Origin of the sequence: Rhodoferax sp. (assembly GCF_023701345.1) — a bacterium.
Taxonomy (GTDB): Bacteria; Pseudomonadota; Gammaproteobacteria; order Burkholderiales; family Burkholderiaceae_C; genus Rhodoferax.
The window spans coordinates 1-43,332 of record NZ_JAMPXE010000011.1; the positions used below are offsets into that span (position 1 = coordinate 1).

The 43,332-nt window shown below is 61.5% G+C and carries 41 protein-coding genes; 17 read left to right on the top strand and 24 right to left on the bottom strand.

Going from position 1 to position 43,332, the window contains the following annotated elements; translation table 11 throughout:
- Positions 1–1,650 (top strand): hypothetical protein (locus tag NDI87_RS02775; RefSeq protein ID WP_296273280.1); only part of this gene is annotated, 1,650 nt, incomplete at its 5' end.
- Positions 1,651–1,676: 26 nt separating this feature from the next.
- On the opposite strand, the gene alr is transcribed toward NDI87_RS02775, so the two are convergent.
- Positions 1,677–2,771 (bottom strand): alanine racemase, encoded by a 1,095-nt coding sequence (alr, locus tag NDI87_RS02780; protein WP_296273281.1) that lies wholly within the window; start codon positions 2,769–2,771, stop codon positions 1,677–1,679.
- 124 nt (positions 2,772–2,895) lie between these two features.
- On the opposite strand from alr, the gene lplT reads away from it, so the two are divergent.
- Complete coding sequence (lplT, locus tag NDI87_RS02785) at positions 2,896–4,179, top strand: lysophospholipid transporter LplT (protein ID WP_296273282.1); 1,284 nt, start codon at positions 2,896–2,898, stop codon at positions 4,177–4,179.
- A 12-nt stretch (positions 4,180–4,191) separates the two neighbouring features.
- Positions 4,192–4,677 carry a glutathione peroxidase gene (locus NDI87_RS02790; protein WP_296273283.1) on the top strand — a complete coding sequence of 162 codons (486 nt, stop codon included), beginning with the start codon at positions 4,192–4,194 and terminating at the stop codon, positions 4,675–4,677.
- Between the two features lie 12 nt (positions 4,678–4,689).
- Here the strand turns inward: NDI87_RS02790 and NDI87_RS02795 are convergent, their stop codons facing one another.
- Together NDI87_RS02795 and NDI87_RS02800 are read right to left on the bottom strand one after the other, a co-directional pair.
- On the bottom strand, positions 4,690–5,748 hold the full coding sequence (locus NDI87_RS02795; RefSeq protein ID WP_296273284.1) for a 3-deoxy-7-phosphoheptulonate synthase: 1,059 nt from the start codon (positions 5,746–5,748) through the stop codon (positions 4,690–4,692).
- Between the two features lie 97 nt (positions 5,749–5,845).
- Positions 5,846–6,940 (bottom strand): saccharopine dehydrogenase C-terminal domain-containing protein, encoded by a 1,095-nt coding sequence (locus NDI87_RS02800; RefSeq protein ID WP_296273285.1) that lies wholly within the window; start codon positions 6,938–6,940, stop codon positions 5,846–5,848.
- A gap of 139 nt (positions 6,941–7,079) precedes the next feature.
- On the opposite strand from NDI87_RS02800, the gene NDI87_RS02805 reads away from it, so the two are divergent.
- Entirely contained in the window at positions 7,080–7,544 is a 465-nt protein-coding gene (locus NDI87_RS02805; protein WP_296273286.1) for an Lrp/AsnC family transcriptional regulator, read from the top strand.
- Between the two features lie 96 nt (positions 7,545–7,640).
- The gene (locus NDI87_RS02810; RefSeq protein WP_296273287.1) at positions 7,641–8,789 is read left to right on the top strand and encodes an FAD-binding oxidoreductase; all 1,149 of its coding nucleotides are present in this window, start codon (positions 7,641–7,643) and stop codon (positions 8,787–8,789) included.
- A gap of 107 nt (positions 8,790–8,896) precedes the next feature.
- Here NDI87_RS02810 and NDI87_RS02815 read toward each other — a convergent pair whose 3' ends face one another.
- The 5 genes from NDI87_RS02815 to NDI87_RS02835 are packed head-to-tail and all read right to left on the bottom strand — an operon-like array spanning position 8,897 to position 12,829.
- Positions 8,897–9,652, bottom strand: coding sequence for an amino acid ABC transporter ATP-binding protein (locus NDI87_RS02815; protein ID WP_296273288.1), 756 nt, complete (start codon positions 9,650–9,652; stop codon positions 8,897–8,899).
- A gap of 18 nt (positions 9,653–9,670) precedes the next feature.
- Positions 9,671–10,327 (bottom strand): amino acid ABC transporter permease, encoded by a 657-nt coding sequence (locus tag NDI87_RS02820; RefSeq protein ID WP_296273289.1) that lies wholly within the window; start codon positions 10,325–10,327, stop codon positions 9,671–9,673.
- Between the two features lie 26 nt (positions 10,328–10,353).
- On the bottom strand, positions 10,354–11,202 hold the full coding sequence (locus NDI87_RS02825) for a transporter substrate-binding domain-containing protein (protein WP_296273290.1): 849 nt from the start codon (positions 11,200–11,202) through the stop codon (positions 10,354–10,356).
- Between the two features lie 54 nt (positions 11,203–11,256).
- Positions 11,257–12,564: an FAD-dependent oxidoreductase gene (locus NDI87_RS02830; RefSeq protein ID WP_296273291.1), complete on the bottom strand. Its 1,308-nt coding sequence runs from the start codon at positions 12,562–12,564 to the stop codon at positions 11,257–11,259.
- Positions 12,551–12,829 carry a 2Fe-2S iron-sulfur cluster-binding protein gene (locus tag NDI87_RS02835; protein WP_296273292.1) on the bottom strand — a complete coding sequence of 93 codons (279 nt, stop codon included), beginning with the start codon at positions 12,827–12,829 and terminating at the stop codon, positions 12,551–12,553. The genes NDI87_RS02830 and NDI87_RS02835 overlap by 14 nt, the downstream gene beginning before the upstream one ends.
- Before the next feature lie 153 nt (positions 12,830–12,982).
- Between NDI87_RS02835 and rocF the strand changes: the two genes are divergently transcribed.
- Entirely contained in the window at positions 12,983–13,906 is a 924-nt protein-coding gene (gene rocF, locus NDI87_RS02840) for an arginase (protein ID WP_296273293.1), read from the top strand.
- On the opposite strand, the gene NDI87_RS02845 is transcribed toward rocF, so the two are convergent.
- Positions 13,900–14,961: an ornithine cyclodeaminase gene (locus tag NDI87_RS02845; protein WP_296273294.1), complete on the bottom strand. Its 1,062-nt coding sequence runs from the start codon at positions 14,959–14,961 to the stop codon at positions 13,900–13,902. The two genes, rocF and NDI87_RS02845, sit on opposite strands and share 7 nt — an antisense overlap.
- A gap of 135 nt (positions 14,962–15,096) precedes the next feature.
- On the opposite strand from NDI87_RS02845, the gene NDI87_RS02850 reads away from it, so the two are divergent.
- The gene (locus NDI87_RS02850) at positions 15,097–15,516 is read left to right on the top strand and encodes an Lrp/AsnC family transcriptional regulator (RefSeq protein ID WP_296273295.1); all 420 of its coding nucleotides are present in this window, start codon (positions 15,097–15,099) and stop codon (positions 15,514–15,516) included.
- A gap of 155 nt (positions 15,517–15,671) precedes the next feature.
- Positions 15,672–18,281, top strand: coding sequence for an EAL domain-containing protein (locus tag NDI87_RS02855; RefSeq protein ID WP_296273296.1), 2,610 nt, complete (start codon positions 15,672–15,674; stop codon positions 18,279–18,281).
- Here the strand turns inward: NDI87_RS02855 and NDI87_RS02860 are convergent.
- The gene (locus NDI87_RS02860; protein ID WP_296273297.1) at positions 18,269–18,961 is read right to left on the bottom strand and encodes a YggS family pyridoxal phosphate-dependent enzyme; all 693 of its coding nucleotides are present in this window, start codon (positions 18,959–18,961) and stop codon (positions 18,269–18,271) included. The two genes, NDI87_RS02855 and NDI87_RS02860, sit on opposite strands and share 13 nt — an antisense overlap.
- 33 nt (positions 18,962–18,994) lie before the next feature.
- On the opposite strand from NDI87_RS02860, the gene NDI87_RS02865 reads away from it, so the two are divergent.
- Genes NDI87_RS02865 through NDI87_RS02875 form a run of 3 tightly spaced genes read left to right on the top strand, consistent with a single transcriptional unit; the run spans position 18,995 to position 22,118 of the window.
- Positions 18,995–20,038, top strand: coding sequence for a type IV pilus twitching motility protein PilT (locus NDI87_RS02865; protein WP_296273298.1), 1,044 nt, complete (start codon positions 18,995–18,997; stop codon positions 20,036–20,038).
- 4 nt (positions 20,039–20,042) lie between these two features.
- Positions 20,043–21,179 (top strand): PilT/PilU family type 4a pilus ATPase, encoded by a 1,137-nt coding sequence (locus NDI87_RS02870; protein WP_296273299.1) that lies wholly within the window; start codon positions 20,043–20,045, stop codon positions 21,177–21,179.
- Between the two features lie 21 nt (positions 21,180–21,200).
- Positions 21,201–22,118 carry an NAD(P)-dependent oxidoreductase gene (locus NDI87_RS02875; protein WP_296273300.1) on the top strand — a complete coding sequence of 306 codons (918 nt, stop codon included), beginning with the start codon at positions 21,201–21,203 and terminating at the stop codon, positions 22,116–22,118.
- A gap of 7 nt (positions 22,119–22,125) precedes the next feature.
- Here NDI87_RS02875 and NDI87_RS02880 read toward each other — a convergent pair whose 3' ends face one another.
- The 3 genes from NDI87_RS02880 to NDI87_RS02890 all read right to left on the bottom strand — a co-directional run bounded on the left by NDI87_RS02880 (position 22,126) and on the right by NDI87_RS02890 (position 23,845).
- Complete coding sequence (locus tag NDI87_RS02880) at positions 22,126–22,764, bottom strand: BON domain-containing protein (RefSeq protein WP_296273301.1); 639 nt, start codon at positions 22,762–22,764, stop codon at positions 22,126–22,128.
- 9 nt (positions 22,765–22,773) lie between these two features.
- The gene (locus NDI87_RS02885) at positions 22,774–23,358 is read right to left on the bottom strand and encodes a phosphoheptose isomerase (RefSeq protein WP_296273302.1); all 585 of its coding nucleotides are present in this window, start codon (positions 23,356–23,358) and stop codon (positions 22,774–22,776) included.
- Between the two features lie 73 nt (positions 23,359–23,431).
- On the bottom strand, positions 23,432–23,845 hold the full coding sequence (locus NDI87_RS02890; RefSeq protein ID WP_296273303.1) for a YraN family protein: 414 nt from the start codon (positions 23,843–23,845) through the stop codon (positions 23,432–23,434).
- Positions 23,846–23,868: 23 nt separating this feature from the next.
- Here NDI87_RS02890 and rsmI point away from each other — a divergent pair, with 23 nt between their 5' ends.
- The 3 genes from rsmI to NDI87_RS02905 all read left to right on the top strand — a co-directional run bounded on the left by rsmI (position 23,869) and on the right by NDI87_RS02905 (position 27,280).
- Positions 23,869–24,786, top strand: a complete 918-nt coding sequence (gene rsmI, locus NDI87_RS02895; protein WP_296273318.1) for a 16S rRNA (cytidine(1402)-2'-O)-methyltransferase — start codon at positions 23,869–23,871, stop codon at positions 24,784–24,786.
- 78 nt (positions 24,787–24,864) lie between these two features.
- Positions 24,865–26,664, top strand: a complete 1,800-nt coding sequence (locus NDI87_RS02900; protein WP_296273304.1) for a sensor histidine kinase — start codon at positions 24,865–24,867, stop codon at positions 26,662–26,664.
- Positions 26,648–27,280 (top strand): response regulator, encoded by a 633-nt coding sequence (locus NDI87_RS02905; RefSeq protein WP_296273305.1) that lies wholly within the window; start codon positions 26,648–26,650, stop codon positions 27,278–27,280. Before NDI87_RS02900 ends, NDI87_RS02905 begins: the two co-directional genes overlap by 17 nt.
- A gap of 11 nt (positions 27,281–27,291) precedes the next feature.
- On the opposite strand, the gene NDI87_RS02910 is transcribed toward NDI87_RS02905, so the two are convergent.
- From NDI87_RS02910 to sucC, 9 genes are all read right to left on the bottom strand, one after another.
- Positions 27,292–30,378 (bottom strand): molybdopterin dinucleotide binding domain-containing protein, encoded by a 3,087-nt coding sequence (locus NDI87_RS02910; protein WP_296273306.1) that lies wholly within the window; start codon positions 30,376–30,378, stop codon positions 27,292–27,294.
- Positions 30,375–31,460, bottom strand: coding sequence for an NrfD/PsrC family molybdoenzyme membrane anchor subunit (nrfD, locus tag NDI87_RS02915; protein WP_296273307.1), 1,086 nt, complete (start codon positions 31,458–31,460; stop codon positions 30,375–30,377). The genes NDI87_RS02910 and nrfD overlap by 4 nt, the downstream gene beginning before the upstream one ends.
- A complete protein-coding gene (gene dsrO, locus NDI87_RS02920) occupies positions 31,457–32,188 on the bottom strand; it encodes a sulfate reduction electron transfer complex DsrMKJOP subunit DsrO (protein WP_296273308.1) in 732 nt (243 codons plus the stop codon). Before dsrO ends, nrfD begins: the two co-directional genes overlap by 4 nt.
- A gap of 126 nt (positions 32,189–32,314) precedes the next feature.
- Positions 32,315–33,106 carry a M48 family metallopeptidase gene (locus tag NDI87_RS02925; RefSeq protein WP_296273319.1) on the bottom strand — a complete coding sequence of 264 codons (792 nt, stop codon included), beginning with the start codon at positions 33,104–33,106 and terminating at the stop codon, positions 32,315–32,317.
- Between the two features lie 78 nt (positions 33,107–33,184).
- A complete protein-coding gene (locus NDI87_RS02930; protein ID WP_296273309.1) occupies positions 33,185–35,557 on the bottom strand; it encodes an ATPase, T2SS/T4P/T4SS family in 2,373 nt (790 codons plus the stop codon).
- Positions 35,558–35,676: 119 nt separating this feature from the next.
- Positions 35,677–36,321 carry an FHA domain-containing protein gene (locus NDI87_RS02935; RefSeq protein ID WP_296273310.1) on the bottom strand — a complete coding sequence of 215 codons (645 nt, stop codon included), beginning with the start codon at positions 36,319–36,321 and terminating at the stop codon, positions 35,677–35,679.
- A gap of 55 nt (positions 36,322–36,376) precedes the next feature.
- Positions 36,377–37,144: a Stp1/IreP family PP2C-type Ser/Thr phosphatase gene (locus NDI87_RS02940; protein ID WP_296273311.1), complete on the bottom strand. Its 768-nt coding sequence runs from the start codon at positions 37,142–37,144 to the stop codon at positions 36,377–36,379.
- 162 nt (positions 37,145–37,306) lie between these two features.
- Complete coding sequence (gene sucD, locus NDI87_RS02945; protein WP_296160033.1) at positions 37,307–38,200, bottom strand: succinate--CoA ligase subunit alpha; 894 nt, start codon at positions 38,198–38,200, stop codon at positions 37,307–37,309.
- A 5-nt stretch (positions 38,201–38,205) separates the two neighbouring features.
- Positions 38,206–39,369, bottom strand: a complete 1,164-nt coding sequence (gene sucC, locus NDI87_RS02950) for an ADP-forming succinate--CoA ligase subunit beta (protein ID WP_296273312.1) — start codon at positions 39,367–39,369, stop codon at positions 38,206–38,208.
- Positions 39,370–39,528: 159 nt separating this feature from the next.
- Here sucC and argC point away from each other — a divergent pair, with 159 nt between their 5' ends.
- Positions 39,529–40,464, top strand: coding sequence for an N-acetyl-gamma-glutamyl-phosphate reductase (gene argC, locus NDI87_RS02955; protein WP_296273313.1), 936 nt, complete (start codon positions 39,529–39,531; stop codon positions 40,462–40,464).
- A 3-nt stretch (positions 40,465–40,467) separates the two neighbouring features.
- On the opposite strand, the gene recX is transcribed toward argC, so the two are convergent.
- Both recX and recA read right to left on the bottom strand, forming a co-directional pair.
- Complete coding sequence (gene recX / locus NDI87_RS02960; RefSeq protein ID WP_296273314.1) at positions 40,468–40,917, bottom strand: recombination regulator RecX; 450 nt, start codon at positions 40,915–40,917, stop codon at positions 40,468–40,470.
- Between the two features lie 114 nt (positions 40,918–41,031).
- Positions 41,032–42,114: a recombinase RecA gene (gene recA / locus NDI87_RS02965; protein ID WP_296273315.1), complete on the bottom strand. Its 1,083-nt coding sequence runs from the start codon at positions 42,112–42,114 to the stop codon at positions 41,032–41,034.
- A 154-nt stretch (positions 42,115–42,268) separates the two neighbouring features.
- Here recA and NDI87_RS02970 point away from each other — a divergent pair, with 154 nt between their 5' ends.
- Positions 42,269–42,742, top strand: coding sequence for a helix-turn-helix domain-containing protein (locus tag NDI87_RS02970; protein WP_296273316.1), 474 nt, complete (start codon positions 42,269–42,271; stop codon positions 42,740–42,742).
- A gap of 67 nt (positions 42,743–42,809) precedes the next feature.
- On the top strand, positions 42,810–43,332 hold a 523-nt coding region (locus NDI87_RS02975; RefSeq protein WP_296273317.1), incomplete at its 3' end, for a response regulator transcription factor.

Below are 43,332 nucleotides of genomic sequence, written 5' to 3' on the forward strand. Positions count from 1 at the left end.
AAATTCATCGAAGGCTGGTCAAGCTTTCGGGTCAGCACGCTTGGGCTGTTGCAGATTGGCCGCAATGCGGGAACGCAGGTGATCCAGTTGTTTGGGCGCGGGGTGCGACTGGCCGGTGTGGGCGGGCAGCTCAAGCGCGCTGACCATATGCCACATCTGGGGCCACATCCAGCGGGCATTGCCCTGGCTGAAACGCTGTATGTGTTTGGCGTCAAGGCCGAATACATTCAGACCTGGCTCGACACCCTGAGCCGCGAGGGCATGCCGGCCCAAAGTGCCGTGTTGCCAGTCAGCCTGCGCGCTGACCTGGATGCCCTGGCGCTGCAGGTGCCCTTGCATGACGAGGCCCGGCTGGCGGAATTTGGCCAGCGCTGTGTTGCCTTTGTGGCGACGGAACATAGCGGTGTGCAGATCGATTTGTCCAGCCATTTGGTCATGCAGGACGGGGTGGGTGAAAAGCAGCCTTTGGACATGGCCGTGGCCGTGCAACAGCATGCGGCCAGCGACTTGTTGTGGCACTGTGTCAGCGCCGAGACGCTGTTTCAGCATGCCCAGCGCTGCAAGCGCCAGCAAGACATGCAACAGCTTTGGGTGACCCCCAGCAGCGGCTGGCATTGGCTGCAAGCCGTGCGGGTCAGTGTGCCCACGGTGTTGTTGCCGCTGACGACCGAGGTGCAACAGCGTTTGCGCCATGAGGTACTTGCCCAATGGGAGGCGGCGCTGGGCCGCTGCATGCGCCGCGCCCGACTGAAGTTCTTGACAGGGCAACCCAAGTCAGAGTTGATGTCCGGGGTTCATGCCAATTTTCCAATGCAAACGCTGCCCGATGGCACGACCCGAATGGGCTACCGCATTGAGGCCATGTTGGCCGAACCCATCATGAAGGCGGCATTGGATGCGCTGCAAAAAAGCCTGAAGAGTGCCAAACTCAAGCCCCATGGCTGGGAGCGCATCGTGGCTTTGTTGCGCGAAGAAGTGGGCGAAATCGACCTGCACGACACCCTCGATCATGTGCTCAGGGCGCTGGCCGAAGGCACCGACGTTGACGAGCTGTCATTGCCGCTGCCGCGGCTGCACATTCCCCAGCATTTATACACCCCGCTACTACTTGCCGCACCGGCTGCCGTGGTGGAAGCGGGGGCGCAATTGAGCTTGCTGGATGATCAACCGATCACCTTGCGCATATCGCCACCGCCGCTTGAAAACAGTGAGGCCCGTCTGGTATGGGATGTACGCCGTATCTGGGAACGTCTGCACACGCAAGCGCAGTGGACGGGCGTGGAGGTGGTGTTGCTGCGCAACCTGGCCGGCGTCGGGGTCGGCTTGTTTGCTGCCGAGGGTTTTTACCCGGACTTTTTGCTGTGGCTCAAACGCGGCAACAAACAGGCGCTGGCTTTTGTGGAGCCCAAGGGTTTGCGCCACCAATGGCCTACCGACAAATTTGATTTGCTGGAAAAAGTGGTGCCCGCCTGGAAATTTTCGGTGCCAGTCTGTGGCTTTGTGCTGAGCAGCAACAGCGAGCAAGAGCTGCAAACGCACCAGGTGGGGTTCACCTGGGCGACTGCGCCGTCGGTGTTGTTGCACCAGGATAGCGACGGGCTGTACGTTGAACGGTTGCTGGCCAGGCTGCTGGCCAGGTTGCCCGCCTGACCCCGCTCAATCCGGATGAGTAGGTCTCAATCCATCACCTGCACCGGCACCCGCTGCGCCAGCGCGCACATCAACTCGTAGCCCAGCGTGCCGGCCGCCTGCGCAACTTCGTCAATACCCAGCGCCACACCGTTGGCAGCGCGCCCCCACAGCGTTACCTCGCTGCCCATGCCGGCCTCGGGCACTGGCGTCAGATCCACCGCGATCATGTCCATGCTGACGCGCCCGATCAGCCGGCTGCGCACCCCCGCCACCAGCACCGGCGTGCCGGTCGGACACACACGCGGGTAACCGTCGGCATAACCACAGGCCACCACGCCAAGGCGCATCGGTGCTTCTGCCACAAACCTTGAGCCGTACCCGACGCTGGCGCCCTGGGGGATGTCCTGCACCGCGATGATTTTTGCCGCCAGGGTCATGGCCGGTTGCAGGCCCCATTCGGCGGCCAGGTGCTCGGGGTGATCAGGCGAGCTGCCATACAGGCTGATGCCGGGACGAATCCAGTCCGAAGCCGTCACAGCCTCGGTATGACGCAGGCTGGCGGCGCTGTTGCTCAACGAGCGCTCGCCAGGCAGGTCGCGCGTGACCTCATTGAAGCAGGCCATTTGCGCGGCAATGCCCTGGCCGCCATCGGCATCGCTGAAGTGCGTCATGAGCGATATCTCGTCGACCTGCGGCAAGGCGTTCAGCCGCGCCCAGGCACTGCGGTAACACGCCGGGGTAAAACCCAGCCGGTTCATGCCCGAGTTCATTTTCAAGAACACCCGATGCCCGACATGGGTCTTGCAGGCCGCCAGCATGTCAATTTGTTCGTCGCAATGCACCGTGTGCCATAAATCAAGGCGCGAGCACAGCTCGAGGTCGCGCGCCTCGAACACGCCTTCCAGCAACAAAATGGGGCCGCGCCAGCCCAGGTCGCGCACCCGTTGGGCTTCCGCCAGGTCGAGCAAGGCAAAGCCATCGGCGCTGCGCAGACCCTCAAACACGCGCTCAATGCCGTGGCCATAGGCATTGGCCTTGACCACCGCCCAGACTTTGGCGTCAGGGGCGGCCCGGCGGTTGCGGGCCAGGTTGTGCTGCAGCGCAGCGGTGTGGATGGTGGCGAGGATCGGGCGGGGCATAAAAGCTCTGGGGAAATTGCGTTAGGGTGATTTTGACATTGCGCCGGCGTGCTATAACCCGGTACCGTTTGGAGACACGTCACCCCTTAAAGCGCCGTCCCTGGGCGCTTACAAAAAATCATCGATGAAACGCGGCTTTTTTACCATCATGTCAGCGCAGTTTTTCAGCTCGCTGGCCGACAACGCCTTGTTTGTAGCCGCCGTGCAATTGCTGCGCACCAGCCACGCCCCGCAGTGGCAACAGGCCGCGCTGGTACCGATGTTTGCGCTGTTTTACGTGGTGTTGGCGCCTTTTGTGGGGGCGTTTGCCGACTCCATGCCCAAGGGCCGGGTCATGCTGATCAGCAACTTCATCAAGGTCGGGGGTTGTCTTTTCATGTTGTTTGGCACCCATCCGTTGCTGGCCTATGCCATCGTCGGCCTCGGGGCTGCGGCTTATTCACCGGCCAAGTACGGCATCCTGACCGAACTCCTGCCGGCCTCGCAACTGGTCAAGGCCAACGGCTGGATCGAGGGTCTGACGATTGGCTCGATCATTTTGGGCGTGCTGCTGGGCGGCCAGCTGGTGGGGCGCCATGTGTCGCGCCACTTGTTGGCCATTGACATCCCCGGCATTGACACCGGCATCAACAACCCGGCCGAGGCCGCCATTGCGGTGCTGATTTTTGTCTACCTGCTGGCCGCCTGGTTCAACACCCACATTCCACTCACCGGCGTGTTGATGCGCCCCATGCCCAAGCGGCTGCTGACCCTGCTGCCCGATTTCTGGACCTGCAACGCCCGTTTGTGGCGCGACAAGCTGGGGCAAATCTCGCTGGCGGCCACCACCCTGATCTGGGGCGTGGCGGGCAATCTGCGCTTTATTGTGCTGGCCTGGGCCGCCGCCGCTCTGGATTACTCGGTGACGCAGGCGTCGGCCTTGCAGGGGGTGGTGGCGATTGGCATGGCGGTCGGTGCGGTCGTGGCTTCCATGCGCATGCGCCTCGAAGACGGCCCGCGCGTGATCACCCTGGGCATTGTCATGGGCCTGCTGATCATCGGACTGATCTTCATCACCAATGTCTGGGTGGCGGCACCGTTTTTGATCCTGCTCGGTGCTTTGGGTGGCTTTTTGGTGGTGCCCATGAATGCCCTGCTGCAGCACCGCGGCCACAACCTGATGGGCGCCGGGCGCTCCATCGCCGTGCAAAACTTCAATGAACAAGCCTGCATCCTGGTGTTGGGCGCGCTCTACAGCCTGTCCACCGGGCTCGGTTTGCCGACCTTTGCGGCAATCACCGGCTTTGGCCTGGTGATTGCCGGCTTCATGTGGCTGATCCGGCGCTGGCATGCGCGCAACCTGGCGCACCACCATGAGGAAGTTGACCGCTTGCTGGCCATTGCCCGCGATGACAAGGCTCACGGCTGATTGAGGGAAATCATGACAACTGTTTATGACTTTGAAGCGCTGTCGATCGACGGCAAGCCGGTGGCATTGAAAAAGTTCAAAGGCAAGGCGCTGTTGATCGTCAACACCGCCAGTGCCTGCGGCTTTACGCCCCAGTTTGCCGGCCTGGAAAAGTTGCATGAGACTTATGGCCCGCACGGTCTGGTGGTGCTGGGTTTCCCATGCAACCAGTTTGGTGCGCAGGACGCTGGCAGCAATGGCGAAATTGCCGAATTTTGCCAGCTCAACTATGGTGTCACCTTCCCGATGATGGCCAAGATCGAGGTCAATGGTGCGCAGGTCCACCCGCTTTACCAATGGCTGGCGGCTGAGGCGCCCGGCCTGCTGGGCAGCAAATCGATCAAGTGGAACTTCACCAAGTTTCTGGTCGGCAAGGACGGTCGGGTGCGCAAGCGCTACGCGCCCACGGACACGCCAGAGAGTCTGACCAAAGACATTGAAGCTGCATTGGCAGCCTGAATAAATGAGGTCTTAGCGCACCACCGTGCGCAACCGCTGCGCCGCTTCGCGCAGCCCGGCGGCGGTCGCATCCCAGCCCAGGCAGGCATCGGTGATCGAGACGCCGTAGCGCAGGTCCTTGGGGTCGGCCAGCTTCTGGTTGCCCTCGAACAGATTCGATTCCAGCATCACGCCTTTGATGGACCGGCAGCCGTCCACGACCTGCCCCACCACATCTTTCAGCACCAAGCTTTGCAGCGCGTGGTTTTTGCGCGAATTGCCATGGCTGCAATCGACCACAATATTCACCGGCAATTTGGCGCGTGCCAGCTCGGCCTCGGCTTGCGCGATGGCCACCGAGTCGTAGTTGGGGACGCTGCCGCCGCGCAGGATCAGATGGCCATGGGCATTGCCGCGGGTCTGCGTCAGGGCCACCTGGCCTTCGCCATTGATCCCCAAGAAGGTGTGTGGCTGGGCGCTTGACAGCATGGCGTTGAGCGCCACGTCGAGGTTACCGTCGGTGCCGTTCTTGAAGCCCACCGGACTCGACAGGCCGCTGGCCATTTCGCGGTGGGTCTGACTCTCAGTGGTACGGGCACCAATCGCGCTCCAGGCAATCAGGTCGCCCAGGTACTGCGGCGTGATCGGGTCCAGCGCCTCGGTGCCACAGGGCAAGCCCATGTCGTTGAGGTCCACCAGCAACTGGCGCGCCAGATGCAAGCCCTCTTCGATGTGGAACGAGTCGTCCATGCGCGGGTCATTGATCAGCCCCTTCCAGCCGACCGTGGTGCGCGGTTTCTCAAAATAGACCCGCATCACGATCAGCAGTTGATCCTTCAGTTCATCGGCCAGCGCCTTGAGCCGTTGCGCGTAGTCCCGGGCCGCCACCAGGTCGTGAATCGAGCACGGCCCCACCACCACCAGCAAGCGCGGGTCACGCCCCTGCAAGATGTTGGCCACGGCGGTGCGGGCCGCGCTGACGGTCTGGGTGGCGAGGTCGCCAGCGGGCACGGCGTCGTGTAATGCGCTGGGCGGCAGCAAGGTTTGCTGCGACAGCACGTTCAGATTTTCAAAGGCGTTTGGAAAGGTCATGGTTTTATCAATCAAGGCAGGCTATCCGGCCCATTTTATGGGCGTGACTCGCTCCTCTTTTCAGAAATCAAAGCGCGCGCCTTGCGCCAGCAAACATCTAGCCAATCGACTCGACCTGGCGCGACTGCTCGTAGGCGCTGCCAAAGCGGTTGGCCAGCAGATCCGGCAACACCACCTGCTCCTGGCGGATGAAGCCCGACATCGGCAACCTGCCTTCGCGGAACAGATCCACCGCCGCGCAGATACCGGCGGCGGTGGTGATCTGGATCGCGCTCATGGGGTGTTCTTCGGAGCGGTCGGCAAAAATCTTGCGCGCAAACACTTCCTGCACAAACTGGCCGTCGCGCTCGCCACTGACTGTCACAAACACCAGCACCACGTCCTGCATGGTGAGCGGGATCGAGCGCCTGAAGATGGCCTTGAGCGTGGCCTGATCGTGCTGCATCCCCAATTCCTGCAGCAGCATTTTCATCAGATCGCGGTGACCGGGGTAACGCACGGTTTTGTAATCCAGCGTTTGCACCCGGCCCCTGAGGGTGTCGCACAGCGTGCCCAGGCCGCCCGAGGTATTGAAGGCCTCGTACTCGGTGCCGTCCAGCGAGAAATGCTCCATGCCCTCGAGCGGCAGCGCCTCGATCAGCTCGCCGTTGTGGATGGCTTCGCAGGGATGGCAGTACTCGTTGATGAGGCCGTCGACACTCCAGGTCAGGTTGTATTTGAGCGCGTTGGTCGGGAACGCGGGCAGCGCGCCGACACGCATCTTGACCTCGCGCAGGCTGCTGAATTTTTGGCTCAGGTGGTGCGCCACGATGCCGATAAAACCCGGCGCCAGACCGCACTGCGGCATGAAAGCCGTTTTGGCCCCGGACGCCAGTTGCATGATGCCGCGCGTCGCGGCCACGTCCTCGGTCAGGTCAAAGTAGTGACAGCCCGCCGCCTTGGCCTGGGTGGCCACGGTGAGCGCCAGGTGGTAAGGCAAGGCGTTGATGACCGCATCGAAACCTTGCAAACACTGCAACAACTCAGCCGCATTGGCGGTGTCCACCAGTTCGGTCTCCAGCTTGAGGTGGCTCAGGCTTTTCAGCGCCACCACGCTGCAGTCCACCACCTTGAGTTGGTAGTCGCCACTGCCTGAGAGCAGCCTGGCAATCACCTGGCCAATGTGGCCGGCACCCATTAAAACAACACGCATCCTGTGCTCCTTGAAGCCATTGTGAATGCGTTCAGTTTAAAGACAAGTATTGTCAGATGGATGGGTAAATTCGACGACAAATGGTCAGAAAATGTCAATCTGACGTTTAAATACTCATATTGACCAAATTAAACCCGCCATGCCCGCTCCGCTTACCCCGACTCCACCCGCCCTGCGCGATGCGCTGGACCGCGAACTGATCGCCCTGCTGCAAGCCAACGCGCGCGAATCCGCCGCCAATCTGGCGCGCAAACTCGGCACCGCGCGCACCACCGTGCTGGCCCGCTTGAACCGGCTGGAACGTGAGGGCGTCATTGCCGGCTACACCGTGCGGCTGGCGCAGGACGTGCTGAACCAGGGGCTGCAGGCGTTTGTCGGCCTGACGGTGCAAGCCAAAGCCGGGCGCGAGGTCGAGACCCGTCTGGCGCGCATGCCCGAGGTGCGCCAGTTGTGCGCGGTCAGTGGCGAGTTTGATTACGTGTTGTTGCTGCGCGCCGAATCTGCCGTGCGGCTCAACACCTTGCTCGACGACATGCGCAACCTGGATGGCGTGGTGAAAACCACCACCTCGGTGGCATTGGCCTGGAAGATTGAGCGCACCTGAGCCATAAGGCGCCAACCCGGCCCATGATTTGTTGCCCGCACCGCCAAAAAGGGGAAAACCAGCCGCCATAATGAGACAAGTTCTCATAGCCAAAACATGCCTGTCAGTCGACCTTTTCCCCATGTTGTTGTGATCGGCGCCGGTATTGTGGGCGCGGCCACCGCCTTTTATCTCAGCCGCGCCGGTGCCCAGGTGACCGTGCTGGACGCGCAAACGCCGTCAGCGGGCGCCACCGGTGCTTCGGACGGCGCGGTGTCGGTGGCCAGCAAACGCCCCGGCGTGATGATGCAACTGGCGCGCCAGGCGCGCGACCTCTATGCCCAGCTGGTGCGCGAAGAAGTTTTGACCGACTTGTTCCATACCCGCCCCACTTACCTGTTTGCCCGCTCCGAGCTGGAAGTGGCGGTGATTGCCGCCCAGCAGCGCGACCTCGACAACCAGGGCGAGGCCACACTGTGGCTCGACCGCGCCATGCTGATGCGGCGCGTGCCGGGTTTGGGCACCAGCGTATTGGCCGGGCTCAAGGTGCCCAAAGACGGCCATGCCATTGGCTACCAAGTGACGCACCGCTTGTTGTCCTGCGCCAACGTGGTGCCCATGCGCCACACCCCGGTGCTTGATCTGGTGCTGTCCAACGACCGCGTGATCGGCGTCGAGACCCCGACCGGGCAGATTCTGGCTGACGTGGTGGTGCTGGCAGCCGGCATCGATTCAATGGCTTTCCTGGGCCTGGACAAGGTGATGATCCCGCGCAAGGGGCAGTTGATCGTGACCGACCGCGCCGCGTTTGGCTATGCGGTGCTGCCCGGCCCGCTGATGTCGGCGAGTTACCTGGCGTCCAAACACACGCCTACCGTCCAGCAAAGTTCGGTGAGCCTGGTGATTGACCCGCTGCGCACCGGCCAGTTCTTGCTGGGCAGCAGCCGCGAGACCGGCATACTGGATCGACAGACCGACATCCGCACGGTGGCCACCATTTTGCGTGAGGCCATTGACGTCTATCCGCCGCTGGCGCGCCAACGCGTGATCCGCACCTTTGCCGGCATTCGCGCCACCACCGAAGACGGCCTGCCCATTGTCGGCCGGCATCCGGAACTCGACGGCCTGATCGTCGCTACCGCCATGCAGGGCGACGGCATTTGCCTGGGGCCCCTGGTGGGTGCCGCCGTGGCGCGCTGGGCGCTGGGACAGGACAGCGCGCAAGACTTTGCCGCCTTGTCACCCGCGCGTTTTCTGAAAGTCTGAAACCTTGCGGGTCAGACCACTCACGCAGCGACGTGCTCTGACCCCAACCAACTTGAAACCTTGCGGGTCAGACCACTCGCGCAGCGATGTGCTCTGACCCCAACTATTTAAGGTTTGTCGTGAAAGCGCGCCAAAAAGGCCTGGGTGGCAGCCTGCTGCGGGTGGTCGATCACGGCTTTGGCCGGTCCGCTTTCCACCACCACGCCGTCGCGCATAAACACCAGCACGTCGGCCACCTCGCGGGCAAAGGCAATCTCGTGGGTGACGATCACCATGGTCATGCCGTCTTTGGCCAGCGCCTGGATCACCGCCAGCACCTCACCCACCAGTTCGGGGTCGAGCGCCGAGGTGGCCTCGTCAAACAGCATCACCTGCGGCTGCATGGCCAGCGCGCGGGCAATCGCCACGCGCTGTTTCTGGCCGCCCGAGAGCTGCTGCGGATGCGCCTCGGCCTTGTCCGCCAGACCCACCTTGTCAAGCAGTTGCAACGCTTGTTCCCGCGCTTTTGCCTTGGGCGTGCGCAGCACGGTGACCATGCCCTCCATCACGTTTTGCAGCGCGGTCATGTGCGGGAACAGGTTGAAATGCTGGAACACCATGCCGGTGTTGGCGCGAAAGCGCGACAGCACGCGGTCGCCGGGCAGCTTGGTACTGGCGCCCTGGTAGCTGAATTCATGCTCACCCACCCGGATGCTGCCGGCGTCGGGCATGGTGAGCAGGTTGATGCAGCGCAACAGGGTGGATTTGCCAGAGCCAGACGGCCCCACCAGGGCCACCACCTGGCCCTTGTCCACGCGCATCGACACATCTCTTAATACAAGGTTGTCGCCAAACTGCTTGCGCAGGCCACGGATTTCAATCATGGATTTTCCCAGCAGAATTTAAGTATCGGCGCGCCGCTCCAGCCGCTTGATCAGGCTGGTGGCGGGCACCAGAACGGCCAGGTACATCAACGCAATCAGCGTGTAGGTTTCCAGCGGGCGGTAGGTTTCATGCACCACGGCCTGCGCCTGGTAGACCAGATCCGGCAGCGCCACGATGGAGACCAGCGAGGTGTTCTTGAGCTGCATGATCGACTGGTTCAGCAGCGGCGGCGTCATGCGCCGCAGCGCCTGCGGCAACACCACGCGGCGCATGATCTGAAACCGCGTCATGCCCAGGGCGCGCGCGGCCTCGGTCTGGCCGACCTCGATCGAAATGATGCCGCCGCGGATGATCTCGGAGTAAAACGCGCCGCCGTAGAGCGACAGCGCCAGCACCGCCGCCATGGCCGGCGACATCTCGATGCCCAGCAGCACCGGCAGCGCGTAGTAAAACCAGATGATCTGTACCAGCACCGGGGTGGATCGAAACAGCTCCACATAACCCTTCATGGGCCAGCGCACCACGCCCCAGCGCGACAACTGCCCCATGCCGGCGATCAGGCCAAACAGCAGTCCCAGGGCGATGCACATCACGGTGTAGCCCAGGGTGTAGAGCAAGCCGGTGGCAAACAGGCTGCGGTATTCCCACAAAAATTCAAAATTCCACTGGTACACAGGGTCTCCCGTCAATCAATCGCACTTCAAAACTTGACGATCACCGGGATATCTTCCGGCTTGATGCCCATCAGCTTGTCCAGATTCGACAGCACGATCGGATTCACCTTGTCGGCAGCGCGCAGCTCGGTGATCCACTTGTCCACGTAGATTTGCCAGGTTTTGTCCTGTTCTTTGCGCAGACCGGCATTGGTGGTGGTGCCCTTGATGGGCTCGGGCACGATCAAATGGCCCACATTGGGGTTTTTCTTGAGGATGCCGGCCGACACCGTGACCACCAGCGGCTGCACGTCGGCACGGCCGGTTTGCACCGCCATGGTGGCATCGTTGGATTTTTCAAAGCGCAGGATCTTGGCCTTGTCGTACATGGCCGTCACCAGGTTGTCGTAGGACGAGCCGACGTCCACGGCAATCGTCACCTCGGGCTTGTTCAGGTCATCCCAGGTCTTGGCCTGAAAGCCTTTTTTGGCAATCAGCGTGAACGCGTTCTGGTACAGCGGCACGGTGAAATCGATCACCTCGCGGCGTTGCGGCGTCGGATTGAGGCCAAAAAAGATGTCGAGCTTGTTGGTCTGCAAATCCAGCACTGAATTGCCCCAGGTGGTCTCGGTCACCACCAGCTTGACGTTGAGCCTGGCTGCCAGGTCTTTGGCCAGGTCGACCATGATGCCGCTCCACTCGCCGGTGGCCAGGTTTTTCTGGTAATTTGGCGGCGCACCGGCGACCGCGCCGACGCGCAGGGTTTTGCTGCTGTTGATGCGATCCCAGGTGGTTTGATCCGCGCTGGGTGCCTGGGCCAGCGCAGTGCCGGTTAAGCAGCTGGCCGCCAGAGCGGCCACACCCATTGTGAAATGGCGTCGTTGGTTCAGTGTCATCGTCTTCTCCTGGTGAGGGCAAATACATTGCCGGTTGCAAAAATAATCGACCGCTCATGCATCGGTGTAGGCCGCCAGCGCCGCCACGGACACCGGCCGCAACGGCCAGCGTGGCGTGCTGCCGTGCAGCGCACCGAGTTCAAACGGCACCCCTGTCTCGGCCGCAAATTCCTGGACCGTGCGGGCACAAAAGCGGCCCTGGCAAGTTCCCATGGCAAAACGTCCCACCACGCGCATTTCATGCGGCGAAGCCGCGCCCTGGAGTGCGGCCAAGCTGGCGGCGCGCAAGCCTTCACAACGGCAAACCACCGTTTCGGGCGTCATGCTTGGTGCGGGTGTGTGGTAGAGCGTGCGCAACGCCGCCTGCGTGCGCCGGGCGGCCTGCAACTGGCTGTCAAAATTCGCCATGCCATTGAGATGTCCCAAGGCCAGCGCAACCTGCTGGGCGGCGCGGCGGCCATCGCTGATGGCTGCATCGGCGCCCAACACTTCACGACAATCCCCAGCCCACAGCACCGGCAAGCCCGGCGCATCCTGGCGCGGCAAGCCGGTCTGGTTGGCATCCAGGCCATCGTGCAAAGCCAGATGCGCCACCTCATGCACCCGGGTTCGGCCATGGTGATCGACCACGGCCACGCGCAGACCGTGGGGCAGCGCTTCTATGGCGCTGACCCTGCAACCGGTGCGATAAGGCACGCCGGACTGCAACAGCTGCCAGGCATAACCCAGGGCTTCCGCCAGCTGCGGCCAACTGCGCATGCCGTTGAATGCCGCGCCAGGCTGCGCCAGCACGGCACGAAAAGGCTGGCCCCGCTCCAGCACAGCCAGCGGCGGATTGCCCGCAGCGGCCAATTGCGCCGCCAGGGCCAGCGGCAGGGGCCCGCTGCCCGCCACCAGGATCGGACCCCGGGGGACCTCACCGGTTTCCTTGAGCTGCACCTGCATGCCACCTGCCGTGGTCACACCCGGCAACTCCCAGCCGGGCACCGGCAACACCCGCTCAATGCCACCGACCGCCATCACCACCGCCTTGGGGCGCACGCTGCGCACGCGCCCCGCAACACGGTCATCAAGCAGATAGCGGCCATCCCTCTCCACGCCCAGAAAGACAGACTGGAATTGCAGGCTAAGCCGGTCGCCCACCTGTTGTACCTGGTCCAGCAAGCCCTGCCAGCGGCGTTGGTGGTGCGGGTTGCGCCTGATCTGGCTGGTACCCGCGCCCGCGTAGGCGCGATGGATGGCGCCGCCGAGCCGGTCACGCTGCTCGGCCAGCAGCACCGACAAGCCCATGCCGGCCAGCTCCACCGCAGCGGCGACCCCCGCCGGGCCGCCACCGACCACGAGCACGTCAGGCTGCCACACGATGCACCTCACGGGCCGGCAGCGCAGCCAGGGTGAGCTGTGCCCCGGCGCGGGCCGGCGTCAGACAGGCTTCTACCGGCGCCGCGCCATTGACCGACACCAGACAGGCCTGGCAGGCGCCAATGCCGCAAAAATAGCGGCCGCGCAATTGCCCCATGGCCGGCCCCAGATCAGCCACACCGGCACGCTGCAACGCGGCAGCAAAGCTCTCCCCCGGTCGGAACAGCACCGGGTAACCCAGCCAGAAAAAGGTCTCGTCCATCATGATGGTGGTCATTACATTTGAGCAAATCGAGTGACGTATTAAACCCGAAATCAATCCGGTCCAGAGCGGTAAAAGCCGGCGAACTGACTAAACTGCGCAAAGCATTTCCAGATCGCACAATAACGCGCTTCACATGCAGGAACCCAACACACCATGAACAGCAACATTTCCCTGATCGGCGCCCCCACCGACATTGGCGCCGGCAGCCGCGGCGCCAGCATGGGGCCGGAAGCCCTGCGTGTGGCCCACATTGCCACGGTGCTGGAAGGCCACGGCCTGCAGGTGCTTGACCGGGGCAATCTGAGCGGCCCGAGCAACCCGTGGTTGCCACCGGTGGACGGTTACCGCCACCTGGCCGAGGTTGCCGCCTGGAACCAGACCGTGCATGATGCGGTGTACGCCGAGCTCCAGCAAGGTCGGCTGCCCATTTTGCTGGGTGGCGACCATTGCCTGGGCCTGGGTTCGATCAGCGCGGTGGCGCGCCACTGCCGCGACAGCGGCAAAAAACTGCGCGTGTTGTGGCTTGACGCCCATGCCGACTTCAACACCGCCACGCTCACCCCGAGCGGCAATATCCACGGCATGCCGGTTGCCTGTTTGTGCGGTCACGGGCCGGAGGTGCTGACCCGGATCGGCGGTCAGGTGCCCGCCATCAATCCCAAGTGGGTGCGCCAGATCGGCATTCGCAGCGTCGATGAAGGCGAAAAGCGCCTGGTGCACGAAGCCGGGCTGGAAGTGTTTGACATGCGCTTCATCGACGAGATGGGCATGCGCGCCGCCATGGAGCTGGCGCTCGCGCTGGTCGACGCCAATACCCACTTGCATGTGAGCTTTGACGTCGACTTTCTCGACCCCGACATTGCGCCCGGCGTGGCCACCACGGTGCGCGGCGGCCCGACTTACCGCGAGGCGCAACTGTGCATGGAAATGATTGCCGACACCGGTCGGCTAGCGTCCCTGGACGTGATGGAACTCAACCCGGCGTTTGACGTGCGCAACCGCACCGCCGAAGTGGCGGTGGACCTGATCGAGTCGCTGTTCGGCAAGAGCACGCTGATGCGCAAGACGACTCATTGAGCAAGCAAGGCGCCGAACAGGTTTTTCGGGTCGGCCATTTCAGGAATCAGGGCGATGGGCTCACCCAGCCCCAAGGCGCTCGCCGTCGCCAGCATGTAACGCAGCGCCGAGTAGTCTTCCAGCGCAAACCCGACCGAATCGAACACCGTGACTTCCCCGGCATGTTGGCGCCCCGGGCGCTGACCGGCCAGCACCTGCCACAACTCGGTCACGGCAAAGTCGCGCGGCATTTGCTGAATGTCGCCCTCAGTGCGGGTTTGCGGCGTGAATTCCACAAACACGCTGCCCCGCTGCAGGATGTCGGCGTGCAGCTCGGTCTTGCCCGGGCAGTCGCCGCCGACGCCGTTGATGTGCACGCCCGGCTCGACCATGTCAGGCGTCAGGATAGTGGCGTTGGTCTTGTCGGCGGTCAGGGTGGAGACGATGTCCGCGCCCTTGACGGCCTCGGCGGTGCTGGCACACACGGTGATGTTCAAACCCGAGTCCTTCAGGTTGGCCACCAGCTTGGCGGTGGCCGCCGGGTCGACGTCAAACAGGCGCAGCGACTCAATGCCCAACAAGTGCTGGAAGGCCAGCGCCTGGAATTCGCTTTGGGCACCGTTGCCGATCAAGGCCAGCACGCGGCTGTCCGGGCGCGCCAGGGCCTGTGCCGCCAGCGCCGAAGTGGCGGCGGTGCGCAAGGCCGTGGTCAGCGTCAGCTCGCTGAGCAGCAGCGGGATGCCGGTGGCCACGTCGGCCAGCACGCCAAACGCCATCACGGTAGACAGGCCAATGCGGGTGTTTTTGGGGTGGCCATTGACGTACTTGAAACTGTAGAGCCGGTCGTCGGCAATCGGCATCAGCTCGATCACACCGTCTTCTGAATGGTTGGCGACGCGGGCCGATTTGTCAAAATCGGGCCAGCGCAAAAAATCGGCACGGATGTTCTCGGCAATGCCGGCGATACAGGCGCTCACGCCCTGTATGCGGATCAGCCGGACCATCTCGGGCGCACTCAAGTAAAGGGTGGCAACGCTCGGCCTGGTGGCGCTGGTAAAAGTGGTGTTTGCAGTCATGATCATTGGCTCAGTCAGAGGGTTTTTTCGGTCAAGACAAGTGTGATGCAAGCTGGCGATAAATCAAATCGGCAAAAGTGTGCTGTTTTGCGCCAAAATTGGCGTTTTGATAATTTCAATTAGCTTTTTGACACCATGGATGAACTTGACCAAAACCTGATCGGCCTGCTGCGGCAGAACGCCCGCATGAACGTGGCCGACCTGGCCTACAAGCTCAAGGTGTCGCGCGGCACCGTGACCAACCGCATCCGCAAGCTCGAAGACAGTCAGGTCATTCTGGGCTTCACCGTGAAATTGCGGCCCGAATCGGAGCCTGACCGGATCCGGGCCTGGATGGAGGTGCTGGTCGAAGGCAACCAGACCCGGCTGGTGATTGCCAGCTTGCTGGGCGAGCCCGGCGTGGCAGCCCTGCACGACACCAATGGCCGCTGGGACCTGCTGGCCGAACTTGAGGCGACCTCGATGGCCGAGCTGTCGCAGATTCTGGAGCGCATCCGCCTGATCAAGGGCATCCGCAGCACCGAGACCAACATCCACCTGGCGACCTACCGCTAGCATCCATCGACACGTCAATCCATGCGGCACGGGTCCACGCTGTCAACTAGCCAGGGAACGGTTTGGAGCCTGCAACCCGCATAATTCACGATTGATTTACATTTGCTTACACAGCAGACCGTGGATACCTATTGAACATTCACTTTCATAAAACCATGTTGCCGCCCTGGATGGCCCGGCGCCAACGCTGGCGCCTGATCGCTCAATGGGGGTTGCTGTTGGCCGTGCTTTTGCCTGATTCCTGGGCTCAGGCTGCCAACCCGCCAGCGCGCACGGTGCGGGTCGGCGTCTATGAAAACGCCCCCAAATTGCTGCTGGGCGAAGCGGGGCAGCCCAGCGGCATTCTGGGCGACGTGTTGATGGCCATGGCCGCACAGGAGCACTGGAACGTGGTGGCGGTGCCCTGTGAATGGCAGGCCTGTCTGGAAGCGCTGGCCAGAGCAGAGATCGACCTGATGCCCGATGTCGCCTACACCGACCAGCGGGCACAGCTTTTTGATTTTCATCAAGTGCCGGCTCTGTTGAGCTGGTCGCAACTTTACAAACTCAAGGGCACCCCCATCCAGGCCATCACAGATTTGCACGGCAAGCGCATCGCGGTCGTGGCCGGCTCGATCCAGGCATCGTCATTGAAAAACATGCTCGACAGTTTTGCGGTGACTGCCACGCTGGTTCAAGTGGTTTCTTTCGAAGAGGGATTTGAACAGGTGCAGCAGCGCAACGTTGATGCCGTCGCGGCCAACCGTTTTTTTGGTGATATGCAGGCGCCCCGCTTTAACGTCGAATCGACCGCCGTGGTGTTTCAACCGGCACAACTGTATTACGCCACCGCCAAGGATAAAAATGGGGCGCTGCTGGCCGCCATTGACCGCCATTTAAAGGCTTGGCAAGCGCAGTCCGACTCACCCTATGCGGCCGCTTTGCAGCGCTGGATGCAAAGCGCCCCCGCTTTTGAGATACCGGCTTACCTGTGGTGGGTGCTGTCAGGTTTATTCTCCGCCCTGTTGCTGGCACTCGCCCTGAATGCCTGGCTGCGCCAGCAGGTGGTGCAAAAAACAGCCCGTATCCGTGCCGATGAAGAACGGCTCAACACCATTCTCAACAGCGTGGATGCCTTCATCTACATCAAGGATCTGGAACTGCGTTACCAGTATGCCAACAGCCGGGTCGCGCAGCTGTTTGGCCGCAGCGCCGAACAGGTGATCGGGCAAACGGACAGTGCATTTTTCGATGCGGCCACGGTGGCCAAGTTGCGCGCCCATGATTTACGCGTGATTGAACACGGTGAGCGCGTCGAAGAGGAAGAAATCAACCGCAGCATTGATGGCCAGGTGACGCAGAGCTTTTTGTCAGTCAAGCTGCCCCTGCGCGACAGTGAGGGCCACATTTATGCCTTATGCGGCATCTCGACCGACATGACCCGGCGCGTGCAGGCCGAAGAAGCCATCCATCAACTGGCGTTTTACGACTCCCTGACTGGTCTGCCCAACCGGCGCCTGTTGCAGGACCGGGTACAACAGCTGCTGAGCTCGCTGTCACGCATGCCCCAAAGCGCCGCTCTGATGTTTCTCGACGTGGACAATTTCAAGGACATCAACGACACCCTGGGCCATGATGTCGGTGACGAGTTGCTGCACCAGATTGCCGAACGCATGCGCGAATGCGTCAGGGCCCAGGACACCCTGGCGCGCCAGGGTGGCGATGAGTTCGTGGTGATGCTGGTCAACCTCAGCACCCAGCCGGGGGAAGCGGCACGGCAGGCACAACAGGTGGCGCAAAAACTTCTGCACCGACTCAGCCAAACGTACCAGTTGGGCACGCACAGCTGCCAAACCAGCGTCAGCATCGGGGTCACCCTGATTGAGGGACCGAACGAAACGCGTGAAGAGCTTTTAAAACAGGCCGACATGGCCATGTACCAAGCCAAGGCCGCCGGACGCAATACCCTGCGCTTTTTCAACCCCGAAATGCAGGCCCTGGTGGTGGCCCGCACCACGCTCGAGGCCGACCTGCGCTGGGCCCTGGCGCATGATGAATTTGTCCTGTATTACCAGCCACAGGTGAATGACCAGGGGCAAACACTTGGCTTTGAGGCGCTGCTGCGCTGGCAGCACCCGATGCGCGGCTTGATCCTGCCCGCTGAATTCATCGCAGTAGCGGAATCTTCCGGCCTGATCGTGGCGTTGGGGGACTGGGTGCTGCGCAACGCCTGTCTTCAGTTGCAGGCATTTTCACAGCAGGCGTCGCAGCGCCATTGGACCGTTGCAGTCAATGTCGGCGCGGCGCAATTCCGGCAGACCGATTTTGTCACCCGGGTACAAACGACACTGCAGCAAACCGGCGCTAATCCGGCACGGCTGGAACTGGAACTGACAGAGAGCCAACTGGTCGACGATATGCCCGACGTGATGGCCAAGATGGATGCGCTGCGAGATGTTGGCGTGCGCTTGTCGCTGGACGACTTTGGCACCGGCTACTCGTCACTGGCCATTCTCAAGAGGCTACCACTTGACCAGCTCAAAATTGACCAGGGGTTCGTCCACAACATGCTCGACGACCCACAAAACGCCAGCATCATCCGCGCCATCGTCACGCTCGGCGACAGCCTGGGGCTGGCGGTGATTGCCGAGGGCGTGGAGCGCGCGGTGCAACGCGATGCCTTGCTGGCGCTGGGCTGCCGCCATTTCCAGGGCTATCTGTTTGGCCAGCCGACACCGGGTCCCGCGGCCGCCGCATACGCCATGGACAGCGCTCAGGCCGGGTAGTGCCGCGCGCCAAAGATGGCCGAGCCGACCCGAACCAGGGTACTGCCAGAGGCGATGGCGGCCTCCAGATCAGCACTCATCCCCATCGACAGGGTATCCAGCTTGAGTCCTTGCACATTCAATTCGTGCAACAAAACACTGGCTCTTTTGAATACCTGACACGCCGCCGCAAAATCTGGCGCAGGTTCCGGAATACACATCAAACCGCGCAGACGCAAGCGCGGCAGGCCGGCCACGGCCTGGGCCAGCGCCAGGGCGTCTTCAGGCGCCACACCCGACTTGGTGGGACCGCCATCGACATTGACCTGGATGCACACTTGCAAAGGCGGCAAGCCAGCGGGGCGTTGTTCGCTCAGGCGCTGGGCAATTTTGAGACGGTCCACCGTGTGCACCCAGTCAAAGTGCTCGGCCACCAGCCGGGTCTTGTTGCTCTGGACCGGGCCAATGCAGTGCCACACCAGCGGCAGCTGCCGCAAGACGATGATTTTTTCCACCGCTTCCTGGATGTAGTTTTCGCCAAACGCGGTCTGACCGGCCTCGAAGGCGGCTTGCACCGAATCAGCGCCAAAAGTTTTGGAAACTGCCAGCAGCGTCACGGCTTCGGGAAACCGGCCAGCCGCCTGGCAGGCGGCGTGGATACGCGCACGCACAGCGCTGAGTTGTGTTGAAATCTTGGTCATAATTGTCAAGCGTAACAAACAAAAGGGACCCCTGTGGACATTACCCAATTGCTGGCCTTCAGCGTCAAGAACAAAGCGTCAGATTTGCATTTGTCCGCCGGGCTACCGCCCATGATCCGGGTCCACGGCGATGTGCGGCGCATCAACGTCGAACCGCTGGAGCACAAGCAGGTGCACGCCATGGTGTATGACATCATGAACGATGCACAACGCAAACGGTATGAAGAGTTTCTGGAAATTGACTTTTCGTTTGAAATCGAAGGCCTGGCGCGTTTTCGGGTCAACGCCTTCAACCAGAACCGGGGTGCCGGCGCGGTGTTCCGGACCATTCCCAGCAAAATCCTGACGCTCGAGCAACTCAACTGCCCGAAAATTTTTGCCGAGCTGGCGCTCAAGCCGCGCGGCATGGTGCTGGTGACCGGCCCCACCGGCTCTGGCAAGTCCACCACCCTGGCGGCCATGGTGAACTACCTCAATGAAACCGAGTTTGGCCACATCCTGACGGTGGAAGACCCGATTGAATTCGTCCACGACTCCAAGAAATGCCTGATCAACCAGCGTGAGGTCGGGCCGCACACGCAAAGCTTTGCCGCCGCCCTCAAGTCGGCGCTGCGCGAAGACCCGGACGCCATTCTGGTGGGCGAAATGCGCGACCTGGAAACCATCCGCCTGGCCATGACCGCAGCCGAAACCGGCCACCTGGTTTTTGGCACCCTGCACACTTCCAGCGCCGCCAAAACCATTGACCGGATCATTGACGTGTTCCCCGCTGCAGAAAAGGAAATGATCCGCGCCATGCTCAGCGAATCGCTGCAAGCGGTGATCTCGCAAACCCTGTGCAAGACCAAGGACGGCCAGGGCCGGGTGGCGGCGCACGAGATCATGCTGGGCACCAGCGCCATCCGCAACCTGATCCGCGAGGCCAAGGTGGCGCAGATGTATTCCAGCATCCAGACCGGCAACAACGTGGGCATGCAAACCCTCGACCAGAACCTGACCGACCTGGTGCGGCGCAACATCATCAGCCCGGCCGAGGCCCGCACCAAGGCCAAAATTCCCGAAAACTTCCCAGGGTGACCTCATGGAACGCGATCAAGCCACTTCTTTCATTACCGACCTGCTCAAGCTGATGACCAGCCGCGGCGGCAGCGACCTGTTCATCACCGCCGAGTTCCCGCCCGCCATCAAGGTCGACGGCAAGGTCACCAAGGTCTCGCCACAACCCCTCAACGAGGGCCACACGCTGGCGCTGGCGCGCTCCATCATGAACGACAAACAGGTGGCCGAATTCGAGCGCACCAAGGAATGCAACTTTGCCATTGCGCCGCCGGGTCTGGGCCGTTTCCGGGTCAATGCCTTCATGCAGCAGAGCAAGGTGGGCCTGGTGCTGCGCACCATTCCCATGACCCTGCCCAGCATTGACAGCCTTAACCTGCCACCCATCCTGAAAGATGTGGTCAATACCAAGCGCGGGCTGTGCATCCTGGTCGGCGCCACCGGCTCGGGCAAATCGACCACGCTGGCGGCCATGGTGGACTGGCGCAACCAATCCACCTTTGGCCACATCATCACCATCGAGGACCCCATCGAGTTTGTCCACCCGCACAAAAACTGCGTGGTGACGCAGCGCGAGGTCGGCATTGACACCGACAGCTGGGAGGCGGCGCTGAAAAACACCTTGCGCCAGGCCCCCGATGTGATCCTGATGGGTGAAATCCGCGACCGCGAGACCATGGAGCATGCCGTGGCCTTTGCCGAAACCGGCCACCTGTGCCTGGCCACGCTGCACGCCAACAGCGCCAACCAGGCGCTCGACCGGATCATCAACTTTTTCCCCGAAGAGCGGCGCACCCAACTGCTGATGGACTTGTCGCTCAACCTCAAGGCACTGGTATCGCAGCGCCTGTTGCCCAAGCAGGACAGCAAGGGACGTCTGGCCGTGGTCGAGATCCTGCTCAATTCCCCGCTGATATCCGACCTGATCTTCAAGGGCGAAGTCGCCGAAATCAAGGAAATCATGAAGAAAAGCCGCAACATCGGCATGCAAACCTTTGACCAGGCACTGTTCGATGCCTACGAGGCTAACCAGATCACTTATGAAGACGCGCTGCGCAACGCCGACTCGATGAACGATTTGCGACTGCAAATCAAACTCAACAGCCAGCGAGGCAAGACGCAGGACCTGAGCGCCGGCACCGAAAATTTCAGCATTGTCTAAGAAACCACCATCGGAACCCTCATGACCACCAGAAACTACGACCCCACCCCCGCCCGTCACGTTGCCTTTCTGGGCCTGGGCGTCATGGGCTACCCCATGGCTGGCCACCTGGCGCGTGCCGGCCACCAGGTCACCGTTTTCAACCGCACCGCGGCCAGGGCAGTCGATTGGTGCGCCGAGTATGCCGCTGCCAGCGCCCAGGCGGGAGATTTGAAGCATGCGCCCGCACCGCGCCAGGCGGTGCAGGATGCCGACCTGGTGTTCTGCTGTGTCGGCAATGATGACGATTTGCGCAGCGTGGTGCTCGGTCCCGATGGTGCCTTTGCCGGCATGAAAGCGGGTGCCGTGCTGGTGGACCACACCACCGCGTCAGCCAATGTCGCGCGCGAACTCCATGCCGTGGCCAAAACCAGGGGACTGCATTTTGTCGATGCGCCAGTCTCGGGCGGTCAGGCCGGCGCCCAGAACGGCGCCCTCACGGTCATGTGCGGTGGTGACCAGGCCGCTTTCGAGGCCGCGCAACCGGTGGCCATGGCGTTTTCCAGGGCCGTCACTTACCTGGGGGCCAGCGGTGCCGGGCAACTGGCCAAGATGGTCAACCAGATTTGCATTGCCGGCCTGGTCCAGGGTCTGGCCGAGGCCATTGCTTTTGGCGAAAAGGCCGGGCTCGACATGAGCCAGGTGCTCGACGTGATTGGCAAGGGCGCGGCGCAAAGCTGGCAACTCGACAACCGGGGCAAAACCATGGTGGCCGACAAATTCGACTTTGGTTTTGCCGTGGACTGGATGCGCAAAGACCTCGGGCTGGTGCTCGACGAGGCCAAACACAACGGGGCACGCCTGCCGGTCACCGCCCTGGTGGATCAGTTTTATGGTGATGTGCAGCAGATGGGCGGACGGCGCTGGGACACCTCCAGCCTGATCAAGCGCTTGCGCTGAAACCGCCTTATTTCTTGGCCTCGTTGGCTGCCGGCTTGGGCAACAGGTTGCGCAGTTCGTCTTCGCTGATGATCTCAAAGACACGCACCACCTTTTGCACGCCGGGCGTGCTGCGGGCAATTTCGGTGGCGCGATCAGCCTCGCGTTGCGTGACGCGGCCCATCAGGTAGGTGGTGCCACGCTCGGTGACCACCTTGTAAGCATTGGTAAAAATGTCTCTGGCATCCACCATGGCGGCTTTGACACGCCCTGTGACCAGGGTGTCTGCAGACCGCTGCACCAGGGTCGTATTGCCCAGCACAGCCAGTTCATTGACCACCGCTTGCACGTTGTCCACGCGCGTCACGATCTGCTCCACCAATTGTTTGTCTTGCAGGCTCGGGACTTCGCCGGTCAGCAGGACACGGCGGTTATAGCTGTTGATGTTGACATGCGTGCGACTGCCCAGGTTGTCACGAATGCGGCTGGCAGCACGCAATTCAATGGTCTCGTCTTCAAGTTGGGCACCCGAGGTACGCCGATCCGTGGCGACCAGCGAGCCCATGACCGCACCGCCGATGACGATAGGAGCGCAAGCACTCAAAGTGGCACCGAGACTGGCACCGACGAGGCACATGGAGAGAAGTTTCTGACTGACAAATTTCATGGGAGTTTCCTAATCGCCAAGTAGCAAGGTATCGACCGCATCGCACAGGCAATGCAGGGTCAGCAGGTGAACTTCCTGGATGCGCGCGGTGCGCTCGTGGGGCACACAGATGTGCACGTCGGTATCGCGCAGCGCCTGCACCATCTTGCCGCCGCCGCGACCGCTCAAACCAATCACCACCATGTCACGCTGGTGCGCCGCTTCGATGGCTGCCAGCACGTTGGCCGAGTTGCCACTGGTGGTGATGGCCAGCAGCACATCGCCCGGTTGACCCAGGGCCCGCACCTGGCGCGAAAACACATGGGTGAAGTCATAGTCGTTGGCAATCGCCGTCAGAATCGAACTGTCGGTGGTCAGCGCGATGGCCGCCAGCTCCGGGCGCTCGCGCTCGAAGCGGCCGACAAATTCGGCTGAAAAATGCTGGGCGTCGGCGGCCGAGCCGCCATTGCCACAACTCAGCACCTTGCCGCCGCTGGTGACACAGGCCATGAGCGCCTGCACGGCATCGGCAATGGGTTGACTGAGCAGCGGCGCGGCCTGGTATTTCAGGTCAGCACTGTCTATGAAATGTTGTTGGATACGTTGTTGCAGCATGGTCGCAATGATACCCGCGCAGGCCCGATACGCGTCTTCTCATGGTCCGTACCCTGCCCGACTTTGCAAAGTCTTACATTGCGTCTGCATCGAAGGCCCCGGGCAACCACTCGATCCCGTCCGCCTGCACCGCCACCACATCGAAGCGGCAAGGCGGCAGGGTACGCAGGCGCATCAGGTAGTGGCGTGCGGCAAACACAATGCGCTTTTGCTTGACCCAACTGACGCTGGCGGCAGCGCCGCCATGGCTGTTTGATGCGCGACGGCGCACCTCGACAAAGACACAGGTGCCATCGGGCGCACGCATGATCAGGTCAATTTCACCACCGCCCCGCCCCGGAGTTCGATAATTGCGCTCCAGCAGGCGCAAACCGGCGTGCTGCAAATGTGCCAGCGCCAGGTTTTCGGCCTGATCGCCCAGCTGCTTGGTTGTGGACGGCTGCAACGGCGCGGGTGCCGACCCCGATTTGACAAGAGGAATACCCATTGACTTCAAGCTCCTTGACTCCTGTGAGCGCCAGCTACGCCCAGGCCCTGCTGGCAGCGCAGCAGGCGTGTGGCCAGCAAAATTACCCGCGCGGCGCCTTGTACGTGGTGGCCACGCCGATCGGCAACCTGGCCGATATTAGCCTGCGCGCCTTGCATGTGCTGCAACTGGCCGATCTGATCGCCTGCGAGGACACGCGCCATACCCAGACCTTGTTGCGCGCCTACGGCATCGACAAGACGCCGGCGCAGTTGCTGGCGCTGCACCAGCACAACGAGGCGCAGGCGGCACAGGTGGTGCTGGAGCGGCTGCGCCAGGGCCTGCGCGTGGCCTATGTGAGCGATGCCGGCACGCCCGCCATCAGCGACCCCGGGGCCCGGCTGGTGGCGGACGCGCGCCAGGCCGGTTTGCCGGTGCTGCCGCTGCCCGGCGCCAGCAGCATCACCACGGTGCTGAGCGTGGCCGGCCTGACCCTGGACGCCCGGCACCCGGACGGCTTTGTCTTTGCCGGTTTTTTGCCCAGCAAGAGCGGCGAACGCAACACCGCGGTGCAGATCCTGGCCAAGGAGGCGCGGGCGGTGGTGCTGCTGGAAGCCCCGCACCGGATTGAGGCGCTGGCCACGGCGCTGGCCCTGTTGGGCACGCGGGCCGTCACGGTGGGGCGCGAACTGACCAAGCAGTTCGAGGAAATCGCCACACTGGCGGCGCAGGATTTTCCGGCCTGGCTGGCGCAGGACAGCAACCGCCTGCGCGGTGAATTCGCCCTGGTGCTGCACCCGGCCCCGGCCAGCGTGGCCAGTGGTCCCGACAGCCGTGTGCTGCAATTGCTGCTGGCCGAGCTGCCCCTCAAGACCGCCGTCAAGCTGGCTGCCGACATCACCGGCGAGCCGCGCAATGCGCTCTACGAGCTGGCCTTGGGCCTGAAGGGCAAAGCCGCCTGACTTTGCCATAACCGGTGGCTTCGGCCAGACCAGATCGGTTTGAAAAAATCGGCACAGGACTGTGTCTATACTGGTCGCATGGACAACGTCGGCTACCAAAAGACCTTGCGACCAAGCTGGTTTGTCGGCTTGATCATCCTCTTTTGTTTCAATCCATTCCAGGCCCTGGCAAAGGATGTGGCGATCGGTGTCTTTGCCTACCAGGGTGAGCAGGCAGCAACGTCCGATTGGAATCCGCTCATCAGTTACCTGAACCAAACGCTGCCAGATCACCGTTTCCGCCTGGAAAACCATGACGCCGAAAGCTTGCGCCAGGCCATCGCCGGGGAGCGCATCGATCTGGTGATCACCAACCCGGGGTACTACATCGCCATGGAGGCCGCATTCGGCCTCAGCCGCATCGCCACGCTGGAGTCTTCGGGCCTGTCGGCCGCCAAGGCGCTGGGCTCGGTGGTCCTGGTCCGGAGCGACCGAACGGATTTGCAGGAACTCTCCGACCTGGCGGGGAAACGTATGGCTGCCGTTGCACCGGACGCCTTTGGCGGCTACCTGCTGGCAGCCCAGGAAATGCTGCACAACGGGGTCGATCCGGAATCGGATCTCAAGGAAATTCGGTTCATTGGCTTGCCGATGGACCAGATCGTCGAGGCTGTGCAACAGGGCCAAGTGGATGCCGGCATCGTGCGCGCCTGTGTACCAGAGCAAATGGTGCGCGAAAAACGGCTCGCCCCAGCGGACTTCCGGGTGTTGTCGCAGCGCCAGGAAAACCAGTTTCCGTGCGCGCTGTCGACCCCCCTTTATCCGAACTGGCCGCTGGCCGTGACCCGGCAGACCGACCCGGTGCTGGCCAAACAGGTCGCCCGCGCCCTGTTGTCCATGCCACAAACAGCAGACGGCATGGGCTGGACTGTCCCGGCGGACTACCAGCCGGTACACGACTTGTACCGGGAACTGCGCGTCGGCCCGTACGCCTACCTGCGGGAAATCACGCCTGAAGGGCTGGCGCGGCGTTTCTGGCCCTGGCTGCTGGGTGCCTTGATGGCGTTGCTGGCCTGGATCATCCACACCGTCCGGGCCGAGCATCTGGTCCTGCGTCGGACCGCGCAATTGCGTGATTCGCTCCATGCCAGGGAGCAGGCAGAGACCCGCATGCGCGAAAGCCAGGAGCAGATGGAACACCTCTCAAGGCTGTCTGTGCTGGGCGAACTGTCGGGCAACCTGGCGCATGAACTGAACCAGCCCTTGACCACCATCGGCACCTATGCCCGCACCGTGCTGCGCCGCCAGGACAGCGGCCGCCTGACGCCGGAAGCCATCAGCGAAGCCTGCAGCCAGATCGTCAGCGAAGCCGAGCGGGCCGGCGGCATCGTGCAGCGCATCCGCCATTTCGCCAAAAAACGCAGCGCCGTGCGCGAGCCGGTTGACCTGGTGCTCATTGCCAAAGAAGCGCGCCACCTGATCATCGGCATGCTGGCCCATCCGCCCACCATCCACTTCGACAATCGGCTACCCGACCACTGCCGGGTGTTGGCGGACGGCCCGCAAATCCAGCAGGTCCTGCTGAACCTGATCAAAAATGCCCTTGATGCCGGGCGCAACCTGCCACCCGAGCGGCACCGTGTCCAGGTGATTGTTGAAGCCGTTGACCACTGGGTTCACCTCCACGTCATTGACCAGGGGTGCGGTCTCGAACCGCCGCAATTGGCGCACCTGTTCGAACCATTTTTTACCACCAAACCGGATGGTCTGGGCCTTGGCCTGCCGATCTGCAAAACCATCATCGAAGCCCATGGCGGCCGGCTCTGGGCCGAACCCAATGCCGCTGGCCCGGGCATGTGCTTTTCCTTCTCACTCCCCTGCCATGACCTACCCACCTGAAGATTGCCTCGTCCACGTCGTTGACGATGATGCTGGCCTGCGCCGCTCCCTGCGTTTTCTGCTCGATTCAGTGGGCTGGAGCGTCAGGCTCTACGCCTCGGCGGAAGAATTCCTCGACCTTGCCGCGCCGCCCACCCAGCCGTCCTGCCTGCTGCTTGACATCCGCATGCCGGCCATGAGCGGCCTGGAACTGCAACAGGTGCTGCGCGAGCGCGGTGTGCTTCTGCCGATCCTGTTCATGACCGGCCACGCCGATGTGTCGATGGCGGTGCAGGCCATGAAATCCGGCGCCAGCGACTTCATCGAGAAACCGTTCAAGGACCAGGTGCTGCTCGATACCGTGGCCGCGGCCATCCGGCGCAGTGCCGAGGCGCTGGAGGAAACGCAGCGGCGCGATGCCGCCTTGAGTGTGCTGGCCGCGCTCTCGCCCCGTGAAAAAGAAGCCGCCCGCCTGATCGCGCGCGGCCAACCGAACAAGCTGATTGCGGCCAGCCTGGGCATCAGCGAAAAGACGGTGCACATCCACCGTCAGCACATCATGGAAAAAGCCGCCATTTCATCTGCCGCCGAACTGGCCCGCCTGATGCTGCGGGCCGATCCGGCGGCGCTGGATTAGCGCTGCGTCGCTCAGGCCCGGCGCAGGGTCGCCGGCAAGCCGTTGCGCACCGCGGCGCCGGAGACCGCATCGACCCAGGGCGATTTGTCAGGGCGGGTCGGGTCGATCAGGCCAATGTCGTTCAGGTTGACCCCGGCCGCCAGACGCCGGTCCTGCGGCTGGCGGGCCTCTCCAAGGCGATGCGCCCGAGCCCCCAGTTCACGATGGCCGAAGCCATGCTCGAATGCCGCCACCCCAGGCGTGATGCCGGCATGCACCATGACCCGGGCCTTGAGGCTGCCCGCCGGCGTCGTGATCACCGTCAGATCGCCCATTTTCAAATGCAGGCGCTGGGCATCGTCCGGATGGATCAGCACCGGGTTTTCCGGATGCAGGCCGAGCAGACGGGTGGCCCCGATCGAGTACGGGTTTTGCAGCGCCGACTTGTAGCTGACCAGTTGCATGGGCCACTTGTCAACCGGATAGAGCTTGCGCACTGGCGTGCCATCGGCAAACGAGGGCTCGACCCAGCTCGCGCAACCGCTGTAGCGTTTGCCCGTCAGGCTGTTCTTCGAGGCGCCGACATTCTCGTTCCACAAATGGGACATGGCCTTCATCGGGTTACGCATCCACTCCGGATTTTCCTCGTCGTAGGCGTCCTTGCCCGGCTGATAGCGACCGCCCCGGCTGAACAGGAAAGCGACCTTGGCCACCTCTTCAGGCTTCAGCGTCTTTTCCAGCAACGGGCGAATGCGCTCGACACCGCTGAGGCGAATGTCGTCCTCGGTCGCATCGGCCACCGGCTCCTTGCCCAGCCAGGCAATGTTGGCGCCACCGCGCAAGTACCAGTCCTCGGGCCCGTTCAGGTCATAGGTGTTGCCGTCCGGATCACTGAGCGCCGCCGCGCCAAAGCCGGGCAGCTGCATGGCCTTGGCCAGCGCGATGAAGAAGGTTTCCATGCCGATGGCACGGCCCTCGGGCGTCTTCGCCGCTTTGGGCTCGATGACCGGCCAGCGCGCGCCCATCGCCTTGGTGGGGACGCCGTTCCAGGCCGCCACCCAGCCCCAGCTCTCGTACATCAGCGAATCCGGAATGATGTAGTCGGCGTAGGCGTTGCTCTCGTTGATGAAGGGGTCGACCGAGATGATCAGTGGCAGCTTTTTCGGATCGGCCAGGTCCTTGGCAATCTTGTTGCGCAGACCAGTGACGCCGTACAGCGGATTGGACGACCAGAGCACCAGCGCCTTCAGCGCATAAGGGTAGCCACTGATGCCGCCGGGCAGCAGTTCGGTGGTGAGGCCGGGCGCATTGGGAAACCATGGCGCGGTTGCCGGATAGGGCTTGTTGTCCGCTTTCCTGGCGGCAAATTCGGCGGTTTTCTCATAAGGCACATTGCGCCCCAGCGGGGTGCCGGAAGGCTTGACCATGCCGGGAAAAGTAGCCAGGTTGTAGCGCGGCCCCTCGCCGCTGTCCTTGAAGCCGCCGCCGTTGGCAACGAAACCGCCCTTCCAGTTGATATTGCCCAGCAGCGCATTGATGCTCATCAGCGCATAGGCGTTGTAGAAACCGCTGCCACTCATCATGCCGCCGTGGGCGATGACCGAGGCGTGTTTGCCGTGCGAGGCCAGCTCCTTGGCCAGCGCCGCCAGGGTCTCGGCCGGGATGCCACAGGCCTGGGCATAGGCGCCCAGCTCCATGCGCATGGCTTCTTCACGCAGCAGTTGCAGCGAGGACTTAACCCGGATCTCCTGGCCGCCGACCGCCAGCATGGTGTCAACAAACAGAGGGGCCGGACCCTTGGCCTGGTCGCTGAACACCGGCTTGCCCGCATCATCCAGACAAACGAAGGCATCGCCCTCTTTGTAGCGTTCTTCTTCAGGCATTTCGACGCCCAGGTCGGAGGCGCGCAGGAAGCGCCGCTCGCGCGGATGTTTCGGCTCAACCACGACCAGATGGGTCGCGTTGGAGAACGAGGGTTCGCCATTTTCCTTGGCCAGTTCAGCGTTCGGAAAACTCAGGAACCGGCTGTCAATGCGTTCGTTCTCGAACAGCCAGCGGATGATGGACATTGCCATCGCACCGTCGGTTCCCGGGCGGATGGGCAACCAGCGACCCCGATCACCACTGGCGCGGTTGTCGGCGTGGGTCAGCACCGGGTCGACCACCACATAGGACAGCTTGCCCTCGGTGCGCGCCTTGGCGACCAAGGTGCCCTGGCGCTTGAACGGGTTGCCGGCCTGCCCGGGTGCCGTGCCGACAAAGAGCACAAACTCCGCATTGGCAAAATCCGGCTTGCAATGCGGCATGGCCTTCATGTCGCCGAACAGTGCGCCCGAACCCGAACGGTAGGAGCCGCCGCAATAAGAGCCATGGCCGACGAAGTTGAGGGTGCCGTAGGACTGCTGGAAGAATCGGCGCGCGAAGCTGTCACGACCATCGTTGACGCTGGACAGCACCGCCACCTGGTTGACGCGGGGCCCGAGCGCCGGCTGGGTGCTGTCAATGGGCGTTTTCAGATCGCGCAGGGCAGCCAGTCCATCGACGTGCCCTTCGCCAAACAAGTCGCCGCCTTCGACCAGCTCCTTGACCAGTTGATCAAAGGCAATCGGCTCCCATTGACCGCTGTTGCGCGAACCGACGCGCTTGAGCGGCGTCAGGACGCGATACGGCGAGTCAATTTGCTGCGCCACCGCGTTGCCGCGTCCGCAAGCCGTGGAGCGCCCCGCCAAGCCCTTGCCCTTGTGGGCGGAAATGGCAATGAAACTCTCACGCACGCTGGCCTTCATCGGCAGGTGCGGATCGGTGGAAAGGGGACTGTAGGGGTTGCCCGCGACCCGCAGCACTTTGCCTGAAGCACGGTCGATGCGCACGCGCACGCCGCACATCGTGGTGCAACCCAGGCAAGTCGTGTAGCTGATCTGCTGGGCTGGATTGATGTCGAGATTGCCCTGGCGATCCACGCGGAACTCGGGTGCCGGGGCGTCCCCCGCTGTTTTGTGCTTGGGGGCATCCTTGCCAAGCAGCTTGCCAACCACACGGCCCGCGGTTTCGGAGTAGCCGACGGCAAAGGCGGCCAGACCACCAAGTGCGAGAACTTGACGACGTTTGCTGATTTTCATGATTGAACTCCGTGGTCTTGCGCCAGATCGTCCCAAGGGATAAGGCTGGTCAGAACAATGTAAAGGGTGAGACACAGACCGACCATGCCGACGATGCCCAGCAGGCCATCGGGCGTCAGGGTCAGGGCATAGTGAGGGGTGGTGGCGCCCATCTTGGGCAGGCTCTGGCTGACCATCAGGACGACCCAGCGCACCAGCCAGGCCCCCTGCAGGGCGAAGAGCGCCGGCAGGACCAGCGTATGACGCCGGGAGCTAGCGAGCCACAGCGTGAGCAGGGTGCTGCCCATCAGCCAGGCGCCGGTAACCCACCAGCTGAACGCGCCCTGCATCGCCGCCAGCGCCTCGGCCGCTGCACGCGATAAGCCGGATACACCCGTCAGCCACCAGACCAGCAATAGCAACAGGGTTGCCCATTGGCTGCGCACCAGCCAGCGATTGAGCAAAGGCGCAGCCGTCTTGTGGCCACCCAAGGCTTCAAACAGGCCGGTCATGCCCAGGCCGCCGCTCAGCGCAGTGACCAAAAAGAGCAGTGGCAGCACCGGGCTGTGCCACAGTGGTCGCGCCTGCACCACCATCACTTCCATGCCGGTGTAGAGCAGGATCAGCGCAGCGCCTATGCCGCCAAGAAGCGCCGCCGCCTTGATGGCGCCCGGGTTGTCATGGCCACCCAAGGCCAGCAGGCGGTAGACCCCGGCGAACTTGGCGCCGGATCCGCCCAATGCGGCCAGTTGCGGGCGCAAACAGAGCCAGGCGTAGAGGAACAGTCCGGACAGGTACAGCGGAATAAAGAAGGACCCCCAGGCCATCCATGACCCTAAATTCGGGTGCAGGTAAAAATTGAGGAATCGTCCTGGCTGGTGCAGGTCGGCCAGCAAGGCGACCGGACCGGCCAAGCCGCAGACCAGTGCCACCAGCAGCGCCCGCCGGGAGACATTGCGCCAGTCGGGATGGCGCCAGGCAAGCCCGGGCAAGGACAACAAGAAGGCACTGGTGGAAATGCCGATCAGAAAGAAATAGGTCACGGCCCAGGGCAACCAGGCCGGCTCCCGTGCAAAACCCAGAATTTCAACCGTCGTGTTCATGTTGATGCTCCTTGTTGGCTCGGACGCCACATCATGTCGGCGGCAGAAGCGCCATCCACTCGGCCATTCAGGTGTGCGTCAAGGCCGATATAGAAGACCCTGGGCGACGTTTTGGCTTCCGGTTTCAGCACCTGAATGTGCCCCTCAGCCGCCTTCAGCCGCTGGCTGATCTCGCTGTGCGGGTCATTGGTATCGCCAAATATGCGTGCGCCGCCAACACAGGTTTCGACACAAGCGGGCAGCAGTCCGGCTTCGAGCCGATGGCTGCAAAAGGTGCACTTGTCGGCCTTGCCGGTGTCGTGATTGATGAAGCGCGCGTCGTACGGGCAGGCCTGGACGCAGTAGGCGCAGCCAACGCAACGGTCGCCGTCCACCAGCACAATGCCGTCCTCACGTTTAAAGGTAGCGCCCACCGGACACACGGGAATGCAGGGCGGCTGGTCACAGTGGTTGCACAAACGCGGCAGCACGGAGAGGCCGGTTTTGCCGTCCTGGCCAGTGACCGCGTAGGTCGCCACCACCGTGCGGAATTGGCCCTCGGGGGAGGCGTTTTCCATGGCACAGGCCATGGTGCAGGCCTGACAGGCAATGCAACGCCGGGTATCGACCAGCATCGACCAATGCGGGCCGGATGTTTCTGCGGCCATGGCTGGGACCGCCAGACCCGCGGTGACTGCCGGCAAGGCCGCGAAGAAGGCGCGCCGGGAAAGATCAGGATGAGCACTCATGCAAAGCTCCGTTTTTTGATGACGGAGCAAGATTAAGTCTTGCGCTCAAAATTGAAAATTAGAAGAAATATACATGGCAATAGGTAAAAGTTCCTATCGCCTTGTTGCTGCGCCAAGTCTTCGCAACTATTTGACCTGGCCCCGCACGTACAGTGGCATCACCTTGGGCAAATTGGCCTGGATGTCGGCAATGCGGGTGTTGCCGGAGGGATGGGTTGACAACCATTGCGGTGGCGCCCCCCGGCTGGCTGCCGCCATTTTTTGCCACAGCGTGACACCGGCACGCGGATCAAAGCCGGCGCGCGCGGCGAGCTCCATGCCGACCAGGTCGGCATCGGATTCGTCGCTGCGGCTGAACTGCAGCGTGAGCAACTGCGCGCCGTAGCTGGTCACGGTCTGGCCCAACTGCCCCAGACCCAGCACATTGCTGAGCACATTGGCGCCGATACTGGTGGCCGCATTTTTCGCCATGCGGGCGCGAGCGTGCTCGCGCAGCGCGTGGGCAATCTCGTGGCCCATGACGGTGGCGATCTCGTCATCGGTCAATTGCAGCTGGTCCAGAATGCCGCTGTAAAACGCAATCTTGCCGCCCGGCATGCAAAACGCATTGATCTGCTTACTGCCGATCAGGTTGACCTCCCAGCGCCAGTTTCTGGCGCGCGGGTTCCAGCCCAGCGCATGGGGAATGATGCGTTGCGCAATGGCGCGCAAACGCCTGACTTGGGGATGGTTTTTGCCACCCAGCGCATTTTGGGCGGCGGCCTGTTGCAGCATCTCGGCATATTGCTGGGATGCCGATTGCTCCACGGTGTCGGCCGGCACCAGCCTGCTGAACAGCGAGTTGCCGCCCACTTCCACCCCTTCGCGGGCACCGCCCTGCGCCAGTGCCAGGCCAGGCGACAACAGCAGCAAGGCCATGCCCTGAAGCAGCGGCCGGCGCTGGCAGCACAGGCAAATGGTGTGGTTTGTCATGGTCTCTGGTTTACGGTTTTGGGACTATTTGATGCAAACCGAACGCACCATCTTCAGGTCGGTCAACCCCATCAGGACTTTCTCCATGCCGTCCATCTTCAGGGTACGCATGCCGCCTTCAACGGCTGCAGAGAAGATTTCAGCGACCCTGGCACGTTCCTGGATCAGCTTCTTGATGCCGTCGTCGGCAATCAGCAATTCATGCAGACCGACCCGGCCCTTGTAACCGGTTTGATGGCATTTGTCGCAGCCCACATGACGGTAAAGCTTGAGTTCGCCGCCGTCGCTGAATTCAGTTTTCCAGCGTTCGATGAGCTGTGCCAACTGCGCATCGTAATTGTCTTTCCATGAAGCAGAACGCCTCAATTCTTCGGCGTATTCCATGGCAAACAGGTGCAACTCCTCAGCATCCGGCACGTAGGATTCTTTGCAGACACACAACTTCTTGGCCAGGCGTTGCGCCAGGATGCCCAGCAGGGCATCGGCAAAATTGAACGGGTCCATGCCCATGTCGAGCAAGCGGGTGATGGACTCGGGGGCCGAGTTGGTGTGCAGCGTGGAAAACACCAGGTGGCCCGTGAGCGAGGCCTCCACCCCCATGGCCACGGTTTCATGGTCGCGCGACTCACCGACCATGATGATGTCGGGATCGGCCCGCAAAAAGGCGCGCATCACCAGCGCAAAGTCAATGCCGGCTTTTCTGTTGATCTGGACCTGGCGCAGGCCTTTCTGGGTAATTTCGACCGGATCTTCGGCGGTCCATATCTTGGTATCCGGCTTGTTGAGATGCTTCAGGATCGAGTGCAGCGTGGTGGTCTTGCCCGAACCGGTGGGGCCGCACACATAAAACAAACCATAGGGTTTTTCAACGGTTCTGATCACCCGCGCCATGTTGTGCCCGGTCAAACCCAATTTTTCCAACGGAATCGGTTCACCTGCGGCCAGAATCCGCATCACCACGTCTTCCACCCCACCAGCCGAGGGGATGGTGGCCACACGCAACTCAATGTCGACCGGACCGTACTTCTTGAATTTGATCTTGCCGTCCTGGGGTTTGCGGCGCTCCGAGATATCAAGATCACACATGATCTTCAGACGCGTCGCCATGGCCTGGCGAAAATGGGCCGGCACTTCGATGTAGGGCTGCAATGAACCGTCAATGCGAAAGCGGACCCCCGTTTTCATTTTGCCGGGCATGGGCTCAACGTGGATGTCGGACGCCCCCTGGTGGTAGGCATCCAGGATGATCTTGTTGACAAATTTGACGAGCTCATTGTCAGCGGCTGCGGACTCCAGCGATTCGTCATTGCTGCCATCGTCCATGGGTGAGCTGTCCATGTCAGCAAGCATGTCGCTGATGCTGCCACTCTCGGCCTCGATGCCAAAAATTTGGCCCAGGGTCTGCATGAACTCATGGTGCGTGGTGACCCGGTAGGCAAATTTGCTGAGACGCGGATAAACCTGCGCCACGATGCGTGAGCTGCGCACGGTCTCAGGATCCAGGCACATGATGACCAGACCGTCGGGCGACTCTTCCAGCGGAATCCAGCCCTGCTCTGTGATGAATTCGCGCTTGAGTTTGCCGTGCAGGTTCTCCGAGCGAACGCGGCCCTCGCTGAAAGACTCGTAGGGCACCCCAAAAAACTTGGCCAGCGAGGGACCGATCTGGACCGTGCGCACCTGGTAGTTGTTGAGCAGCAGATACTCGACGGTTTGTCCCTGTTCGCGCGCCTGCTTCAGGCAGCCCTGCAATTCTTCTGCTGTCATCACGCCGCTGGCGACCAGGTCGTCGTACTTGGTGACCATGCGGCGAACGCTTTCTTCTTGTTTGCGAATGCGTTGCCGGATGGCGGTGGCCAGGGTTTTGCTGAGCCGGCTGATGCCTTCAACATCCAGTTCACCGAACATCTGGTCATTTTTGTTGTTGATGATCTGCAGCACGCCATACAGCGTCTTGCCATCCAGAATCGGGGCCACCAGCATTTGCCGCGTGCGGTAGCCGGTGCGCTTGTCCACCGCTTTCAAGAAGGTCAGGTCAGGATGCACCAGCTTCAGGGCCGCGTCATCATAGACGTCCGGCAAATTGACCAGCTTTTGACTGAGGGCGACGTAACCCGCCACACTTTGCGGGCTGATCGGAAGCTTCAGGTCCTGGTTGCTGTTGAGTCCGGTTTTGACCTTGGAAATAATGGCATTGCGTTCCTCATTGACCACATAAAGCGTCAGCCGATCAGCATTGAACAACTCGCAAATATCCGGACTCGACTCCAACATGATTTGCTCAATGTTGTCGGTCTCATGGATACGCGCAGTCACTTGTTGCAACTGCTTGTAAAAAAGCGCGTCAAGGGTCATGTTGCCAAGATCCAGACTGGGCTGTTCGTAGAGGGTTTGCATTTTTCCTTGTTTCACGGACCTTGTGGATTTGGCTGACTTTACCGAACTGGTACTTTTAACCGATTTAGCAACTCCTAACTTGTCAAAAATTGACGTCAACCAGCTGAACATCTGACGGATCAGAACCACGCGAATTGCATCACAGTCCCGCTCAAAGCAATGAGATCACCCTGGTGCAACATGACAGGCTCCTGACCCACCGCCACGCCATTCAACAAGGGAACCTGTGCGCCCTCAACATGGTGTACAAAATAATTTGCATCGCGTCGCGTGATGGCGGCTATTGCCACGCCAGGCTTACCAAAGGTTGTCACTGTTTTTGTGAGCGGCAGTTCGCGTCCGGCGGCCGGGCCAGAGACGACCTTGATCAGACCCTGGAGGCAGACAGGCGGCTCTGCCATATCGCGGAAAGCTTGTGGCCAGGTGGCGTCATACGGGGGGTCGTCCTGGCTGTTCTGCGCCTCGTCATCATTGTCAGACTCCCATGAAAAAATGATTTTTAATTGGCCAATGGCAATGCTGTCATTTTCCTGCAGCACTTGCTTTTTAACCGCGCGACCGTTGACATAGGTGCCATTGGTGCTGTCAAGGTCTTCAATTGTTACCTGCTGATCTTGTTGAATCAGGCAGGCATGCCGGCCACTGACCGCCAGGTTGTCAAGGACAACATCGTTGTAGGGACGCCTGCCCAGAGTCGTGCGGTTTTTGGTCAGGCTGACTTCCTTGATGAGTTCACCGTCAAGTCTGATGGTGATTTTTGGCACGAAAACCTCCTCAAAATGGTTCTAATTATCCACCAAACCAATGCGGCGGCAATCCTTAGCTGGTAGTTGCATTATGGGCTTGAATCAACATCACCGTCACATTGTCCCGTCCGCCTTTGGCATTGGCCAGCTGAATCAACGCAGAGGCACGGGTGGCAATATCTGTGGCTTGACTCATCAGGTTGGCAATACTGGCATCGTCCACCATGTCACTCAAGCCATCGGAGCACATCAGGTAAAGGTCATCGGCTTCGACCGGATAAATCCTGACTTCGAGAGGCACCCTGGCTTCCACGCCGAGAGCCCGGGTCAGCAAGTTGCGGCCCGGGGCGTGGACGGCAAGGGCTCGGTTGATCAAGCCGGCATCCACCTGTTCCTGCAGCATCGAATGGTCTTTGGTCATTTGCGCCAAAGCACCGCCGCGCAAGCGATAACAACGTGAGTCACCCACATGGGTCAAAAACAGCCGGTCACCCTGAAAAACACCCACCACCACCGTGGTTCCCATGCCTTTGTAGGCGGGGTTGGTGGTAGCCGCTTGCCGGATCGCCTGATTGGCCTGGTCAACACTAACGACCAGCAAGCGACAGAGGTCGTCCGGATGATTCGACAACTCGCTGTTTGACAACCAGCGCGTCAACGTTGCAACAATCGAGGTGGTAGCCATGATGCTGGCAACTTCGCCCGCGTTATGCCCTCCCATGCCATCGGCCAACACTGCCACACCACAACTTTCGTCAAATAGAAAGTTGTCTTCGTTATTTTGACGAATCAGGCCCTGGTCAGTACTCGCGCAATAGTCGTAGTTCATTTGTGAGGTCATTCAAACAATCTTCCTCTTGCATCAGGGCTACCGCTGCGCTACAAAACCCGTAAAGCAAACTGTACCGGTCAACCCCAGATACAACAAAGCCGGATTTTCCATCAGGAAATCCGGCTCGGGGCTTTGACCCGGTCAAAAGCCTTGCTTTGCAAGTCTTGCTACTTACAGCATGGCTTTGAGCAGCTTGGCCATCTCGGACGGATTGCGCGTGACCTTGAAGCCACACTCTTCCATCACTGCCAGCTTGGCTTCCGCCGTGTCGGCTCCGCCGGAAATCAAGGCACCGGCGTGGCCCATGCGCTTGCCGGCAGGGGCGGTCACGCCAGCGATGAAGCCGACGATGGGTTTCTTCATGTTGAGCTTGCACCAGCGTGCGGCTTCAGCTTCGTCGGGTCCACCGATTTCACCGATCATGATGACGGCGTCAGTGTCAGGATCGTCATTGAAAGCCTGCATCACGTCGATGTGCTTCAGCCCGTTGATCGGGTCGCCACCAATGCCGACGGCGCTGGACTGGCCCAGACCGATTTCGGTCAACTGTGCCACAGCTTCGTAGGTCAACGTGCCGGAGCGGCTGACCACACCAATGCGACCCTTGCGGTGGATGTGACCGGGCATGATGCCGATCTTGATTTCGTCAGGGGTGATCAAACCGGGGCAGTTGGGGCCGAGCAGCAGGGTCTTTTTGCCGCCAGCAGCTTCCTTGGCCTTCATGCGGTTGCGCACTTCGAGCATGTCGCGCACCGGGATGCCTTCGGTGATACAAATCGCCAGGTCCAGGTCAGCCTCGACGGCTTCCCAGATGGCGGCGGCGGCGCCGGATGGCGGCACATAGATCACGCTGACGGTAGCGCCCGTTTCAGAAGCCGCTTCCTTGACCGAGGCGTAGATCGGAATGTTGAAGATCGACTCGCCGGCCTTCTTGGGGTTCACGCCCGCGACAAAGCAATTCTTGCCATTGGCGTATTCCTGGCACTTTTCAGTGTGGAACTGACCGGTCTTGCCCGTGATGCCCTGGGTGATGACCTTGGTGTCTTTGTTGATGTAGATAGACATTTTGTTTAACCTTTCACCGCTTTAACTGCTGCTTGTGCAGCCTCTGCCATGGTGTCCACGGAAATGATCGGCAGGCCGCTGTCTTTCAGCATCTTCTTGCCCAGCTCTTCGTTGGTGCCCTTCATGCGCACGACCAGTGGCACGTTCAGGTTGGTGGCCTTGCAGGCGCTGATCACGCCAGTGGCAATGGTGTCGCACTTCATGATGCCGCCAAAGATATTGACCAGAATGGCCTTGACCTTGGGGTTTTTCAGCATGATCTTGAAGGCTTCGGTGACCTTCTCGGGGGTGGCGCCGCCGCCCACGTCCAGGAAGTTGGCGGGCTCGGCGCCAAACAGCTTGATGGTGTCCATGGTCGCCATGGCCAGGCCGGCACCGTTGACCAGGCAGCCGATATTGCCGTCCAGGCTGATGTAGGCCAGGTCAAACTTGCTGGCTTCGACTTCGGCCGGGTCTTCTTCGTCGAGGTCGCGGTAAGCCACGATTTCGGGGTGACGGTAGAGGGCGTTGGCGTCAAAGTTGAACTTGGCGTCCAGCGCAATCACATTGCCCTTGCCGTCGCGGTTCAGCGGGTTGATTTCGACCAGGGACGCGTCGGTGTCCATGTAGCACTTGTAGAGCTTCTGGAAGATGTCCACAGCTTGTGCCGTCGAGCCAGCGGGCATGCCAATGGCGTCGGCAATCTTCCTGGCTTGTTCGTCACCCAGACCCGTGAGCGGGTCGATGAACTCGGTGATGATTTTCTCGGGCGTGGAATGGGCCACTTCCTCGATGTCCATGCCACCTTCGCTGGAGGCAATGAAGGCCAGCTTTTGCGTGGCACGATCCGTCACGATGGAGACGTAGTATTCCTTCTGGATATCGGCACCGTCCTCAATGTAGAGGCGGCGTACCTTTTGGCCTTCCGGGCCGGTCTGGTGGGTCTTGAGCTGCATGCCCAGGATTTCGCCAGCGATGCGCTTGACATCTTCAATGGTCTTGGCCACCTTGACGCCACCACCCTTGCCACGGCCCCCGGCATGAATCTGCGCCTTGACAACCCACACCGGGCCGCCGAGTTTTTGAGCGGCTTCCACCGCCTCTTGAACGGTGAACGCTGCAATGCCGCGAGGCACTGGCACACCAAATTGACGCAAGATTTCCTTGCCTTGGTACTCGTGAATTTTCATGAGCTCTCTCTCAGGAATGAATGGTTGATAGCCGTCTGACTTGCCAACAAGACAATATCAGGGACACCGTGCGAAGCAACTCCGGACTGTATCATGCTGCATTGCGGCAATCTGTTGCCAGACTTACGCGCGTATTATTTTTCAGGAGTTGACTTCACCATGCAAAAAATCTTCATCGACGGCGAAGCAGGCACCACCGGTTTGCAAATTCGCGAACGCCTGCAAACCCTGCCTGGCATCGCACTCATCAGCATCGCGCCCGAACACCGCAAGGATGTTGCTGCCAAGCGCGAACTGATGGCGCAGGCCGATCTGGTGGTGCTGTGCCTGCACGACGATGCGGCGATTGAATCGGTGGCCATGATTGACGCACTGGCAGCCAGCACGGGTCAGGCTGGCCCCAAGATCATTGACGCCTCGACCGCGCACCGCACGGCTCCGGGCTGGGTCTATGGGTTTCCTGAGCTGGCCGCAGGGCAACGTGAAGCCATCCAGAGCGCACGCCGCGTGGCCAATCCGGGTTGCTATGCCACCGGCGCCATTGCGCTGCTTCGGCCACTGATCGATGCCGGGCTGATCCCGGTCGATTTTCCGTTGTGCCTGCCTTCGGTCAGCGGTTATTCGGGCGGCGGCCGCCCCATGATCGAGGCCTACGAGCAAGGCACGGCTCCGGCCTTTGAGTTGTATGGCCTGGGTTTGAAGCACAAGCACATCCCGGAAATCATGGCTCTGACCGGCCTGACGCGCCGCCCTTTGTTTGTGCCCTCGGTGGGCAACTTCAAACAGGGCATGCTGGTTCAGCTGCCGCTGCATCTGGACCTGTTGCCGGGACGGCCCGGCGCCGACGACCTGCAACAGGCGCTGGCGCGCCATTACGCCCACAGCGAATGGGTCAAGGTGCTGCCTGCCACCCCGGACAACAAGCTCGATGCGGTAGCGCTGGCCGGCACCAACCAATTGGAGCTGCGGGTGTTTGCCAACCGTGATGCGGGTGATGGTTTTCAGCATGCGGTACTGGTGGCGCGACTGGACAACCTGGGCAAAGGCGCCAGTGGTGCTGCGGTGCAAAATTTGCAGTTGATGCTGGGACTGTAAAGCTCAATCGTTGTCGCCACCCGACACCACCCGGTGAATAGTGTCGCCGCCAAAACCGCGGCTGGCCAGAAAACGCATTTGCCGGGCCCGCTCGGCAGCATCTTCAGGCGAATGCCCAAACTTCTTCTGCCAAACCGCCAAGGCACGTGCCAGTTCGGTGCTTCGCAATTCAGCCACCGCATCTGACACCGTTTGCGAATCCAGGCCCTTGGCCTGCAACTCCTGTTTGATCCGTGACGCGCCGAGCTTGGCGGCGCGCCGGTTCAGCACCGACTCGACCACCCGCTGCTCACTAATAAAGCCCTTGGCCTGCAAATCATCCAGCGCCAGCGCCAAACTGCCCGGTTCCTCTTCAAAACGCTGCAGCTTGCGCTCCAGCTCAGTGCGCGAATGCTCACGGCCGCTGAGCAGGCGCAGGGCGCGGCCTTTGAGCGAGGGCTGATCAAAAGGCATGGCTTGTCACTTCGCTGCGTTTCATTTCAGGACCAGGTTCGGTCATTGCGAACGCAGTGAAGCAATCCATAACTTCCGAATCCATAGACTGCCGCGCTTCGCTCGCAGTGACGGTCAGGCGGCTTTCTTGGCTGCCGCTTTGGGGGTTGCCTCAGCTGTTTCGGCACCGGCCAGCAGCGGAATGCCCAGGGAGGCGCGCACCTTGTTTTCAATCTCTTGCGACAGGCCCGGGTTTTCTTTCAGGAAATCCCGCGCGTTGTCACGACCCTGGCCGACTTTTTCACCGTTGTAGGCGTACCAGGCGCCTGACTTGTCGAGGATGTTGGCGGTGACACCCATGTCGATGATCTCGCCCTCACGGCTGATGCCCTGACCGAACAGGATGTCGAACTCGGCCGTTTTGAACGGCGGCGCCACCTTGTTCTTGACCACCTTGACCTTGGTTTCGTTGCCGATGGCTTCGTCGCCTTTCTTGATGGTGCCGGTGCGCCGGATGTCGAGCCGCACCGAGGCGTAAAACTTCAGCGCATTGCCGCCGGTGGTGGTTTCGGGCGAACCGAACATGACGCCGATCTTCATGCGGATCTGGTTGATGAAGATCACCATGCAGTTGGTTTTCTTGATGTGGGCTGTGAGTTTGCGCAGCGCCTGGCTCATCAGGCGGGCCTGCAAGCCGGGCAGGCTGTCGCCCATTTCGCCTTCAAGCTCGGCTTTTGGCGTCAAGGCCGCCACCGAGTCGACCACGATCAGATCCACGGCGCCAGAGCGCACCAGGCTGTCCACAATCTCCAGCGCCTGCTCACCGGTGTCAGGTTGGCTGATCAGCAGGTCCTGCAGATTCACACCGAGGTTTTGCGCATACTGGATGTCAAGCGCGTGCTCGGCATCGACAAAAGCGCACTGACCACCGGTTTTTTGCATTTCGGCAATCACCTGCAGCGTCAAGGTGGTCTTGCCGCTGGATTCCGGCCCGTAAATCTCCACCACCCGGCCGCGCGGCAGGCCACCGACGCCGAGGGCAATGTCCAAGCCCAAGGAGCCGGTGGAGACCACCTGGATGTCTTCGATGACCTCGCCCTCGCCCAAACGCATGATGGTGCCCTTGCCAAATTGCTTTTCAATTTGGGCCAGCGCCACTTGCAGGGCTTTGGCTTTTTCGGGATTGATGGGGGTGGCGGCTCTGACGGGTGCATCCATGGTTTCTCTCCTGGGGTTGAAGTCGATTGCCAACAACTTGGCAATATCTGCATCCTCTGTTTTTAACAACAGGCTGGATACTTGAACAGTAGTTTATTTCGATTGTTGAATTTCGTAAACTTATTTTTTAGTCAATTTGGTTTACTATTTGTGCATGGCAACACGCACCCCCGGCAACCCCTGGCGCCAGACCCACATGGGCTACTGGCTGGCCCAGGCCTCGGCGCGTTTTGACGCCCGTGTGCTGGCGTTGATGGCGGCCAATGACAGCATGCCGCTGGCCCTGGCCAACCTGGCGGCGCGCGGCCACCTGACCGCCTCCCACGTCCACATCACCCGGCACCTGGCTTTGGCAGGTTCCCGCCTGACCGAGCTGGCCGCCCGCGCCGGGGTCAGCAAACAGGCCATGGGCAAGCTGGTGGACCAGTGCGAAGCCTGGGGTCTGGTGCAACGCCAGTGCGACTTGCGCGACGCACGCGCCTGCCTGGTGGTCTTCACCCCAACGGGCCTGAGCTGGTTACAGGCTTTCAAAGAAGCCGTCACGCAAGCGCAAAACGAACTGCAGGATGCCGTGGGCCAGGAGGTGGCCACCGTCATGGCCCTCGGGCTGGAAGCCTATGCCGCCTAGAATGCCTGAACAAAGACAGCACGCAGCATGAAAATTTCATCAAACTGACCCAAAAGAGGAGACCTTGATGCGCATTTTGATAGCCGAAGACGACCAGGTTCTGGCGGATGGCCTGTTGCGCACCTTGCGCAGTTCGGGCGCCGCTGTCGACCATGTGGCCAGCGGCAGCGAGGCCGACGCCGCGCTGATGACCAACACCGAGTTTGACCTGTTGATTCTCGATCTTGGGCTGCCCAGGATGCACGGCCTGGAGGTGCTCAAGCGCCTGCGTTCCCGCGGCTCAACCTTGCCGGTGCTGATCCTGACGGCTGCTGACAGCATCGAAGAGCGCGTCAAGGGACTCGATTACGGCGCCGACGACTACATGGCCAAACCCTTCAGCCTGCAGGAACTCGAAGCCCGCGTGCGCGCCCTGAGCCGACGCGGCATGGGCGCGGCCAGCAGCACCATCAAGCACGGGCCGCTGATTTATGACCAGGGCGGCCGCGTCGCCAGCATCGATGGCGTCATGCTCGAACTGTCGGCGCGTGAGCTTGGCCTGCTCGAGGTCCTGCTGCAGCGCGCCGGCCGGCTGGTCAGCAAAGACCAGT

Coding starts and splice junctions, on each gene's coding strand:
- NDI87_RS02850 (WP_296273295.1), top strand. CDS start 15,097: ATGGATGAACTTGACCAAAACCTGATCGGCCTGCTGCGGCAGAACGCC.
- dsrO (WP_296273308.1), bottom strand. CDS start 32,188: ATGAGTGCTCATCCTGATCTTTCCCGGCGCGCCTTCTTCGCGGCCTTG.
- sucC (WP_296273312.1), bottom strand. CDS start 39,369: ATGAAAATTCACGAGTACCAAGGCAAGGAAATCTTGCGTCAATTTGGT.
- NDI87_RS02890 (WP_296273303.1), bottom strand. CDS start 23,845: ATGGGTATTCCTCTTGTCAAATCGGGGTCGGCACCCGCGCCGTTGCAG.
- NDI87_RS02880 (WP_296273301.1), bottom strand. CDS start 22,764: ATGAAATTTGTCAGTCAGAAACTTCTCTCCATGTGCCTCGTCGGTGCC.
- NDI87_RS02815 (WP_296273288.1), bottom strand. CDS start 9,652: ATGATTGAAATCCGTGGCCTGCGCAAGCAGTTTGGCGACAACCTTGTA.
- alr (WP_296273281.1), bottom strand. CDS start 2,771: ATGCCCCGCCCGATCCTCGCCACCATCCACACCGCTGCGCTGCAGCAC.
- NDI87_RS02910 (WP_296273306.1), bottom strand. CDS start 30,378: ATGAAAATCAGCAAACGTCGTCAAGTTCTCGCACTTGGTGGTCTGGCC.
- NDI87_RS02905 (WP_296273305.1), top strand. CDS start 26,648: ATGACCTACCCACCTGAAGATTGCCTCGTCCACGTCGTTGACGATGAT.
- lplT (WP_296273282.1), top strand. CDS start 2,896: ATGAAACGCGGCTTTTTTACCATCATGTCAGCGCAGTTTTTCAGCTCG.
- NDI87_RS02930 (WP_296273309.1), bottom strand. CDS start 35,557: ATGCAAACCCTCTACGAACAGCCCAGTCTGGATCTTGGCAACATGACC.
- NDI87_RS02855 (WP_296273296.1), top strand. CDS start 15,672: ATGTTGCCGCCCTGGATGGCCCGGCGCCAACGCTGGCGCCTGATCGCT.
- NDI87_RS02870 (WP_296273299.1), top strand. CDS start 20,043: ATGGAACGCGATCAAGCCACTTCTTTCATTACCGACCTGCTCAAGCTG.
- NDI87_RS02885 (WP_296273302.1), bottom strand. CDS start 23,358: ATGCTGCAACAACGTATCCAACAACATTTCATAGACAGTGCTGACCTG.
- NDI87_RS02860 (WP_296273297.1), bottom strand. CDS start 18,961: ATGACCAAGATTTCAACACAACTCAGCGCTGTGCGTGCGCGTATCCAC.
- argC (WP_296273313.1), top strand. CDS start 39,529: ATGCAAAAAATCTTCATCGACGGCGAAGCAGGCACCACCGGTTTGCAA.
- NDI87_RS02925 (WP_296273319.1), bottom strand. CDS start 33,106: ATGGCCTTGCTGCTGTTGTCGCCTGGCCTGGCACTGGCGCAGGGCGGT.
- sucD (WP_296160033.1), bottom strand. CDS start 38,200: ATGTCTATCTACATCAACAAAGACACCAAGGTCATCACCCAGGGCATC.
- NDI87_RS02875 (WP_296273300.1), top strand. CDS start 21,201: ATGACCACCAGAAACTACGACCCCACCCCCGCCCGTCACGTTGCCTTT.
- NDI87_RS02810 (WP_296273287.1), top strand. CDS start 7,641: ATGCCTGTCAGTCGACCTTTTCCCCATGTTGTTGTGATCGGCGCCGGT.
- NDI87_RS02970 (WP_296273316.1), top strand. CDS start 42,269: ATGGCAACACGCACCCCCGGCAACCCCTGGCGCCAGACCCACATGGGC.
- NDI87_RS02805 (WP_296273286.1), top strand. CDS start 7,080: ATGCCCGCTCCGCTTACCCCGACTCCACCCGCCCTGCGCGATGCGCTG.
- NDI87_RS02825 (WP_296273290.1), bottom strand. CDS start 11,202: ATGACACTGAACCAACGACGCCATTTCACAATGGGTGTGGCCGCTCTG.
- NDI87_RS02790 (WP_296273283.1), top strand. CDS start 4,192: ATGACAACTGTTTATGACTTTGAAGCGCTGTCGATCGACGGCAAGCCG.
- nrfD (WP_296273307.1), bottom strand. CDS start 31,460: ATGAACACGACGGTTGAAATTCTGGGTTTTGCACGGGAGCCGGCCTGG.
- NDI87_RS02940 (WP_296273311.1), bottom strand. CDS start 37,144: ATGACCTCACAAATGAACTACGACTATTGCGCGAGTACTGACCAGGGC.
- NDI87_RS02845 (WP_296273294.1), bottom strand. CDS start 14,961: ATGACTGCAAACACCACTTTTACCAGCGCCACCAGGCCGAGCGTTGCC.
- NDI87_RS02900 (WP_296273304.1), top strand. CDS start 24,865: ATGGACAACGTCGGCTACCAAAAGACCTTGCGACCAAGCTGGTTTGTC.
- rocF (WP_296273293.1), top strand. CDS start 12,983: ATGAACAGCAACATTTCCCTGATCGGCGCCCCCACCGACATTGGCGCC.
- NDI87_RS02800 (WP_296273285.1), bottom strand. CDS start 6,940: ATGCGTGTTGTTTTAATGGGTGCCGGCCACATTGGCCAGGTGATTGCC.
- NDI87_RS02795 (WP_296273284.1), bottom strand. CDS start 5,748: ATGACCTTTCCAAACGCCTTTGAAAATCTGAACGTGCTGTCGCAGCAA.
- NDI87_RS02835 (WP_296273292.1), bottom strand. CDS start 12,829: ATGATGGACGAGACCTTTTTCTGGCTGGGTTACCCGGTGCTGTTCCGA.
- recX (WP_296273314.1), bottom strand. CDS start 40,917: ATGCCTTTTGATCAGCCCTCGCTCAAAGGCCGCGCCCTGCGCCTGCTC.
- recA (WP_296273315.1), bottom strand. CDS start 42,114: ATGGATGCACCCGTCAGAGCCGCCACCCCCATCAATCCCGAAAAAGCC.